General features: G+C 58.2%; 56 protein-coding genes and 2 pseudogenes (2 of these 58 cut by a window edge). 34 read left to right on the forward strand and 24 right to left on the reverse strand.

Annotated elements, in window-relative coordinates:
* Window positions 1-850, reverse strand: the 5' portion of a protein-coding gene (lgt, locus tag ACR0ES_RS07660) for a prolipoprotein diacylglyceryl transferase (protein ID WP_480870064.1). Its footprint begins 41 nt before the window's first position; the window shows 850 of its 891 coding nt (coding positions 1-850); the start codon lies at window positions 848-850; its stop codon lies off the left edge, out of view.
* A 97-nt stretch (window positions 851-947) separates the two neighbouring features.
* On the opposite strand from lgt, the gene ACR0ES_RS07665 reads away from it, so the two are divergent.
* The 5 genes from ACR0ES_RS07665 (at window position 948) to ACR0ES_RS07685 (ending at window position 4154) form a co-directional block, all read left to right on the forward strand.
* Entirely contained in the window at window positions 948-1196 is a 249-nt protein-coding gene (locus tag ACR0ES_RS07665; RefSeq protein ID WP_050604795.1) for an accessory factor UbiK family protein, read from the forward strand.
* A 321-nt stretch (window positions 1197-1517) separates the two neighbouring features.
* A complete protein-coding gene (locus tag ACR0ES_RS07670) occupies window positions 1518-2018 on the forward strand; it encodes a type III secretion system chaperone family protein (RefSeq protein WP_209598027.1) in 501 nt (166 codons plus the stop codon).
* A 39-nt stretch (window positions 2019-2057) separates the two neighbouring features.
* Window positions 2058-2873 (forward strand): pyrroline-5-carboxylate reductase, encoded by an 816-nt coding sequence (gene proC, locus ACR0ES_RS07675; RefSeq protein ID WP_480870066.1) that lies wholly within the window; start codon window positions 2058-2060, stop codon window positions 2871-2873.
* Window positions 2866-3204: a tRNA-binding protein gene (locus tag ACR0ES_RS07680; protein WP_209504763.1), complete on the forward strand. Its 339-nt coding sequence runs from the start codon at window positions 2866-2868 to the stop codon at window positions 3202-3204. The genes proC and ACR0ES_RS07680 overlap by 8 nt, the downstream gene beginning before the upstream one ends.
* Window positions 3204-4154 carry a 2-hydroxyacid dehydrogenase gene (locus ACR0ES_RS07685; RefSeq protein WP_480870068.1) on the forward strand — a complete coding sequence of 317 codons (951 nt, stop codon included), beginning with the start codon at window positions 3204-3206 and terminating at the stop codon, window positions 4152-4154. The genes ACR0ES_RS07680 and ACR0ES_RS07685 overlap by 1 nt, the downstream gene beginning before the upstream one ends.
* Here ACR0ES_RS07685 and ACR0ES_RS07690 read toward each other — a convergent pair.
* Entirely contained in the window at window positions 4151-4729 is a 579-nt protein-coding gene (locus tag ACR0ES_RS07690) for a thymidine kinase (protein WP_480475503.1), read from the reverse strand. The genes ACR0ES_RS07685 and ACR0ES_RS07690 overlap by 4 nt on opposite strands.
* Window positions 4730-5084: 355 nt before the next feature.
* Between ACR0ES_RS07690 and ACR0ES_RS07695 the strand changes: the two genes are divergently transcribed.
* On the forward strand, window positions 5085-5546 hold the full coding sequence (locus ACR0ES_RS07695; protein WP_480475505.1) for a hypothetical protein: 462 nt from the start codon (window positions 5085-5087) through the stop codon (window positions 5544-5546).
* Window positions 5547-5705: 159 nt separating this feature from the next.
* Window positions 5706-7508, forward strand: a complete 1803-nt coding sequence (locus ACR0ES_RS07700; protein WP_480870070.1) for a hypothetical protein — start codon at window positions 5706-5708, stop codon at window positions 7506-7508.
* A 26-nt stretch (window positions 7509-7534) separates the two neighbouring features.
* Here the strand turns inward: ACR0ES_RS07700 and ACR0ES_RS07705 are convergent, their stop codons facing one another.
* The gene (locus tag ACR0ES_RS07705) at window positions 7535-8659 is read right to left on the reverse strand and encodes a beta-ketoacyl-ACP synthase III (protein WP_209598022.1); all 1125 of its coding nucleotides are present in this window, start codon (window positions 8657-8659) and stop codon (window positions 7535-7537) included.
* Between the two features lie 159 nt (window positions 8660-8818).
* Between ACR0ES_RS07705 and ACR0ES_RS07710 the strand changes: the two genes are divergently transcribed.
* The 3 genes from ACR0ES_RS07710 to ACR0ES_RS07720 are packed head-to-tail and all read left to right on the forward strand — an operon-like array spanning window position 8819 to window position 13379.
* On the forward strand, window positions 8819-9286 hold the full coding sequence (locus ACR0ES_RS07710; RefSeq protein ID WP_480482228.1) for a MarR family winged helix-turn-helix transcriptional regulator: 468 nt from the start codon (window positions 8819-8821) through the stop codon (window positions 9284-9286).
* Window positions 9283-10320: an efflux RND transporter periplasmic adaptor subunit gene (locus ACR0ES_RS07715; protein WP_480870072.1), complete on the forward strand. Its 1038-nt coding sequence runs from the start codon at window positions 9283-9285 to the stop codon at window positions 10318-10320. Before ACR0ES_RS07710 ends, ACR0ES_RS07715 begins: the two co-directional genes overlap by 4 nt.
* A gap of 11 nt (window positions 10321-10331) precedes the next feature.
* The gene (locus ACR0ES_RS07720) at window positions 10332-13379 is read left to right on the forward strand and encodes an efflux RND transporter permease subunit (protein ID WP_480870074.1); all 3048 of its coding nucleotides are present in this window, start codon (window positions 10332-10334) and stop codon (window positions 13377-13379) included.
* A gap of 65 nt (window positions 13380-13444) precedes the next feature.
* Here the strand turns inward: ACR0ES_RS07720 and carB are convergent, their stop codons facing one another.
* The gene (carB, locus tag ACR0ES_RS07725; protein ID WP_480870076.1) at window positions 13445-16798 is read right to left on the reverse strand and encodes a carbamoyl-phosphate synthase large subunit; all 3354 of its coding nucleotides are present in this window, start codon (window positions 16796-16798) and stop codon (window positions 13445-13447) included.
* 178 nt (window positions 16799-16976) lie between these two features.
* Here carB and ACR0ES_RS07730 point away from each other — a divergent pair, with 178 nt between their 5' ends.
* From ACR0ES_RS07730 to aspS, 4 genes are all read left to right on the forward strand, one after another.
* Window positions 16977-18104, forward strand: a complete 1128-nt coding sequence (locus ACR0ES_RS07730; protein WP_480565363.1) for an aminodeoxychorismate synthase component I — start codon at window positions 16977-16979, stop codon at window positions 18102-18104.
* On the forward strand, window positions 18059-18706 hold the full coding sequence (locus ACR0ES_RS07735; RefSeq protein WP_480870077.1) for an aminotransferase class IV family protein: 648 nt from the start codon (window positions 18059-18061) through the stop codon (window positions 18704-18706). The genes ACR0ES_RS07730 and ACR0ES_RS07735 overlap by 46 nt, the downstream gene beginning before the upstream one ends.
* Window positions 18703-19374: a CPBP family intramembrane glutamic endopeptidase gene (locus ACR0ES_RS07740; protein ID WP_480539300.1), complete on the forward strand. Its 672-nt coding sequence runs from the start codon at window positions 18703-18705 to the stop codon at window positions 19372-19374. Before ACR0ES_RS07735 ends, ACR0ES_RS07740 begins: the two co-directional genes overlap by 4 nt.
* Before the next feature lie 79 nt (window positions 19375-19453).
* Window positions 19454-21229 carry an aspartate--tRNA ligase gene (gene aspS / locus ACR0ES_RS07745; protein ID WP_480773758.1) on the forward strand — a complete coding sequence of 592 codons (1776 nt, stop codon included), beginning with the start codon at window positions 19454-19456 and terminating at the stop codon, window positions 21227-21229.
* A 180-nt stretch (window positions 21230-21409) separates the two neighbouring features.
* Here aspS and ACR0ES_RS07750 read toward each other — a convergent pair whose 3' ends face one another.
* A complete protein-coding gene (locus tag ACR0ES_RS07750) occupies window positions 21410-22129 on the reverse strand; it encodes a response regulator (RefSeq protein ID WP_480505952.1) in 720 nt (239 codons plus the stop codon).
* A gap of 136 nt (window positions 22130-22265) precedes the next feature.
* On the opposite strand from ACR0ES_RS07750, the gene mce reads away from it, so the two are divergent.
* Both mce and ACR0ES_RS07760 read left to right on the forward strand, forming a co-directional pair.
* Window positions 22266-22670 (forward strand): methylmalonyl-CoA epimerase, encoded by a 405-nt coding sequence (gene mce / locus ACR0ES_RS07755; RefSeq protein ID WP_267364251.1) that lies wholly within the window; start codon window positions 22266-22268, stop codon window positions 22668-22670.
* A gap of 24 nt (window positions 22671-22694) precedes the next feature.
* Window positions 22695-22967, forward strand: a complete 273-nt coding sequence (locus ACR0ES_RS07760) for a DUF1467 family protein (RefSeq protein WP_267364249.1) — start codon at window positions 22695-22697, stop codon at window positions 22965-22967.
* Between the two features lie 6 nt (window positions 22968-22973).
* On the opposite strand, the gene ACR0ES_RS07765 is transcribed toward ACR0ES_RS07760, so the two are convergent.
* Together ACR0ES_RS07765 and ACR0ES_RS07770 are read right to left on the reverse strand one after the other, a co-directional pair.
* Window positions 22974-23672: an EI24 domain-containing protein gene (locus tag ACR0ES_RS07765; protein WP_480870078.1), complete on the reverse strand. Its 699-nt coding sequence runs from the start codon at window positions 23670-23672 to the stop codon at window positions 22974-22976.
* Window positions 23669-24247, reverse strand: a complete 579-nt coding sequence (locus tag ACR0ES_RS07770) for a nitroreductase family protein (RefSeq protein WP_480557776.1) — start codon at window positions 24245-24247, stop codon at window positions 23669-23671. The genes ACR0ES_RS07765 and ACR0ES_RS07770 overlap by 4 nt, the downstream gene beginning before the upstream one ends.
* A 134-nt stretch (window positions 24248-24381) precedes the next feature.
* On the opposite strand from ACR0ES_RS07770, the gene ACR0ES_RS07775 reads away from it, so the two are divergent.
* Window positions 24382-24657 (forward strand): DUF167 domain-containing protein, encoded by a 276-nt coding sequence (locus ACR0ES_RS07775; RefSeq protein ID WP_267364245.1) that lies wholly within the window; start codon window positions 24382-24384, stop codon window positions 24655-24657.
* Here the strand turns inward: ACR0ES_RS07775 and ACR0ES_RS07780 are convergent.
* Window positions 24654-24893, reverse strand: coding sequence for a hypothetical protein (locus ACR0ES_RS07780; protein ID WP_267364243.1), 240 nt, complete (start codon window positions 24891-24893; stop codon window positions 24654-24656). The two genes, ACR0ES_RS07775 and ACR0ES_RS07780, sit on opposite strands and share 4 nt — an antisense overlap.
* 121 nt (window positions 24894-25014) lie before the next feature.
* Here ACR0ES_RS07780 and ACR0ES_RS07785 point away from each other — a divergent pair, with 121 nt between their 5' ends.
* From ACR0ES_RS07785 to ACR0ES_RS07805, 5 genes are all read left to right on the forward strand, one after another.
* Window positions 25015-25722, forward strand: a complete 708-nt coding sequence (locus tag ACR0ES_RS07785) for a M48 family metallopeptidase (RefSeq protein WP_480773755.1) — start codon at window positions 25015-25017, stop codon at window positions 25720-25722.
* Window positions 25719-26087 carry a YigZ family protein gene (locus tag ACR0ES_RS07790; RefSeq protein ID WP_480487612.1) on the forward strand — a complete coding sequence of 123 codons (369 nt, stop codon included), beginning with the start codon at window positions 25719-25721 and terminating at the stop codon, window positions 26085-26087. Before ACR0ES_RS07785 ends, ACR0ES_RS07790 begins: the two co-directional genes overlap by 4 nt.
* A gap of 68 nt (window positions 26088-26155) precedes the next feature.
* Window positions 26156-26407, forward strand: a complete 252-nt coding sequence (locus ACR0ES_RS07795) for a DUF6455 family protein (protein WP_267366457.1) — start codon at window positions 26156-26158, stop codon at window positions 26405-26407.
* A gap of 14 nt (window positions 26408-26421) precedes the next feature.
* A complete protein-coding gene (locus ACR0ES_RS07800) occupies window positions 26422-26691 on the forward strand; it encodes a DUF6455 family protein (RefSeq protein WP_267366459.1) in 270 nt (89 codons plus the stop codon).
* Window positions 26691-26951: a DUF6455 family protein gene (locus ACR0ES_RS07805; RefSeq protein ID WP_480539282.1), complete on the forward strand. Its 261-nt coding sequence runs from the start codon at window positions 26691-26693 to the stop codon at window positions 26949-26951. Before ACR0ES_RS07800 ends, ACR0ES_RS07805 begins: the two co-directional genes overlap by 1 nt.
* Here ACR0ES_RS07805 and ACR0ES_RS07810 read toward each other — a convergent pair whose 3' ends face one another.
* Complete coding sequence (locus ACR0ES_RS07810; protein ID WP_480773753.1) at window positions 26952-27194, reverse strand: CDGSH iron-sulfur domain-containing protein; 243 nt, start codon at window positions 27192-27194, stop codon at window positions 26952-26954.
* Window positions 27195-27420: 226 nt separating this feature from the next.
* Between ACR0ES_RS07810 and ACR0ES_RS07815 the strand changes: the two genes are divergently transcribed.
* Complete coding sequence (locus ACR0ES_RS07815) at window positions 27421-27609, forward strand: hypothetical protein (protein WP_209504738.1); 189 nt, start codon at window positions 27421-27423, stop codon at window positions 27607-27609.
* Between the two features lie 137 nt (window positions 27610-27746).
* On the opposite strand, the gene rimO is transcribed toward ACR0ES_RS07815, so the two are convergent.
* A complete protein-coding gene (gene rimO, locus ACR0ES_RS07820; RefSeq protein WP_480505964.1) occupies window positions 27747-29135 on the reverse strand; it encodes a 30S ribosomal protein S12 methylthiotransferase RimO in 1389 nt (462 codons plus the stop codon).
* 95 nt (window positions 29136-29230) lie between these two features.
* On the opposite strand from rimO, the gene ACR0ES_RS07825 reads away from it, so the two are divergent.
* Window positions 29231-31186 carry an AsmA family protein gene (locus ACR0ES_RS07825; RefSeq protein ID WP_480773752.1) on the forward strand — a complete coding sequence of 652 codons (1956 nt, stop codon included), beginning with the start codon at window positions 29231-29233 and terminating at the stop codon, window positions 31184-31186.
* 47 nt (window positions 31187-31233) lie between these two features.
* Here the strand turns inward: ACR0ES_RS07825 and ACR0ES_RS07830 are convergent, their stop codons facing one another.
* From ACR0ES_RS07830 to ACR0ES_RS07845, 4 genes are read right to left on the reverse strand one after another with little or no spacing between them, the layout of a single operon-like run.
* On the reverse strand, window positions 31234-32730 hold the full coding sequence (locus ACR0ES_RS07830; protein WP_480773751.1) for a phosphomannomutase/phosphoglucomutase: 1497 nt from the start codon (window positions 32728-32730) through the stop codon (window positions 31234-31236).
* 15 nt (window positions 32731-32745) lie between these two features.
* On the reverse strand, window positions 32746-33579 hold the full coding sequence (gene kdsA, locus ACR0ES_RS07835) for a 3-deoxy-8-phosphooctulonate synthase (RefSeq protein ID WP_480487624.1): 834 nt from the start codon (window positions 33577-33579) through the stop codon (window positions 32746-32748).
* 5 nt (window positions 33580-33584) lie between these two features.
* A complete protein-coding gene (locus tag ACR0ES_RS07840) occupies window positions 33585-35168 on the reverse strand; it encodes a KpsE/RkpR family capsule polysaccharide export protein (RefSeq protein ID WP_480870080.1) in 1584 nt (527 codons plus the stop codon).
* Window positions 35146-35805 carry an ABC transporter ATP-binding protein gene (locus ACR0ES_RS07845; protein WP_209504732.1) on the reverse strand — a complete coding sequence of 220 codons (660 nt, stop codon included), beginning with the start codon at window positions 35803-35805 and terminating at the stop codon, window positions 35146-35148. The genes ACR0ES_RS07840 and ACR0ES_RS07845 overlap by 23 nt, the downstream gene beginning before the upstream one ends.
* 248 nt (window positions 35806-36053) lie before the next feature.
* Between ACR0ES_RS07845 and ACR0ES_RS07850 the strand changes: the two genes are divergently transcribed.
* Together ACR0ES_RS07850 and ACR0ES_RS07855 are read left to right on the forward strand one after the other, a co-directional pair.
* Entirely contained in the window at window positions 36054-36641 is a 588-nt protein-coding gene (locus tag ACR0ES_RS07850) for a uracil-DNA glycosylase family protein (RefSeq protein WP_480870082.1), read from the forward strand.
* Window positions 36634-37422 (forward strand): SseB family protein, encoded by a 789-nt coding sequence (locus ACR0ES_RS07855; protein WP_480870084.1) that lies wholly within the window; start codon window positions 36634-36636, stop codon window positions 37420-37422. Before ACR0ES_RS07850 ends, ACR0ES_RS07855 begins: the two co-directional genes overlap by 8 nt.
* Before the next feature lie 59 nt (window positions 37423-37481).
* On the opposite strand, the gene yghU is transcribed toward ACR0ES_RS07855, so the two are convergent.
* Window positions 37482-38360 carry a glutathione-dependent disulfide-bond oxidoreductase gene (gene yghU, locus ACR0ES_RS07860; protein WP_480482182.1) on the reverse strand — a complete coding sequence of 293 codons (879 nt, stop codon included), beginning with the start codon at window positions 38358-38360 and terminating at the stop codon, window positions 37482-37484.
* Window positions 38361-38608: 248 nt separating this feature from the next.
* Between yghU and ACR0ES_RS07865 the strand changes: the two genes are divergently transcribed.
* Window positions 38609-39127: a YHS domain-containing (seleno)protein gene (locus ACR0ES_RS07865; protein WP_480475567.1), complete on the forward strand. Its 519-nt coding sequence runs from the start codon at window positions 38609-38611 to the stop codon at window positions 39125-39127.
* 49 nt (window positions 39128-39176) lie between these two features.
* On the opposite strand, the gene ACR0ES_RS07870 is transcribed toward ACR0ES_RS07865, so the two are convergent.
* On the reverse strand, window positions 39177-39842 hold the full coding sequence (locus tag ACR0ES_RS07870; RefSeq protein ID WP_480870086.1) for a DnaJ domain-containing protein: 666 nt from the start codon (window positions 39840-39842) through the stop codon (window positions 39177-39179).
* 229 nt (window positions 39843-40071) lie between these two features.
* Window positions 40072-40938, reverse strand: coding sequence for a methylenetetrahydrofolate reductase [NAD(P)H] (metF, locus tag ACR0ES_RS07875; protein WP_480773748.1), 867 nt, complete (start codon window positions 40936-40938; stop codon window positions 40072-40074).
* 94 nt (window positions 40939-41032) lie between these two features.
* Between metF and ACR0ES_RS07880 the strand changes: the two genes are divergently transcribed.
* Together ACR0ES_RS07880 and ACR0ES_RS07885 are read left to right on the forward strand one after the other, a co-directional pair.
* Complete coding sequence (locus ACR0ES_RS07880; RefSeq protein ID WP_480482174.1) at window positions 41033-41938, forward strand: LysR family transcriptional regulator; 906 nt, start codon at window positions 41033-41035, stop codon at window positions 41936-41938.
* A 98-nt stretch (window positions 41939-42036) separates the two neighbouring features.
* Window positions 42037-42822 carry an inositol monophosphatase family protein gene (locus tag ACR0ES_RS07885; protein WP_480773747.1) on the forward strand — a complete coding sequence of 262 codons (786 nt, stop codon included), beginning with the start codon at window positions 42037-42039 and terminating at the stop codon, window positions 42820-42822.
* Between the two features lie 917 nt (window positions 42823-43739).
* On the opposite strand, the gene ACR0ES_RS07890 is transcribed toward ACR0ES_RS07885, so the two are convergent.
* The 5 genes from ACR0ES_RS07890 to ACR0ES_RS07910 form a co-directional block, all read right to left on the reverse strand.
* Window positions 43740-44996, reverse strand: coding sequence for an NAD(P)/FAD-dependent oxidoreductase (locus ACR0ES_RS07890; RefSeq protein ID WP_480773746.1), 1257 nt, complete (start codon window positions 44994-44996; stop codon window positions 43740-43742).
* A 33-nt stretch (window positions 44997-45029) separates the two neighbouring features.
* Window positions 45030-45392 carry a cupin domain-containing protein gene (locus ACR0ES_RS07895; RefSeq protein WP_480773745.1) on the reverse strand — a complete coding sequence of 121 codons (363 nt, stop codon included), beginning with the start codon at window positions 45390-45392 and terminating at the stop codon, window positions 45030-45032.
* A 54-nt stretch (window positions 45393-45446) separates the two neighbouring features.
* Complete coding sequence (locus ACR0ES_RS07900; protein WP_480557754.1) at window positions 45447-46184, reverse strand: amino acid ABC transporter ATP-binding protein; 738 nt, start codon at window positions 46182-46184, stop codon at window positions 45447-45449.
* Window positions 46181-46837 (reverse strand): amino acid ABC transporter permease, encoded by a 657-nt coding sequence (locus ACR0ES_RS07905; RefSeq protein WP_480870088.1) that lies wholly within the window; start codon window positions 46835-46837, stop codon window positions 46181-46183. The genes ACR0ES_RS07900 and ACR0ES_RS07905 overlap by 4 nt, the downstream gene beginning before the upstream one ends.
* 79 nt (window positions 46838-46916) lie before the next feature.
* Window positions 46917-47660, reverse strand: a complete 744-nt coding sequence (locus tag ACR0ES_RS07910; RefSeq protein ID WP_480773743.1) for an ABC transporter substrate-binding protein — start codon at window positions 47658-47660, stop codon at window positions 46917-46919.
* Between the two features lie 78 nt (window positions 47661-47738).
* Here ACR0ES_RS07910 and ACR0ES_RS07915 point away from each other — a divergent pair, with 78 nt between their 5' ends.
* Entirely contained in the window at window positions 47739-48515 is a 777-nt protein-coding gene (locus tag ACR0ES_RS07915; RefSeq protein WP_480870090.1) for a helix-turn-helix domain-containing protein, read from the forward strand.
* 412 nt (window positions 48516-48927) lie between these two features.
* Here ACR0ES_RS07915 and ACR0ES_RS07920 read toward each other — a convergent pair whose 3' ends face one another.
* The gene (locus ACR0ES_RS07920; protein WP_480870092.1) at window positions 48928-49671 is read right to left on the reverse strand and encodes a rhomboid family intramembrane serine protease; all 744 of its coding nucleotides are present in this window, start codon (window positions 49669-49671) and stop codon (window positions 48928-48930) included.
* Between the two features lie 42 nt (window positions 49672-49713).
* Entirely contained in the window at window positions 49714-53112 is a 3399-nt protein-coding gene (putA, locus tag ACR0ES_RS07925) for a bifunctional proline dehydrogenase/L-glutamate gamma-semialdehyde dehydrogenase PutA (RefSeq protein WP_480870093.1), read from the reverse strand.
* Between the two features lie 108 nt (window positions 53113-53220).
* Between putA and ACR0ES_RS07930 the strand changes: the two genes are divergently transcribed.
* The 4 genes and pseudogenes from ACR0ES_RS07930 to ACR0ES_RS07945 form a co-directional block, all read left to right on the forward strand.
* Entirely contained in the window at window positions 53221-53703 is a 483-nt protein-coding gene (locus tag ACR0ES_RS07930; RefSeq protein ID WP_480475581.1) for an Lrp/AsnC family transcriptional regulator, read from the forward strand.
* Between the two features lie 30 nt (window positions 53704-53733).
* On the forward strand, window positions 53734-54300 hold the full coding sequence (locus tag ACR0ES_RS07935) for a tetratricopeptide repeat protein (RefSeq protein ID WP_480773740.1): 567 nt from the start codon (window positions 53734-53736) through the stop codon (window positions 54298-54300).
* 119 nt (window positions 54301-54419) lie between these two features.
* Window positions 54420-54866 (forward strand): annotated as a pseudogene (locus ACR0ES_RS07940) (integrase core domain-containing protein); the annotation flags it as partial.
* Window positions 54867-54900: 34 nt separating this feature from the next.
* Window positions 54901-55047 (forward strand): annotated as a pseudogene (locus ACR0ES_RS07945) (D-lactate dehydrogenase) (its annotated part continues 42 nt past the right edge of the window); the annotation flags it as partial.

Here is a 55047-nt window from a genome sequence, read left to right on the forward strand (position 1 = left end):
CAAGCGCGATCATCGGCAGCGACAGGAACTGCCCCATGGTCAGCCCGTACCCGCCCACATGCCAGGCCAGCCCCAGCGGATTGCCGGGCGATACGAACTGCGCATCCGGCTGGCGAAAGAACTCGACGATAAAGCGCGACGCGCCGTAGCCCGCAAGGAACGTCCCCATGACTAGGCCCGGTGTGCGAAAACCGCCGCGCCGATAGACCAGCCACAGCAGTACCGCCCCCAGCAACACACCCTCCAGCGCGGCCTCATACAGCTGCGACGGGTGCCGGGCGCACATGCCTGCGACCACGCCGGGGCAATCCTGCGCAGCATATCCAGGAAAGATGACAGCCCAGGGCAGCTCGCTCGGGCGGCCCCACAGCTCGGCATTGACGAAATTGGCCAGCCGCCCCAGCAGCAATCCGGGCGGAACGGTGTAGGCGACCAGATCCCCCAGCGACAGGGCGGGGATACGGTGCCGTCGTGCAAACAGGTACGACGCAAGGATCACGCCCAGCAATCCGCCATGAAAGGCCATGCCGCCTTGCCAGACCTTCACGATCTCCAGCAGGTGCGACAGGTAATAAGCCGGTTGATAGAACAGCACAAAGCCCAGCCGCCCACCCAGAATGACACCCAGAATGATCCAGGTGACCAGATCCTCCAGCTGCTCGGGCTTCATCGGCGGGCCATCCGCAGGCCAGAGCGCTGGGCGGCGCAACGCCACAACAGCCAGCCGCCACGCGATCAGGATGCCCGCGATATAGGCCAGCGCATACCACCTTAACGCGAACTCCATCCCGAACAGCGGGATCGAGAACAGTTCGGGCGACAGATCGGGGAAATTCAGAACAGCCTGCATGTGCGTCTCATTGCCCGGGGTTTGCAGGTCAAGTCAACCTTGAGCCCGCGCCATTCTTTGCCCATATACAGGTAAACCGCGAGATCGGAGAACAGATATGCAGACCCGCAACAAAATCCTGGATGACGTGTCCCAACTGATGACCAACGCCATGGGCGTGGCACAGGGCGCGCGGGAAGAGGCTGAAAACGCGATGAAGTCGATGATCGACCGCTGGCTGGCCGACCGCGATTTCGTCACCCGCGAAGAATTTGACGCCGTGCGCGCCATGGCCCAGAAGGCACGCGAGGAAAATGCGGCACTCGAAGCCCGCATCGCCGCGCTCGAGGCGAAACTGGACAAATAACGCCCCGGCGCTCCCTGTTTCCACAATTTTCGGACAAAGCATAACGCCGCGCAATCCAGCCCGGATTGTGCGGTGCTGTGTATTCTGACGTGTCGCAGAATTTATTCAAGACAAAGCTGACTCTGGCGCCAATATTTTGATCGCCGTTGCCTTCTGTCCACAACTTATTGCTGTTATCCCCAATAATTAGGGTTGCCAGAACTTACGCCACATCGCACCATATTTAGTACAGGCCTATGGGGGAAGCCCGGTTTGTAGAGCAGGCAACTAGCGCTGGGGCGCTGCCAGCCCCGAAATGCTAGAGATTAGTGAGGTGGCATTATGGCCCTTTCCGAGCAGTATCTCGAAGAAGACATTCATCCGATCGACATTGTTGAGCATCTGGCCGAACATCACGACTGGGATTTTGATCGCATTGGGGACGATCAGATAGCCATGGCCGTTGAAGGGCAGTGGCGCACCTACTCGATCACGCTGGCCTGGTCCAACTATGACGAAACGCTGCGCATGGTGTGCAGCTTCGAAATGGAACCACCGGCCGAGCGTGAAATGCAGCTCTATGAGCTGCTCAACAAGATGAACGACCAGTGCTGGGCAGGCGCGTTTACCTATTGGGCAAACCAGAAGCTGATGGTCTATCGCTATGGTCTGGTCCTTGCAGGCGGGCAAACGGCCAGCGCTGACCAGATCGACACGATGATCAATGCCGCCGTCATGAGCGCCGAGCGGTACTACCCCGCGATCCAATTGGTGACCTGGGGCAACAGAGGGCCAGAAGAAGCCATGCAAGTGGCCATTGCAGAGGCCTACGGCCGCGCGTAAACCTTTGCCCCGAACCGATATGTAAAGCGGGAGGGGCAAATGGACATGACGCGCGTGGCCGAACAGGGGCTTGTGCTTCTGGGGTGCGGAAAGATGGGGTCCGCAATGCTGGCGGGATGGCTGGAACACGGCCTTCCGCCAGCTTCCGTTTGGGTCATCGATCCCTTTCCGTCAGATTGGCTGAAGGCGCGGGGCGTCAATATCAACGCACCGTTGCCCGAATCCCCCGCCGTGGTGCTGGTTGCGGTCAAACCGCAGATGATGGGCGAAGCCCTGCCTGCCATTCAGGCGCTGGGCGGCGGGTCCAGCCTGTTTATTTCGGTTGCGGCTGGCACCTCGATTGCCACCTTCGAATCCGTTCTGGGCCGTGACACCCCGATCATTCGCGCCATGCCCAACACGCCCGCCGCCATCCGTCAGGGCATCACGGCACTGATCGGCAACGCACACACCTCCGAGACCGACATGGAGCAGGCCGAAAACCTGCTGGCGGCAGTGGGCCAGACTGTTCGCCTTGAGGATGAGGCACAGATGGACGCCGTCACCGGGCTCAGCGGGTCCGGCCCGGCCTATGTGTTCCATCTGATCGAAACCCTGGCTGCTGCGGGCGCGGCGCATGGCCTGCCTGCCGAGCTTGCGATGAAACTGGCCAAGTCCACAGTGGCCGGTGCCGGGGCGCTGGCCATGGCGTCCGACGAAGACCCGGCGCAGCTGCGTATCAACGTGACCTCTCCGAACGGTACCACACAGGCCGCGCTTGAGGTGCTGATGCATCAGGAAACCGGCTTTCCCGACCTGCTGCACCGTGCCGTCAAGGCCGCAACCAACCGATCCAAGGAGCTCTCGCGTGAGTGAAATTTCGTTCGACGACTTTCTCAAGGTCGATATTCGCGTGGGCGAGGTGATCCGCGCCGAACCCTATCCCGAGGCCCGCAAACCCGCGATCAAGATGTGGATCGACTTTGGGGACGAGATTGGCGAGCGCAAGACCTCGGCCCAGATCACCGCGCATTACGATCCGGCCACTCTGGTCGGCAAACAGGTCATGGCTGTCGTCAACTTCCCTCCGCGCCAGATCGGCAAGTTCATGTCCGAGGTTCTGGTGCTGGGTCTGCCCGATGACAACGGCGAGATCGTTTTGATCGGCCCCGACGGCAAGGTACCAACCGGCGGGCGGATGCACTGATGAAACTGCTTATCACGCGTCCGATGACACCGGCAGTCGAATCGCGCGCCCGCGCCGATTTCGATGTAACCATCCGGGAAAACACCCTGCCCATGGCGCGGCAGGAGATGCTGGCCGCTCTGGCCGGATACGACGTTGTTGTGCCGACATTGGGCGATCAGTTCTCGGCTCGGATCTTTGCCGAGGTCGGTCAGCCGCGCTGCAAGCTGCTGGCCAATTTCGGTGTTGGCTTCAACCATATCGACGTGGATGCCGCACGCGCGGCCGGGATTGACGTAACCAACACGCCCGGCGCGGTCACCGATGCCACAGCCGATATCGCCATGACCCTGCTGCTGACCACAGCCCGGCGCGCCGGTGAGGGGGAGCGGCTGGTGCGGTCGGGGCAGTGGCAGGGCTGGCACCCGACGCAGATGCTGGGCTATCATGTGACCGGCAAGCGCGTGGGCATTGTCGGCATGGGCCGCATCGGACAGGCCATCGCGCGCCGCTGTCATTTCGGGTTTGCCATGCAGGTGGCCTATCAGTCCCGCAGCGCCAAGCAACTGGATTTCCCGGCGGAATTCACACCTGACCTTGAAACACTCGCCGCTTCGGTCGATTTCCTTGTGCTTGCGGTTCCCGGCGGTGCGGAAACCCGCCACCTGATCAATGCGCAGATTCTTGAGGCGATGAACCCCTCGGCTATTCTGGTCAACATCGCCCGTGGCGAGGTGGTGGACGAGGTCGCGCTGATCACGGCGCTGCAAACCGGTCAGATCGCGGGGGCGGGGCTTGACGTCTACGAATTCGAACCCAAAGTGCCGCAATCCCTGTGCGAAATGGAAAACGTCACCCTGCTGCCCCACTTGGGCACCGCCACCGAAGAGGTGCGCAGCAGCATGGGGCACATGGCGCTGGATAACGTGGCGGCCTTTGTCGCGGGCAGGGCGCTGCCCAACCTGGTCTAGTCGCCCACCGCCTCGCGCCAGTGTTTGCGGCAGAGCGAGACATAGGTCTCGTTCCCGCCGATCTGTACCTGCGCCCCTTCAGTGATGGCCTTGCCGGTCTCGTCGCGACGAATCACCATCGTGGCCTTGCGGCCGCATTCACAGATCGTGCGCACCTCGCGCATTTCGTCGGCAAGGGCCAGCAGGGCGGCAGAACCGGGGAACAGCTTGCCCTGAAAATCCACGCGCAGCCCATAGGCCAGCACCGGCACATCCAGATCGTCCACCGCACGGGCCAGTTGCCAGACCTGCGCCTCGGACAGGAACTGCGCCTCATCAATGAAAACGCAGGCCACGGAACCTTTGTCCAGCCGGGACCGGATCATGGCGAAGACATCATCTTCGGGTGTGAACGTGTCAGCCTGCTCCGATATGCCGATGCGCGATGCAATCCGCCCCGCACCCGCCCGCCCGTCAAGGGCGGCGGTCATCAGATAGGTCTGCATCCCGCGCTCGCGATAGTTGTGCGACGCCTGTAGCAACACGGTCGACTTGCCCGCGTTCATGGTGGAATAGTTGAAATACAGCTTTGCCATGGCGTGGGTCTAAAACGCCCGGCCAAAAGGAACAAGAGAGCAAAGGGATGTAAGAAGCGACGTCGCCATTGCGTGTGCAGAGGCCGAGCTGGGCTCGTAGGGGATGGAACCCCCGCGTCTGCAACAGCGACGCCGTCGGCCAACATGTGGCCAAAACAAAGCAAGGCCCAACAATACCGCCCCGCAATCACTCTTTACCGGCTTGAACTGCCGCCACTCACTCACAAAATCCCCCGCTTATCTGAGGGATAGTCAATGTATGACATTTCAATTATGACTCAGGTATGGGAAATTTCCCGACGCTTTCCCCGGTTTGGACACCGGGCGGGCGTTTGCAGGTAATAAAGGTAAATCAATGGCAGATATCGGGGCCTATCTGAAGAAACACACAGAAGCGCTGGTCAAAGATGTCGGAATAGAAGCTGCTTGTGAAATCACCGGAAAATCCAAGGCGACCCTGGGCCGGTATTATTCGGACAATGCCGAACACGCGGACAGGTTCATGCCCGTGGATGCGGTGGCTCGGCTTGAAAACGCAGCAACTTATCCGCATGTGACATCCGCGCTGGCGGATCTGAAAAACATCACCTTGTCCTACAGCGAACGCAACACCGAGGATCCTCGCACAGGCGGGGTGAATTCGGATGTCATCGCGCTCAGCCAGCGGTTTGCAATGTTGATGACTGAATATCAGTCCGCTATCGAAGATGGCATCATCACGGTGAACGAAGCCAAAAGGCTGCTGAAAGAAACCAGTTTGCTTCAGCAGGTCCTGATAGAAATGAAACTGCACCTGGAAGAAGAAAGCGTCAGCTAGGCTTGGTGGCGGCCAGCTATCGGCCAAAAACCGCCTGCCCGGATCGCCGCAGATGTCGTGCGCTTTGTGGCATGATCATCAACCGGACTCTGCGCCTCAATTCAGTCACGTCTTTCAGATAAGCTGTGGCGCAGGCAAGATCGTCAAGGGCAGTAAACCATGCAGAAAATGCAGGGAAATTACAGCATTCTCGCAGACCGTATGGTTTGGCGGTCGTTCCTGTTTGTCTATGCGCTCTTTCTGGCCACGGTGCTGTTTGGCGCTTATCAGGAAGGCCCTGATGACGCGATGCGCTGGGTCATGGTACAGGACCTGCTGGCGGGACAGGGCTGGTTTGACGCCTATCAGCATCGGCTGGGCCCCGGTGACGGCACGCTGATGCACTGGTCCCGGCTTGTCGATGCACCGATTGCCGGGATCTACGCGCTGTCCGCGATGGTCGTGCCGCCCGACACCGCCTTGCAAGTGACCGCGTTTGTGTGGCCGGTGCTTCTGGCGGGGCTGACCCTGTGGGCCTTTGCTGTCACCGGCGCAGCGTTGGGCGGGCGAAATGGCGCGATTTCGGCACTGGTGGTCGGTGCGCTGACGCTCGAACATTATCGGAAGTTCGACTATTTCTCGTTTGACCACCACAATGTTCAGATTCTGCTGTTTGCAGCGGCCCTCATGTTCTTTGTCCTGCGCAAGGCCAAACCCTCTGCTGCGGGATGGCTGGGTGTCTGTCTGGCCCTTTCGGTGTCAATCGGAACCGAATCGATCGTGCAGGTCGCGATTATCGCGGTGTTCTTCACGATTGACTGGATCGTGACCGGCACAGCCGCCCGCCGCCGCACCATGGTGTTTGGAACCGGGCTGGCGCTGACCCTGTTGTTGGCCAGCGTTGCAACAACGGGGCGTCAGGGCTTTCTGTTCCCAAGCTGCGATGCCCTGACGATCAGTGTGGCCCTGCCGGCCGGGATCGCGGCCCTGTGCCTGTGTGCAGCAGCCTGGGTCGGGTCGGGCTGGTCCTATTGGGGGCGCATCGGCGCGTGTCTTGCGACAGGCGCTGTAACACTCGGCTGCGCTTACGCATTTGCGCCCTACTGCCTTGAAAACCCGATTGCGGACCTGCCTCAGGACATGCGCGACTTCTGGCTCAGCCAGGTTGCCGAAGCACAGAATATCACCGTCGTGCTGGAACGACACCTGGGCGAGGCTGCGGCCCTGATCGCCATGTCCGTCATCACGGCGGTGGCAGCCTTGTTCTTTGCCCGCCAGTCGCAAGACAAAATGGATTACTTCCTGTTTCTGGCGCTGATTGTGACCGGGTTTTCCATGTTTCTGTACCAGTCCCGGATGATGACGTTTCTGGGCGTGTCCCTTGTGGCTGTTCAGGCTCAGATGCTGCGGGCCCTTTACGTCAGTTACAGAACCCATGGCCGCACGCTCTCCGGCTTGGCTATGATAGGCTTTATCGTCTGCGTCTCGCCAAAGATTGGTAGCAGCGTGGAAAAACAGTTGGAACGGTTTGCGCGCCCCTCCCTTGCGGCACCCGTCGCCGAGGTTGTGCAGGATTCGCAAAACATCGGCGCCCCCTGCAAAGCGCCCGAGGCCTACGCGGCCCTGAAAAACCTGCCAGCCGGAATGGTTCTGGTCGATTTCGATTATGCGGCAGAGGTGCTGCGCTATACCGATCATTCGGTTCTGGCGGGGAATTATCACCGCAACCGGGCCGGAATTCAGGCGCAGATCGCGGTTTTGCGTATGGACGCGCCTCAGGCCGGTCCGCGTCTTGCTGCGCTGGGTGTAAGCTATGTGCTGCTCTGCACCGCTGCGCCCCGTGCCGAATTCTGGGATTGGGCATCTCAGGGGCGCGGGCTGCAATCCCAGTTGGCAAAGGGTGAAACCCCCGCCTATCTCAGCCGGATTGATGGTGGGGAAGGGGCCGCGTTTCAGGTTTTTCAGTTGGCGGCCGATCTCTAGGCCGTAAGCGCTTTGCGGAATGTCGATCAGGCGTGACGCTTCACGATCACCGATCCAACCGAATACCCGGCCCCAAAAGAACAGATCAGGCCCAGATCGCCCTCTTGCAGATCGTCAGAGTATTTCGAAAACGCAATGATCGACCCTGCGGATGAGGTGTTCGCATAATCCTGAAGGATATTGGGTTGCTCGCCCGCCTCGGGTTCGCGGCCCAGAACCTTCTTGCCGATGAAGTCGTTCATCGTCTTGTTGGCCTGATGCAGCCACAGGCGTTTGAGGTCGGTATTGCTGACCCCTTCGGCCTCCATATGGTCGCTGATATGCTTGCTGACCATCGGCAACACTTCCTTGAACACCTTCCGGCCATTCTGCATGAACTGCATGTCGCGGCGGTCAATCACGCCATCGGGGCGCGACCGGCGCAGGAACCCGTTATTGTTGCGGATATTGTTTGAAAAGGCGGTGGCACAGCGGGTCGACAGGATTTCGAAATGCGGGCCTTTGGCGTCTTCGATCCGCTCGATCAACGTTGCCGTCGCCACATCGCCAAAGATAAAGTGACAATCCCGGTCGCGCCATTCCAGATGGCCCGAGCAGATTTCAGGGTTCACCACCAACGCCGCGCGCACCGACCCGGACCGCACCATATCCGCCGCCGCCTGAATGCCGAACGTGGCCGAAGAACAGGCGACATTCATGTCAAAGCCAAACCCGTCGATGCCCAGTTCCTGCTGAATCTCGATTGCAATCGCCGGATAGGCGCGCTCGTGGTTCGAGGCCGCACAGATCACCAGATCGACATCCGCCGCCGTGCGCCCCGCCTGCGCCAGCGCCTTCCTGCAGGCATCCACTGCCATCTCGGTCATGATCCCGGGCTCGTCATCGCTGCGTTGGCGCAGCGTCGGGTGCATCACGTCCGGGTTCAGTACCCCGGCCTTGTCCATCACGTACCGGTTATGAATGCCCGACGCCTTGACGATGAACTCTTCCGAGGAATGCTGCATCGCCTCCATCTGCCCGGCTGCGATGGCCTCGGCATTCTTCGCGTTCTGCTTGTCGGCATAAGCGTTGAACGCTTCGACAAGCTCGGCGTTGGTGATGACGTTCTCCGGCGTGAAGACACCGGTACCGGTGATGGCGGGGGTATACATGGCGGGTCCTGAATGTTTCGGATTCGCCCAAAATGCAGTCATGGCGTGATTTGATCAAGATATGTTGACCCAAGGGAATTCGTTCCGGGGTGCAGTTTCATATCTTGAATAGTTCATAAATTGAAGTATATCGCCCCGTAACCCGCGCGGAGACCCCCAATGCCAGACGATATCAGTGCCAGACTGGGCCGCCTCAGCCCCGAGATTCAGGCGATCATGGGCGTCTATGCCCTGTACTGGAAACTGGAAGAGACCTTCGACTGTATCGAAACAGACCTGAGCCACCCGGAATGCCACATGCTGATCAAGCTGGATCAGCCCAAGCGCATGGGCGTTCTGGCCGCCGATATGTTAAGCGTACCATCAACGATCACCGCCACAGCTGATGCCCTTGAAAAAGCGGGCTATCTGACGCGTCGGCGTGACCCCGAAGACCGCCGCGCCTGGTTGCTGGTGCTGACAAAGCAGGGCGAAGAGGCCCGCAACATGCTGGTCGCCGCCGCCGGAGACCTGTTTCACCGGGCCTCGGGCCTCAACGAACAAGAAACTGCCGAATTCGCGCGACTGGCGCGCAAAATCCGCGACAACGTATTGAAAACGGGAATTCCCGAGGGATTGAAGAAATGAAACTCCTGACCTCTCTGGGCCTTGTACTGGCCATTCTGGCAACCCCGATTGCCGCTCAAGAGACCCCGAAACCGGTGAAACTCATGCAGGTGCGCGAAACCGCGCCCGGTTTCACGCGGCAGTTCTTTGGCCGCGTCGCCGCGCGCCAGACCGTTGATCTTGCCTTTCAGGTTGCGGGCCAGATTGTCGAGATGCCCATCAACGAAGGCTTCGTGATTCCCAAGGATGGCCTGATTGCCCGTCTGGATCAGGAACCGTTCGAGCTGCGCCTTGATCGGGCGCGGCTGCAAAAGGAACAGGCCGACCGCACTGTCGCACGCCTGTCGCGCCTGCGCGGTACAACCGCCAGCCAGGTGGCCGTAGACGATGCCGAGACCGAGGCGCAGCTGGCCGCAATCGCCCTGCGCGACGCGGAATATGAACTGGAACACGCCACGCTGACCGCGCCCTTTGACGCGCTGGTCTCCAGCCGCTCGGTCGAGGCGTTTACGACCGTCTCGGCGGGCACGCCCATCGTTCGCATCCACGACATGTCCGAATTGCGCATCGTGGTCGACGTGCCCGAGATCCTGTTTCAACGCTCTGGCCAGACTGATCAAAGAACGATCACCGCCAAATTCCCTGCCAGTGACGAAGTCTTCCCGCTGGAAATCCGAGAATTCGACGCGGAAACCTCCAGCGTCGGTCAAACCTTCCGCATCCAGTTCGGCCTGACCCCGCCCGAGGGGTTGCTGATCCTTCCCGGCTCGTCCGTTACCGTCAATGTTCAGGTGCAGGACAACCGCATTGGCATCATCGTGCCAGCAACCGCTGTGATCGCCGACGCAAACGGCGCGCTGAACGTCATGGTGTTTTCCCCGGTCGGGGCGGATGAGGGCACCGTGCGCCGCGTCCCGGTGACCATCGAGCCCACGCAAACCGGCGATGTCCGGGTGCTGACGGGCCTGTCTGACGGGGATGAGGTCGTTGTGGCCGGGGGCGCTGTGCTGACGGATGGTCAGACGGTGCGTCGGTTCGCCGGTTTCGCGAATTGAGGGGCTGACAGATGAACATCGCCCGCGCCTCAATCGATCGGCCGCTTTACACATGGCTGGTCATCCTCATTGCCCTTGTTGGGGGCATCTGGGGGTTCACATCGCTTGGCCGTCTGGAAGACCCGGCCTTTACAATCAAAAACGCGGTCATCGCCACGCAATACCCCGGTGCCACTGCCGAACAGGTGGCGCTGGAAGTATCGGAACCGCTGGAATCCGCTATACAGCAGATGGGCGAGGTGGATGTCATCACCTCGGTCAATCAACCCGGACGGTCCCTGATCGAGGTCGAGATCAAGTCGACATATGACGGCACCGAACTGCCTGCCATCTGGACCCGGCTCAGGGCCAAGGTGCGCGACGCCGCGCGCGGCCTGCCATCGGGCGTCGGCCAACCGTTTGTGAATGACGGGTTCGGCGACGTGTTCGGCCTGTTCTATGCGGTGACCGCCCAAGGGTTCTCGGACGCCGAAAAGCACGAACTGGCAACCTTCCTGCGGCGGGAACTGCTGACCGTGGACGGGGTTGCGGATGTCGAGGTTCAGGGCCTGCCGGACGAGGCGATCTTTGTCGAACCCGATCTGGCGATTTCCGTGAACCAGAATGTCCCGCTGCAAGCGATCAACCAGGCCATCGCCAATGCGGATTCGGTCAATTCCTCAGGGTCCTTGCGCTCTGATAACGACCGCACCACCATTCTGACGGCCGAAGGGTCGGACAGCGTGTCGGCCATTGCGGGCCTGTCTGTCGGTTCGCAAGGGCAGGTGATCAACCTCTTTGACATGTCCGATGTCTATCGCGCCCGTCAGAACGACCCCGACATCATTATCCGCTACAACGGGACCGAGGCCTTCACCTTGGGCATCGCGGGTCTGGCCACGGAAAACATTGTCGAGGTCGGCAAACGTGCTGATGCAAAGTTTGCGGAGCTGAACACAAGCATTCCCTTCGGTGTCGAAATCCTGCCGATCTATCAGCAACATGTGGTGGTCGAACAGGCCTCGAACGACTTTCTCGTGAACCTTGCCATGTCGGTGGCCATCGTGGTCGCCGTGCTGGGCATCTTCATGGGCTGGCGCGCGGCCATTGTCGTCGGCTCGACCCTGCTGCTGACCGTGGTCGGCACGCTTCTGTTCATGTCGCTCTTCTCAATCGAGATGGAACGAATCTCATTGGGTGCCCTGATCATCGCCATGGGGATGCTGGTGGACAACGCCATCGTCGTGGCCGAAGGGATGCAGATATCCATGCTGCGCGGCCAGTCCTCGCGCGATGCGGCCGAGGATGTGGCGTCAAAAACCCAGATCCCGCTGCTGGGTGCGACCGTGATTGGCATCATGGCCTTTGCGGGCATTGGCCTCAGCCCTGACGCAACCGGAGAATTCCTGTTCTCTCTGTTCGCCGTGATCGGCATTTCACTGTTGCTCAGCTGGGTTTTGGCGATCACCGTCACGCCGCTATTGGGGCATTACTTCTTCAAACAGGGCAAAGCAGGCGAGATCGACGCATACGGCGGCCTCCTGTTCCGCATCTATGGTGCGATTCTGCGCTTTGCGCTGCGCTTCCGCTGGCTGGTTGTTGCTGGTCTCGTCGGCGTAACCGTGGTGTGTTATGCCGGGTTTGGGCTGATGAAACAGCAGTTCTTCCCCAACTCCAACACGCCTTTGTTCTTTGTGCACTACAAACTGCCGCAGGGCACACCGATTGCACGAACCGCCGAAGACATGGCGGTGTTCGAAGAGTGGTTGGCAGCCCGCGACGACGTCGTCTCGGTCACGACCTTTGTCGGCCAGGGGGCTACTCGTTTCATGCTGACGTATTCAGCCGAAAAGCCGAACCCCAGCTATGGGCATATGGTCATCCGCACAGCAAGCCTGGACGACATCCCGGCGCTGCAAGCGGACCTTGAGGCGTTTGGGTCCGTCCAATTCCCCGAAGGTGAGTTCGGCACTAAGCGCCTGGTCTTTGGCCCCGGTGGCGGCGATCCGATTCAGGCCCGGTTCTCGGGCAGCGATCCGGTCGTGCTGCGCCAGCTTGCTGATGAGGCAGTGCAGCGCATGGCAGCCGCATCCCCGAACGCGCTGTTGGTTCATCACGATTGGCGCGAACAGGAACTGGCGCTGCAACCGATCTATGCCACCGAACGGGCGCAGACAGCCGGTGTCACACGCGAAGACATCGCCGCCACCCTGCAATTCTCGACCGACGGCATTACGGGTGGTGTGTTCCGCGAGCGCGACCGCCTGATCCCGATCATCCTGCGCCGACCCGCGGACGGAGATTACTCGATCGTCGATCAGGTCGTGTACTCGGACCAGTCGGAAAAGTTTGTACCAATTGAACAAATGGTGGATGGATTCGAGTACAAAACGCTCAATACGCTGGTTCACCGTCGTGATCGGGTTCTGACCATCACCGTCGGCGCCGACATCCCGCCCGACCTGACAGCGGCACAGGTCCACGCCGAAGTGCGCGACGCCATCGAGGCCATCGACCTGCCACCCGGCTACAAGATGGAATGGGGTGGAGAGTTCGAAAACTCGCGCAAAGCGCAGGCAAGCCTGGGCAGACAATTGCCGCTGAGCCTGCTGATCATGGTGTTGATCTCGGTCCTATTGTTCAACGCGATCCGCCAGCCGATCATCATCTGGCTGCTGGTGCCGATGTCCGTGAACGGCGTGGTGATCGGCCTGTTGGGAACAGGGTTGCCCTTCACCTTTACGGCACTTCTGGGCCTGCTCAGCCTGTCGGGTATGCTGATCAAGAACGGCATTGTTCTGGTTGAGGAAATCGATCTGGTCCGCGCCACAGGAAAGCCCCTGCGCGAGTCAATCATCGAAGCATCCGTGTCGCGTTTGCGGCCCGTCATGCTGGCGGCTGTCACGACCATTCTGGGCATGGCGCCGCTGCTGACGGATGCGTTCTTCGTCTCGATGGCAGTGACGATCATGGGCGGTCTGGCATTTGCCACCGTGCTGACAATGGTCGCGGCACCGGTGTTTTACCTGCTGTTCTTCGCCCGTGACGAACGAAAGAAAACGATGGAAACGCCTGCGTAAGGCATTGGAAATAAAGAAAAGCCCCAGAGTTTCCTCTGGGGCTTTTCCGTTTGGTTCAGGGGTCTTTACCCCTGTAGCGATTTCACCTCGACGTCGCCCTCAGCTTGTGCCTTGATCGCCAGTGCTGCGGCATTGGCCCCTGCAGCGGTGGTGAAATACGGGATCTTGTCATACAGCGCGATCGAGCGGATGGCCTTGCTGTCCTCAACCGCCTGCGCACCTTCGGTGGTGTTCATCACCAGCTGCACCTGACCGTCTTTCAGCATGTCCACAACATCCGGGCGGCCTTCGTACACCTTGTTCACCACGTCACAGGCAACACCCTGTTCGTCCAGCCAGCTTTGGGTGCCGCGCGTGGCCACAAGCGTGAAGCCCTGATCAACCAGAACCTGCGCCGCTTCCAGCATGGCTTTGCCCTTGTCGGCATCCTTGATCGAAATGAACGCACGGCCTGAAGACGGCAGCACCATGCCCGCGCCCATCTGCGCCTTGAGGAACGCGCGTGGGAAGTCACGGTCCCAGCCCATCACCTCGCCTGTCGAGCGCATTTCCGGGCCAAGGATGGTGTCGACGCCGGGGAAACGGGCGAAGGGCATGACGGCCTCTTTCACCGAGAACCACGGCATATCCGGATCGGCCAGCGTCATCTGGTCCGCGATCTTGGTGTCCTTGCCTTCCTGATAGGGCGGGCGCATCGGGAAATCGGCCAACTTCTCGCCCGCCATGATACGCGCCGCAATCGACGCAATCGCACTGTCGGTGGCCTTGGCAACAAACGGCACGGTGCGCGAGGCGCGCGGGTTCACTTCGATCAGATAGATCTCATCATCCTTGATCGCGAATTGCACATTCATCAGGCCAACGACATTCAGCGCCTTGGCCAGTTTGAATGCCTGTTCCTTGATCTGCCCGATGATCTCTTTCGACAGCGAATAGGGCGGCAGCGAACAGGCGGAATCGCCCGAGTGAACGCCCGCTTCTTCGATGTGCTGCATGATGCCCGCCACGTGAACGTCGGTGCCGTCACACAGCGCATCTACGTCCAGCTCGACCGCGCCCGCCAGATAGCTGTCCAGCAGTACGGGGCTGTCGCCCGAGACCACAACGGCCTCGTTGATATAGCGTCGCAGCTGATCCATATCGCGCACGATTTCCATCGCACGACCGCCCAGAACGTAAGAGGGGCGAATGACCAGCGGGAAACCGATCTCTTCGGCAATCTCCAGCGCCTTTTCATCGGTCGAGGCAATACCGTTTCTGGGCTGTTTCAGGCCCAGTTCATTGACCAGCGCCTGGAACCGTTCACGGTCTTCGGCCAGGTCAATTGCGTCCGGTGTGGTACCCAGAATCGGAATACCCTCGGCCTCAAGCGCGTTGGCCAGCTTCAACGGTGTTTGACCACCGAACTGAACGATCACGCCGTGCAGCGTGCCGTTTTCCTGTTCCTTCGTCAGGATTTCCATGACGTGTTCAAAGGTCAGCGGTTCAAAATACAAACGGTCCGAGGTGTCGTAGTCGGTCGAAACCGTCTCGGGATTGCAATTGACCATGATGGTCTCGTACCCGGCCTCGGTCAGCGCATAACAGGCGTGGCAGCAGCAATAATCGAACTCGATCCCCTGACCGATCCGGTTCGGGCCACCACCAAGAATAACGACCTTCTTGCGGTCGCTTGGGCGTGCCTCGCATTCGACATCTCCCATCATCGGGGCTTCGTAAGTCGAGTACATATAGGGTGTCTGCGCTTCGAACTCGGCGGCGCAGGTATCGATGCGTTTGAAGACCGCGGTGACGCCCAGATTGTGGCGGGCGCGGCGCACGTTATCTTCGCTGCGGCCTGACAGGTTGCCCAGACGCGCATCGGTAAAGCCCAGCATCTTGAGCTTGCGGATGCCTTCTTCGGTCACTGGCAGACCGTCCTTGCGCACGATGCGTTCGGCTTCGATGATCTCGCGAATGCGGGCCAGGAACCAGGGGTCAAACTTGGTGACGCCAAAGATTTCGTCGTCGCTCAGGCCATGACGCATGGCTTGGGCGATGGTGCGCAGGCGGTCGGGGGTCTGCTTGCTGATCGCCTTGATGACATGCGCCTTGTCATCGCTGCTTTCGACCTCATCCCACAGGCCGATGCTCAACCCCGGAACTTCGATCTCATCAAACCCGGTCAAGCCGGATTCCATCGATGCCAGCGCCTTCTGCATGGATTCGTGGATGGTGCGCCCGATGGACATCGCCTCACCCACCGACTTCATTGCAGTGGTCAGGTAGGGTTCAGAGCCGGGGAATTTTTCAAACGCGAATTTCGGGATCTTGGTGACGACATAGTCGATGGTAGGTTCGAACGACGCAGGCGTGACCTTGGTGATGTCATTGTCCAGCTCGTCCAGCGTGTAGCCCACGGCCAGTTTCGCGGCGATCTTGGCAATCGGGAAACCCGTCGCCTTGGAGGCCAGCGCCGATGAACGCGACACGCGCGGGTTCATTTCGATCACAACCATTCGGCCATCATCGGGGTTGATCGCCCATTGCACGTTCGAGCCGCCGGTTTCCACCCCGATCTCGCGCAGCACGGCAATCGAGCCGTTGCGCATGATCTGGTATTCCTTGTCGGTCAGCGTCAGGGCAGGGGCCACCGTGATCGAGTCACCCGTGTGCACGCCCATTGGATCGACGTTTTCGATGGAACAGACGATGATGGCGTTGTCGGCAGTGTCGCGCACCACTTCCATCTCGTATTCTTTCCAGCCCAGCAGGCTTTCATCGACAAGGATCTGGTTGACAGGCGAGGCATCCATGCCCGAGCGGCAGAAATGGATATAATCCTCGCGGTTATAGGCCACGCCGCCGCCTGTGCCGCCCAAGGTAAAGGCCGGGCGGATGATGGCGGGCAGGCCGATTTCCTCCAACTCATCCAGAGCGATCTGCACACCTGCTTCCAGATCGGCAGAGCCGTCGGCCTTCTTGGGGGCGGTCACGATGGTGGCTTTGGGGTTTTCCAACCCCAGCCGATCCATCGCCTCGCGGAACAATTTGCGATCCTCGGCCATCTCGATGGCGTCGCGTTTGGCACCGATCATCTCGACACCGAACTTGTCCAACACCCCCATCTCTTCCAGCGCGAGCGAGGTGTTCAGACCGGTTTGCCCGCCCATTGTGGGCAGCAGGGCGTCAGGGCGTTCCTTTTCGATGATCTTGGCGACGACCTCGGGCGTGATCGGCTCGATATAGGTGGCATCGGCAAGTCCGGGGTCAGTCATGATTGTCGCCGGGTTCGAGTTGACCAGAATAACCCGGTAACCTTCTTCGCGCAGGGCCTTGCAGGCTTGAGCGCCGGAATAGTCGAACTCGCAGGCCTGACCGATAACAATGGGACCCGCCCCGATGATCATGATCGACTTGATGTCGGTTCTCTTCGGCATGGTCTGGCCCCTTCGATTTTGCACGAGTCGCGGGCGCCGCCCAAGCGCCCAAATTGTCGTGCGTTATAGGGACCACGCAGAAAGGTTCAAGGGGTATCGGAAACAGAAGCGAAATTGCCGCTTTCCCCCCTTTCCCCTGCCAGAGTATTCTCTATATCGCCCTTCACGGCAAAAGAGGATGCAGTTGCGTATTCGTTTTGATCAGGGACCAGCCGGTCGCGGAACCCGGTTTCAGCGCCCGTCTCGGATTATCCGCGCGGATACGGCGGAGGACGTGCCCCAGGCTCTGGCGGCGCTGGATGAGGCGCGCGCGCGCGGCGCCTGGCTGGCTGGCTATGCCAGTTATGAACTGGGATATGTGCTTGAACCCCGGCTGATCAAACTTTTGCCGGAATCGCGTCGGCTGCCCTTGCTGTGCTTTGGAGTTTACGGCGCGCCGGATCGGGTTTCTTTACCGACGCCCGCAGGCGAGGTGCGCGCGTTTCAGCCGCGCTGGGACGAGGCGCGCTATGGCGAAGCCTTTCAAGTGGTGCATGATGCCATCGGTGCCGGTGACATCTATCAGGCGAACCTGACCTTTCCGATTGACCTGACCGTCTCGGGCAGCAGTGAAACCCTTTATGCGGCACTGGCAGCGGGGCAGCCCGTTGGGCATGGCGCGCTGGTGCAGCAGGTCGGGTTACCGGATTTGCTCAGCCGCTCGCCAGAGTTGTTCTTCCGCACAGACGCGGATGGAAAGATCGAGACACGACCGATGAAGGGTACCCAGCCGCGCAGCGAAGACCCGGACGAGGATATGCGGCGCCGGGCGTTTCTGACCACGGACGAAAAGAACCGGGCGGAAAACCTGATGATCGTCGATCTTCTGCGCAACGATATCAGCCGTGTCGCATTGCCCGGTTCCGTTCATGTCCCTGAACTGTTCAAGGTGGAAACCTATGCGACAGTGCATCAGATGGTTTCACTTGTCCGTGCCCAGTTGCTCAAATGCGCAGGGCTCAGCGATATACTGACGGCGTTGTTTCCCTGCGGCTCGATCACGGGCGCCCCCAAAATTCGCGCCATGGAAATTCTGGCCGGGCTGGAACCCTGGCCGCGCGACATCTATTGTGGCACCATCGGCTGGGCCGCGCCTGATGGGCGGTCCGAGTTCAACGTGGCCATCCGTACGCTGATGCTGGAAGACGATCAGGCCACCCTGAACGTGGGCGGGGGCCTTGTCTGGGACAGCACCGCCCCGGCAGAATATGAGGAGGCGCTATGGAAAGCCCGCTTCGCCCGCCAGCTGAGCCTGATTTCCGCCTGATCGAAACGCTGGCGTTTCGGCCAGGTCAGGGCTTTCTCCGAAAAGACCGTCACCTTGCGCGCATGGCCCGAACCGCTGCGGCCTTTGGCCTTCCCTTCAACCCGGATTCAGCGACCGCCGCGCTGGATGGCGCGTTGGGCGACACCCCCTTGCGGTGCCGCCTTACACTGGACGCATCGGGTGCATTCGAATTGACCATCGGGGTTCTGGCCAGCAACCCTCCGGTCTGGCGCATCGCCCTGTCTGATCAGCGACTGGCTTCCAATGATCTTTGGCTGCGTCACAAGACAAGCCGCCGCGCCCTTTATGACAATACTCGCGCCGCGCTGACGGATGGCATAGACGAGGTGTTATTCCTGAATGAGCTTGATGAGCTGTGTGAGGGCACCATCAGCAACCTTTTCGTCGAAAAACAGGACGGTCGTATTCTGACACCTGCGCTGTCCAGCGGTCTGTTGCCTGGCATATTGCGCGAAGAATTACTGGATAAAGGAACGGTGTCTGAGGCCGTGCTGACCTTGAGCGACCTGAAAAATGCACAAACTGCCTACATGGGCAATTCATTGCGCGGGCTGATCCGGGTGGAGCTGATAGACACGTGACCAAAGACAGCGCGATGGTCGGACCGCCGGTTGCATTGCCGCGGTTAAGGGTCGAGTTCGGCCTGTTCTATGTTGTCCTGCCGCTGATCATCGCGGTTTTGTTTCCACCGAACTGGATGTTTCCGGCTCTGTTTGCCCTGACCGGGCTGGGGATCATGCTGCTGCATTGGACACCGGGCTTTCAATGGGCCGAGTTGCGCTATGATTGGGCCAACTGGTCGCTTCGCGAAGTTGTGCTGTTTACCGCTTTCATGTCCGTGTTTTGCGTCGGGCTGATTCAGGTGACACGCCCCGACGCCGCATTTCTTCTGCTGATACACCGCCCTGAGATGCTGGCGCTTATCTGGATCGGTTATCCTGTTTTGTCTGCACTGCCTCAGGAACTGTTGTTCCGCCCACTGTTCTTCCGGCGTTATCACGCGATCCTGCCAGAGGGGCGTGCGGCTTATGTGCTGAATGCTGCCATCTTCTCGTTCGCGCATCTGATGTATTGGAGCTGGACTGTCGCCCTCATGACATTTGCGGGCGGGCTGCTGTTTACATGGGCCTACAGGCAGCGCGGTTCGTTCTTCTACGCGGTGCTGCTGCACGCGATTGCGGGCAATATCATCTTTGCGGTCGGGCTGGGTGTCTATTTCTACTCAGGCAACGTGCAAAGGCCGTTTTGACAGGGCGACCCGCCTTGACTTTCCGGGCCTGACAGGGTGTATCGGCGCGACGAATTCTGCGCCCGAAGGGATATGATCCATGCACGCCTATCGCAGCCACACCTGCGCCGCACTGACCGCCGCTAATGTCGGTGAAACCGTTCGCCTGTCCGGTTGGGTGCATCGGGTCCGAGATCATGGGGGCGTCCTGTTCATCGACCTGCGCGACCATTTCGGCGTAACCCAGATCCTGTGTGACGGCGACAGCGCCGCTTTTGCTGCGCTTGAAAAGGTGCGTTCCGAATGGTGCATCCGCATCGACGGAACCGTCAAGGCGCGTGCCGCCGAACTGGTGAACCCGAAACTGCCCACCGGTGAGATCGAGGTTTACGTGCGCGAACTGGAAGTTCTGGGGGCCGCCGAGGAATTGCCGCTAATGGTGTTCGGCGATCAGGAATACCCCGAGGAAACCCGCCTGCGCTATCGTTACCTCGACCTGCGACGCGAGGCGATGCAGCGCAACATGACCTTGCGCTCGGACGTGGTGGCCTCCATGCGCAAGCGTATGTGGGATCAGGGGTTCCGCGAGTACCAGACGCCGATCATCACCGCGTCCTCACCCGAAGGCGCGCGTGACTTCCTTGTGCCGTCGCGCCTGCATCCGGGTAAGTTCTACGCGTTGCCGCAAGCCCCGCAGCAGTTCAAGCAGCTGATTATGGTGTCGGGTTTCGACAAGTATTTCCAGATTGCGCCCTGCTTCCGCGACGAAGACCCGCGCGCCGACCGCTCACCCACCGATTTCTACCAGCTTGACCTCGAGATGTCCTTTGTCGAGCAGCAGGACGTGTTCGACACGATCCAGCCCGTTCTGACCGGTGTGTTCGAAGAGTTCGGTGGCGGTCGCAAGGTCGATCAGGACTGGCCGCAGATTTCCTACAAGGATTCGGCTCTGTGGTACGGCACGGACAAGCCCGACCTGCGGAACCCAATTAAGATGCAGGTGGTTTCCGACCACTTCCGCGGGTCTGGTTTTGCGATTTTTGCAAAGCTGCTCGAACAGGAAGGCACCGAAATTCGCGCTATCCCCGCGCCAACCGGTGGCAGCCGCAAGTTCTGTGACCGCATGAACGCCTTTGCCCAGAAAGAGGGTCTGCCCGGTATGGGCTACATCTTCTGGCGCGATCAGGGCGAAGGGATGGAAGCCGCAGGCCCGCTGGCCAAGAACATCGGCCCCGAGCGGACCGAGGCTATCCGTCAGCAATTGGGTCTGGGTGTCGGCGATGCGGCGTTTTTCCTGGGCGGCAAGCCGAAAGCCTTTGAAAAGGTTGCAGGCAAGGCGCGCGACGTGATCGGGGAAGAGCTTGGTCTGACCGAGAAAGACCGCTTTGCCTTTGCCTGGATCGTTGATTTCCCGATCTATGAGCAAGACGAAGAAACCGGCGCGATCGACTTTGAGCACAACCCGTTTTCGATGCCGCAAGGCGGCATGGAAGCGCTGCAGGGCAATCCGCTGGACGTACGTGGATACCAGTATGATCTGGCGTGCAATGGATATGAGCTGGTCTCGGGCGCGATCCGGAACCACAAGCCGGAGATCATGTTGAAAGCCTTTGAACTGGCGGGCTATGGCGAGGACGAAGTGAAATCCCGCTTTGGGGCCCTGTTCAATGCCTTCCACTACGGTGCGCCGCCACACGGTGGATGCGCTGCTGGGATCGACCGGATCGTGATGTTGCTGGCGGATGAGGCCAATATCCGCGAGGTCATGATGTTCCCGATGAACCAGCGGGCCGAAGACCTGATGATGCATGCGCCGTCGGACCCGACATCAGATCAGCTGATGGAACTGGGCTTGCGCCTCATCCCGCAGGACTAAACACCAGCCGCCCGCATCAAGCGGGCGGGTTCATTTTGGTGCCGGTGCGTATTCGCGGGTCAGTCCAGCGGGTTGTTCAGATCGCCCCGGTTGACACGAATAGAGCGCGCAGTCTGCCGTGTTTGGCGATAGGCCCAGATGCACAGAAGCGTCGCGGTGATGAAGTAGGCTGCAATCACGTCAAATCGCCTTTCTTTGTTCCAGGCGGTTCTGCACCATGCCGGCGACCTGCGCTGCCTGCGCGGTGATCGGTGCTCCGTTCGCCCGTGACAGCGCCAGCTTTCGGGCGGCTTCTGCCAAGGGCCTGTCATCGGCTTCCCGTGCGACCCCTTGCAGGAACTGGGCGGCGTAATCCCATGTGCGATGATCGTTGGGCCCGGTAAGGACATCGGCGATATGCGCCATGTCGTCCTGATAAGCCATCGGGTCGGGTCGGATGACTTCATCTCGAACCGAGTGGAGCCCGCTTGGGCGTCGATCTTCGGGTAGGCGCTCCAGAATGGACTTCTGAAAATAAGACAATGATTTTATCGGCTTGGACAGGAAACCATCCGCCCCGGCTGCGTGGGCCAGACCTTCGGTGGCGTCATCGCCCGACAGGCCCATGATTACGCTGATCCGTGGTGAAGCGTCGGCCAGTTCGGCGATCAGGTCAGCTCCGGATCCGTCAGGCAGGCCCATATCGACCAGAATGACCGACGGGCGATAGATCTGCAGGTGTCGCCGTGCCGATTTCAGGCAGTCAGCGCGTCGGATACGTGCACCGCTATGCAGGCACATCAGGCGGATCGCATCGCAGGCATATCGGCTGTCTTCAACAACCAGAATTGTCTGTCCCAGCAAGGGCCGCGTTGCGGTGGGCGTGGCGGCGGTGGTGGCAATGAGGCCCGAATCGTCCATGGCAGCTCTCCTATCCAGCAGATGCTTCACGCTAGGAACTTCTGGCTAACACGACGTTAACGCGCGATTTGGCGCACTTGTTCTTTCGCAGAGCAGCCCCCATAACCCACGCAACGCAGGACATCAGGAGTGAGACATGATTGGACGTCTGAACCACGTTGCCATCGCCGTACCCGACCTTGAGACGGCATCCGAACAGTACCGCAATGCGCTGGGCGCTAAGGTTGGCGCGCCGCAGGACGAACCGGATCATGGCGTCACGGTTGTGTTCATCGAACTGCCCAACACCAAGATCGAACTTTTGTACCCGCTGGGCGACGACAGCCCTATCAACGGGTTTCTGGAAAAGAACCCGGCAGGCGGTATTCATCACGTATGCTATGAGGTCGAAGACATCATCGCCGCCCGTGATCATTTGAAAGCGACCGGTGCCCGTGTTCTGGGGTCGGGGGAGCCCAAGATCGGCGCGCATGGCAAGCCGGTGCTGTTCCTGCATCCCAAGGACTTCAACGGCTGCCTTGTCGAGCTGGAACAGGTATGATCCGCAAAATCCGGAGGGGCTGAAGTGACCATTACTGCTGCATTGGTGCTGTTTGCCGTCATCTGGTTCATGACGTTGCTAGTGGTTTTGCCCATTCGCATCAAAACTCAGGGTGACCTGAACGATATCGTTCCGGGCACCCATGCGGGTGCGCCGGAAGTCCATCATCTGAAGGCAAAGATGTGGATCACCACCGCCATTGCTGTGGTTTTGTGGGCTATCATTGCCGGCATCATCATTTCCGGTGTGATTTCAGTGCGGGACTTCGACTGGCTGAACCAACTGGAGCCGCGCTAATCTGTGTCAGACCTTTTGGCCTGACACAGCATGAAAAATATGGGTGAATGTCGCCGCGCCAAGGATCGGGATCACCAGATTCAACAGCGGTATCGACAGCGGAATGGCCATCAGGGTTCCAGCGACCCAGATCGTGGTCGAATGCCTGGCTCGCAATTGGCGTGCGCCATCCCGTCCGATCCGGCGCATTGCAGCCAGCGTGAAGTATTCCCGCCCCAACAGGAACCCGTTCATGGCCCAGAAGATGAAGGGCGCAAACGGGGTGAAGATCGCATAGAGGATCAGCGCCAGCAGGTTTGCGACAATCAGCACGCCAAGAAAGCTGAGGCCGTCCAACAGGGCTTCTGACACCGGGATGCGTCGTGCAGGTGGTAAGGCTGGAAAGTGCTTGTCCTCGACGGCCTGTGCCACTTCGTCCAGAAAGATCGATGTGATGGCTGACGCCACCGGCACCATCAGGAAAACAGGCAGGATCAGGACGAGAACGATACCTGAATAGTTCAGAACGTCGTTCAGCCACGGGACAGCTCCGACAAATGGCAGCGAGATTTCACTGCCTGACAACAAGTTGATCAACCTGATCGCACCCGCACAGGCGAGACCCAGCAACAGGATGGTCAAACCTACACCGCGCAGCAGAACGGCGCGGAATTTGGGGTCTCCGATCTGGCCGAGCGCGCTGAAAAAGGCGTTCAGGATGATCATTCTGTGATCCATTCCGTCAAGGCTGCCACATCGGGCCGCGGGCGTTCGGGTGGCGCTGTTCCCTCGGTGGCGATATGTATCAGCCCGGCGACACGTTCGTTGTCGGCAAGCCCAAAGGCGTCGACGCAGAAGTCGTGGTCATGGGTTTGCCAACCCGATAGCCAGTTTGCGCCCCAGCCTGCGGCCAGCGCGACATTCAGCAGGGCCAGACAGACCGCGCCCGCAGAATAGGTTTGTTCGATCGCGGGTATTTTCTCGGACGGTTTTTGTACTTCGATCACGGCTACGGCCAGATGCCCCATGTCGAACTGGCTGCGCGCTTTTGAAATATCTTCCGGACTTTTGTTCAGCCGTTGCCCGCAGGCCTCGGTCAAGGTTGCCAACCGTGCCATGGCCCCCTGTTCCAGAACGATAAATCGCCAGGGTTCCAGTTTTCCGTGATCGGGGCTGCGTGCGGCTGCGGTCAGCAGGGGGCGCAATTCGTCCCGTGTCGGAGCCGGGGCAACCAGTGTCTTGGCGGGTCGGGACCGGCGCGACTGCAAAAACTCCAGAGCAGCGGGGTTTTTCATGGACATATGTTAACTTCCTTTACATCACGTCTCTGTATCTTGGTCGGCATGCCGAGGGTTTCAAGGGCGCGGCGACGGATCGCGTGGATCAATTTCATTCCACCGCCCATCATGCAAGACTATTGAGGGAAGGGGCGACAATGGCGAAATCCAAACTACGAGATCTGCCGGATCTCAGCGCGCAGGCGCACGCCGGGGCAACGTTTCATCTGAAAGTTACACCCAAGGCCGCGCGCGACCGGGTGGTCGTGAAAGACGGGCAGATCAGGGTATTTGTCACGGCACCGCCTGACAGCGGCAAAGCCAACCATGCGGTTCAGGTGATCCTTGCGAAATGTCTTGGCGTTGCCCCTTCGACACTGACACTCAAGCAGGGGCAAACCGCGCGCAACAAGGTGTTTGTCTATGTGCCCTAAGGCCCCGTTTCACGGATCTGGTAAACACCCTCGGGCAGGTCCAGCGCTGCGGCCAGATCGCGGACCTGTTCGGGCGACAAGGTGATCTTTTGCACTTGGTCGGTTCGCGGATCAAACTGTTCCAGCGTGACGCATTCGGCGAAATTGTTGATCACAACATCCTCTTGCAAAGGTTTTTCACCTTCGTCCACAAGCGTTATGACCGTCGAGTCGAATTCATGCTCAATCGAAAACATAAGGACAGAGTGCAAGCCGTCGACGCGCAATGCAAGACGTTCGTTTCAAAGCATTGTGTGGTTACTCTGAACAGCACGTACTATGTTGAAATCACGGTCAGACCGAGCCGAAGGATGTAACATGCGCAGACGCTTTGTTTTGGTGCTTCCCCTGCTGCTTGCGGCCTGTGCGGAAGGTGCATTGCGCGTGCAACCCGCCGCGGATTGGCTGGGTGAAGGGCCGGAGTCCGAAACCATGGCCCAGACCTTTCGCGAAGTCAGCCAGAACATTGGGGCCGAGGCTCGCAGCCAGTGTTTGAAACAATCAAGGCCTCAGAAATGCGATTTCCGGGTTCTCGTTGATCTGAACCCACGTGCGCCGGCCAATGCGTTTCAGACATTGGACGACCAGAAGCAACCCACCATAATCTTTACACTTGCGATGATCCGTTCCACACAAAATGCAGATGAACTGGCTTTTGTCATGGGGCACGAGGCGGCCCATCACGTGCTGGGCCACATCGCACGGCAAAGCGAAAATGCCAGCGCAAGCGCAACTGAGTTCGGAAAGGCGGAAAAGCTGCGCGGGGGCGACGCCGCCGACATAGAAGAGGCCCAGAAAGTTGGGGCGCAGGTTGGTGTTCAGGCTTATGTGAAGGATTTTGAGCTTGAGGCTGACCAGATGGGCACGATCATTACACATAATGCGGGCTACAACCCGCTGATCGGGGCAAAGTTCTTTGATCGCATTCCGGATCCCGGTGACAGGTTTCTGGGCACCCACCCGCCAAACGCGCAGCGCGTTCACATCGTGCTTGAAACCGCGACACAACTGGGACTGACGCAATGACCGATCTTGTGCGCCTTGGCGTGATTTTGACGGATCGCGGGTCGAAATATGCGGTATCTGGCGCGCCTGTGGCGTCACGCGCGGACGTCGACGCGGTTTTGGACCAACTGAAGTCCGATAAATCCTATGCCAAGGCCACACATAACACCTGGGCCGCCTCTTTGCCGACCGGCGCGCTGAAGGCTGATGACGGGGAGAGCGGCGCCGGTATGGTAATCCTGCGGATGATCGAGCGTGCAGGGCTGGACAATCACGTGATCATCGTCACCCGCTGGTACGGAGGCAAAAAGCTGGGTGGGGACCGTTTTCGCCGCGTTCAGGATGCAACCCGGGCCTATCTGGACCACATCGGCGCCCAATCTTGACCTGTATCAAAGTCTGACCTTCCGGATGCGCTAGGATTTCGTAAAGCGCGAAAGGGAAAGGATACAGCATGCCCACCCGAGAGTCCTTGCGGCTTCATGCCGGATTGGTGGACGATATGGCCAGAATGCTGGACATCGATCTTGAGGAAGCAGCCATTGGCGGCAAGCTATCTGTCGACCAGATTTCTGACGCAGTTCTGCGATGTACCGATTGTCCGAACCCGGATCATTGTCAGGATCTGCTTAAGAAAATGGCGACCGCTGGGCGGACACCTGAATATTGCCGTAACCAGGAGTTACTGCACAAATTGATGCCTTAACTGTCAGGTTCGCCATGCCACGTCTCGGTGAAATCATGGCCCACCTGCGCTTGGTACTGCGGATGGGCGAGGTCACAGGAACCGACCTGGCCGCAGCCTATCGGGACGGTCACCTGAAACATGAGGATTGGGCCGAGATCGTGCAGCAATGCCGAGGCTGTGCCTGGGCCAGAACCTGCCCAGAGTGGCTGGAACGGCGCGAACAGATTGATCATGCCCCATGCACATGCCCGAACCGTGAGCGTTTCAAGGCCATCAAAGCTTTGCAAGCGGAGGACGCGTGATGCCTCGGGATATTCTGGGTGAGGTCGAAAAGCACTTTTGGTTGACGCGCTCTGTCTCGCGAAGCATGGGAATTTCACTGAGCGAAGCCATGGCCGAAGGGCGGCTGTCGCCCGAAGAATACGCCGAACTGGTCACGCGCTGTCGCGCATCGGGTTGTGATGCGCAATGCACCAGCTGGCTGGCTCAGCGGCAGCATCCAGCGGATACGGCCCCGGATTTCTGTGCAAATTCAGAGACACTGAACCGATTAAAAGGTTGATCAAAGGTCTTTGTGCGTTCCATCGCATAGCGGCGCGTTTGCACTGTGTTTGCACCCGCAAAAGAAGACCTTTTTGCTGGTCTCGGCCGTGTATTTCACCGGTTCGAACCCACTGCCTTTATGTGAGCCATCGCAAAAGGGTTGGCGGTTCGATTTTCCACACGCGCACCAGAAATAGGTTTTCCCTTCGACAACCTCGACTGAAAAAGGGGTTTTCTGGGCAATAACGGGTGTGTCTGACATGTGGCTTCTCCGTCTTTGGCTGAAACGTCGCACAGTTTAGGACGATGCAGACAAAAAGGTAGCTGTAATGCCGCAAGGATCATCATTTGGGCTTCGAACTGGCATGGAATCGCTCTTCCTCACGAGGAAGTGACCGTTTCAGTTGCCAGATTGCCGTTCAGCCCGTACTCTGGAAACGGCCCGAAAAGCTGGGCAATATCAGAAAAGTAATAGAGGATTGACGGACATGAAACTGAAACTTGCAGCCGTTGGCGCATTTGCTCTGGTCCTGACCGCTTGTGCGCAGCAGGAAGAACCGACCCCTGTTTACGTACAACCCGACTACGACAAGTATGGCTCGGCCAGCTGCTCGGCAGGCTATGAACTGGCAACAACCGAAGCAGGTCAGACTGTCTGCAACCCGGTTTCTCAGTAAGCTTATCGCAGGCGGTCTGATTGCGGACCGCCTGCACCATTTTCAGGATTTATCGCCGCCATTCATGGCGGTTTATTTCTACCTGCGCTGTAAGGGGTAACTATTCACCCGAGGGCATTATGGGCAGGTTACTGGCGTCAAACGGGTTTCCCCCACAGATCGTATTCCCCCGCCTCGTCCACTTCGACCGTGACGATATCGCCGGGTTTGAGGCTTTCGAAGCCCTCGTCAATGAACAGGTTGCCGTCGATCTCGGGCGCGTCCGATTTGGTGCGGCAGGTGGCGGCTTCGTCATCCACTTCATCGACGATTACTTGAAGCGTTTGTCCGACTTTAGCTTGCAACTTGGCTTCTGAAATGGCCTGAGCCTTTTCCATGAAGCGATCCCACCGCTCTTGTTTGATTTCGGCCGGGACATGATCAGGCAGGTCGTTTGAGCGCGCACCATCCACGTTTTCGTATTGAAAACAGCCGACACGATCCAGTTGCGCCTCGTCCATCCAGTCCAGCAGGGTTTGGAATTCGGCCTCGGTCTCACCCGGGTAACCGACGATAAAGGTCGAACGCAGGGTGATATCGGGACAGATTGCGCGCCAGGCCTGAATTTCGTCCAGAGTTTTGGCCGCTGCGGCGGGGCGGGCCATCCGTTTCAGAACATCCGGGTGGGCGTGCTGGAACGGGATATCCAGATAGGGCAGTATGTTGGACCCGGCGTCCGCCATCAGCGGGATCAACTCGCGCACATGTGGATAGGGATAGACATAGTGCAGCCGTACCCAGGCATCCAACTGACCCAGTTCTCGGGCCAGATCGGTGATGTGGCTGCGCGCCTCGCGGTCTTTCCACGGGTTCACATCGTATTTCCGGTCCAGCCCATAGGCCGAAGTATCCTGCGAAATCACCAACAGTTCACGCACGCCATTTTCGACCAGCTTTTCCGCCTCACGCAGAACCGCATGGGCCGGACGGCTGGCCAGTTTTCCCCGCATATCGGGGATGATGCAGAACTTGCATTTGTGGTTACAGCCCTCGGAGATTTTCAGATAACTGTAGTGGCGGGGGGTCAGTCGAACACTGCTGGCGGGCAGCAGATCGACGAACGGGTCAGGGTCAGGGGGAACGGCGGCGTGAACCGCATCCAGTACCTGTTCGTACTGATGCGGACCGGTGACCGCCATGATGCGGGGGTGGTGTTCGCGGATGTAATCCGGTTCGGCCCCCAAACAGCCGGTGACGATGACCTTGCCGTTTTCAACCAGTGCCTCTCCGATTGCGTCCAGCGATTCCGCCTTGGCGCTGTCGAGGAACCCGCAGGTGTTCACAATGACGGCATCGGCCCCGGCATAATCGGGCGAAATGCCGTATCCTTCAGCACGAAGCCGGGTCAGAATGCGTTCGCTGTCGACCAAAGCTTTTGGACAGCCCAGCGACACCATACCGATCGTCGGCTGGTTTGAACGGGGTGTCTCGGTGATCCGGGCGGCCGGAGCCAGGTCAGGGCGGAGGTTTGGCGGGTTCGTCGTCATGGCGCGGCATATAGTGGGGAAAGCTTCCCCTTGCAAATGTGACGTGCGATTTGAATGATCGCGGCAAAGACAAGCCAAAAGGCGGAGAGCAGATCATGAAATGGCTGATACGCATCCTGTTTATTGTTGTGGCGGTGGTTGGGCTGGTCATTGGCGCGCTATTGCTGATGCCCGGCGACAAGCTTGGCGCGATTCTGGCTGAGCAGGTCAAAGCCCAGACAGGGCGCGAACTGACATTGAGCGGCGATGTGCGCCTGTCGTTCTGGCCGGTACTTGGGATGGAAACCGGGCCTGTGCGTTTTGGGAACGCCAGCTGGGCCGGGCCAGAGCCGATGTTGAGCGCTGATAGCCTTGCCGTGGGCGTGGATGCTGCTGCGCTTTTGAATGGGGATCTGCGGATCAAACGCGTTTTCGCGGAAAACCCGGTGCTGCGGCTGGAACGTTCGCAAGGGCGCGGAAACTGGGAGCTGAGCGCGCCTGTGACCACCGCGACTGCCACACCGTCTGCGGGGACGGTTCCGGCAGGCGCATCGTCGACCGTAACTTTGGAAGAGTTGCAGCTAAATAATGCGCGACTTATCTATGTGGAAGACGGTGCCACGCAGATGGATTTTCCTGATGTCACCTTGTCGGCCAGTTGGCCTCAGGTCACTGCGCCGATGGTAATGGAAGCATCAATGCCTGTACCCGGAGGTGCTGTTCAGGTTGATTTGAAGATCCCGGACTTGCCAGCTTTTGCCGCAGGGTCCGTAACCGCGCTTGAACTGGCCCTGACTGCACCGGGTGGTGAGATAGGCTTTGACGGCCACGTCAATCTGGCCGGAGAGATGGACGGGACCACAAAGATCACCACCCGAGATACGGAAAAGATGCTGGCGGCCTTCGGTCAGGCGGGTGTGGCTGTGCCGTGGGGATTGGGTAACGTTGCCGATATCTCTGCGCAAATGACCTATACGCGGGACGGTCGGATTTCCCTGCGGAACATGACAGCGCAGTTGGATGGCAACCGGTTCGTCGGAGAGGCGGATATCACCATTTCCGATCCCCCTCAGATCGTCGCACGGTTGGATGCGGGCGATCTTGACCTGTCAAAGATATCCGAAACCGGCGCCGGGTCGGGTGGCGCGTCTCAACCTGCGTCACCAGTTCAGGAAGGCTGGTCAAAAGACCCAATCGACGCATCCGCATTGGCTTTGGCGAATGGCAATATTCGCCTGACGGCCAACTCAATCGCGGTTCCCGGCATGACCTTTGGGAAAAGTGACCTGACGCTGACACTGGACCGCGCGCGGGCGGTTCTTGCCATGCATCCGGCGACGTTGTTTTCGGGTCAGTTGAATGGGCACGTGGTTGCCAACAATCGCAATGGCCTGTCCGTGGGTGGCAAGGTGACGGCAAGTGAGATTGATCTGAAACAGGCGTTGTCGACACTGGCCGGTGTCGAACGCCTGTCGGGAACCGCGGCAGGAACCGTTGAGTTTCTGGGTGTCGGTCGGTCTGAGGATCAGATCATGCGGTCTCTCAGCGGTAAGGGAAATCTGGATGTCGGGACGGGGGTAATATCCGGTTTCGATCTGGATCGACTTATGGGGCAGGGGACCGGATCGGGCGGAACAACGGTGTTCAACAGCCTGTCGGCCAACTTCACCATCGATCAGGGTGTAATGACGAATAACGATCTGCTTATGTCGCTTAAGAATTTCCGCGCCGATGGTCAGGGGGTCGTGGGTCTGGGTGCGCGCAATATCGATTATCTGTTCACGCCCGTAGCTTTGCGGGCCAATTCGGGGCAGGGCATATCGGTGCCTGTGCGTATCGTTGGCCCGTGGAGCAACCCGTCAATCAAGCCGGATCTGACCAAGGTCATCGAAGCGGCGGCAGATGTGAAGGTCAAAGAGCTGGAAAACGACGCGAAACAGAAAGTTTTCGAGAAGGTTGGAAACGAGCTGGATACCACCATCACGGACAGCGATCAGATCGAAGATGCGCTTAAGAACAAGCTTGAAGAAGAGGCGAAGAAAGGGCTGCTCAAACTGTTTGGCGGAAACTGAGCAAGTGTTGCGCTTGGGGCGATCAGATATGCCCCAAGCAGTTTTCCTCAGATGGTCTGGTCGTAATCGCCAACACCGGGTTCGGTTCGGATCACCGCATCGATATCGGCAAAGATCGCCCGCATCTCAGCCTCGCTTTCGCTGCTTTCACAGACGACCACCAGATTGGGTGTGTTGGATGAAGCCCGCACCAGCCCCCAGCTGCCATTGTCCAGAATGACACGTGCGCCGTTCACCGTAACGACCTCTTTGATCGCACGGCCTGCGAGTGTTTCGCCCGCATCTCCCTTGGCAACCAGCTTGTCGACCAGTCGCTGCAGGATATCGTATTTTTCGGTATCTGCTGCATAGGGTGACATGGTGGGCGTCGACCAGGTCTTGGGCAGAGCTTTGCGCAGGTCGGACATGCTTTGATCCGGGTTGCGGTCCATCAGTTTACAGATCTCGACCGCGACGCGCATTCCGCAGTCATAACCGCGCCCGACCGGCTCGGCCAGAAAGTAATGGCCCGACTTTTCAAACCCAGCCAGCGCACCGATTTCTTTGACGCGCCGTTTCATGTGGCTGTGGCCGGTTTTCCAGTAATCTGCCTTGACGCCAAGGGCCTGCAACTCGGGATCGCTGGCAAACAGGCCGGTGGATTTCACATCAGCGACAAAGGTCGATCCGGGGTGCAGCTTGGCCAGATCGCGGGCCATGATCACACCCACCTTGTCGGCAAAGATCTCTTCGCCTTCATCATCGACGACGCCGCAGCGATCACCGTCACCATCAAACCCAAGTGCCAGATCGGCACCGCTGGATTTTACCGTTGCCGCCATGTCATGCAGCATTTCCATCGCTTCGGGGTTCGGGTTGTAGTTTGGGAAGGTGTAATCCAACCGGTTATGGCTGGGGACGACCTCAACCCCCATCCGTTCGAAGATTTCGGGCGCAAAGGCCGAAGCGGTGCCGTTTCCGGTTGCGCAGACAACCTTTAGCGGGCGGGACACTTTGAAATCACCGACGAGGTCGTCGATATACGCTTCCTTCACGCCCTCGACGAATTCCCAAGATCCACCCTCATGCGCCTGACCTTCGCCGTTCAGAACGATGTCGCGCAATTCAGACATCTCGTCGGGGCCGTGTGTCAAAGGGCGGTCAAAGCCCATTTTGACCCCAGTCCAGCCGTTTGGATTGTGGCTGGCCGTAACCATCGCCACGGCCGGTACATCCAGATGAAACTGCGCGAAATAGGCCATTGGGCTAAGCGCAGGGCCAATGTCTTTCACGCGGATACCGGCCTGCATCAATCCCAGGATCAGGGCGTTTTTGATCGCCAGTGAATAGTCACGATAATCGTTTCCTACGGCGATCACGGGTTCGATCCCGCGCCTGCGCATTTGGGTACCCAGCCCAAGGCCCAGCGCCGTCATGCCCGGCAGGTTGATCTCTTCCGGATATTTCCAGCGGGCGTCATATTCGCGAAACCCGGTGGGTTTGATCATCGCGTCACGCAGAAAGCTCCAGGTATTTGGTGTTACCTCGGGAATTGGTTTGGTCATAACAAGTCTCAGTCGTTAAATCTGAATAGGATCAGCTTTGGCCAGCGCATCAAAGCGCATCAAAGTGTCAATGAGTTGGGGCATCTGATCCAACGGAATCATGTTGGGCCCGTCCGAAGGAGCATTGTCCGGATCCTGGTGTGTTTCAATGAACACCGCGCCAATACCCAGCGACACGGCGGCGCGCGCCATGACCGGAGCAAATTCGCGTTGCCCACCCGAGGAGCCACCTTTTCCGCCCGGTTGCTGCACGGAATGGGTCGCATCCATCACTACTGGATACCCGGTCTGGGCCATTTGCGGCAGGGACCGCATATCAGCCACCAGTGTGTTATAGCCGAACGAAGTGCCACGTTCGGTCAGCAGGATATTATGATTCCCCGTGCTTTCGATCTTGGACACGATATTGGGCATCTCCCACGGCGCGAGAAACTGACCCTTTTTCACATTGACCACAGCGCCCGTATTGCCCGCAGCCAGCAGCATATCCGTCTGGCGGCACAAAAACGCCGGGATTTGCAGGACGTCTACCGCCTCGGCGGCGATGGCGCACTGCGCTTCGGTATGAACATCGGTCAGGACCGGAATGCCCATTGTCTTGCGGATGCTATCCAGAACCTGCAACCCGGCATCAATGCCCATGCCGCGCTTGCCGGACAGTGAGGTCCGGTTCGCCTTGTCATAAGATGCCTTGAAGACATATTGCGCACCGGCTGCATCGCAGGCCTCTTTCATCTTGCCAGCAATCATCTGTGCGTGGTCTGCCGTTTCAAGCTGGCAGGGGCCCGCAATGATAGTCAGCGGAAGGTCGTTGCCGACTGTCAGGTCGGAGATTTTTACATGTTTCATGAGTCTTATGAGGATACCTGTTCACGAAGGACCGACGCGGTAAGCGAGATCATGAGGTAGATACCAGCAAACAACAGGAATGCCAAAATCGTATTTTCGAACTTGCGCGGATAGCTGGGTTCCTGACTTGGGATCGGGTTCACCGAGACGGTCAGGTAACGCACCTGCCGGTTAGCTTCGGATCGGGTCGATTCCATTTGCTGCATTGCCGTTTGCAGCATCATGTCCCGTGCCGCCAGATCCGCCTGAGCGATCTGGATGCGCACGCTCAACCGCGCCAGCGAATTTTCGCCATCGGAAGCATCCTGCATCTCGGCATTCAGTTGTTCCAGCACCTTTTCAAGCCGGGCAATGTCAGCCTTGACGCCGTCGACCTTGGCTTTGTTCGGGCGCAGGTTGTCTTGCAGGGCGGCAAGTTCAAGCTCTTTGTCCTGCACCAATATCTCGATCTCGTTGATGCGGGCGCGCAGGCTGGCAATGACATTCTCGGGGTCCAGCACCGCCCCTTGAAGCTGAAGCTCGATCAATTCCTCCTGCGCCTGCCGCCGCGCCTCCTGCGCCGCTTCAAAGCTTTCCAATGCGTCGCGCATCTGGTCTTCGCGCTTCTTGCCGGACAGGGCATTCACCCGATCTTCGGCGTAAGAGATCAAACGCTCCGAGAACTCGGTCGAGGTCTGTGCGTCTGGTGCAACAACCTCCATCCGGATGACCCCTTCGGTTGGATCATACCCGATTGTGATCATGCGTTTGAACAGCTTGTATGCGTCTTCCAGCGTGGCGTCGGGTGATAGCCTTTGAATCGGATCAATCACTTCCTGCTTGAAGACATCAGAAAAACCGGCGTCCCGATCCAGCAGTAACAAAGCCTCTTTCGATTCCAGGAAAGATTGAACCGAGATTGAATCTTGCGTGGTGGCGAATTGCGTTCCAGCGAGCAGCCCGCCGATGGAACCCGGCCCGCCATCGGCTTGCAGGATCAGAAACTCGGAATCGCTGGCATACATCGGGGTGGCGATGCGATAGAAATAAAACCCCACAACAAAGGTCGGAAGGAACACAAAGGCGGCCAGACGCGCGAACAGGCCAAACAGTTTACGCCTGCGTCGGCGCGCGATGTCCTTCTGAATCTGACCGATTTCAAGGTTGCGCCGCTCAGCCGGGCTGAGCTCGGGTCCCGGAAGGTTTGGCGTGCTTGCGCCTATGGATTGCGGCAACTGAATGCTGATCTTGTCTTTGACCTTCGAGCTGTCGACCTGTGCAGAGGGCTTTGCCGCGGCAAGATCAAGAAGGTTCGTGCGCTGAAACGGATCAATGCCTTTCTTGCGCAGCAAGCGCACCGCATCATAGTCCGATGTTGCTGCCAGTCCGTGTTTCTGCGCCAGTTTTCGCGCAATGCGCAACTGGCGACCTGTCAGACCTTCGCGCTTGATGTCGTCAATTTGCGTGCCTGGCTGGGCCTCGGCCGCCGGTGCCTGGCCTTGCGTCGCGCCTCGTATGCGCGAGATTGCATCCGCACGCGCCTCGGCCGAATCGTCCACCGGGCGATTGCTGCGCCAGTTGTACTTTCTAACCTTGGGTTTCGTAGTCATATAGCTGCTTTGCCTCTTCCAAGGAGTCAAACATGTACAATTGCCCGTCCAGCAGAACGGCGGCCTGCTGCGCGAATTTTTCCAATACAGTCGGGCTGTGCGACACGATCACCAATGTCGTAGTGCGCAACCTTTCCTTCAGGATCGCCCCTGCCTTTTCGTTGAATTCAACATCTGTAGATGCTGGCATCCCTTCATCGACAAGATACATGTCGAAATCCAGCGCAAGCATCAAAGAAAACGTGAATCGCGACCGCATCCCCGACGAATAGGTGGACAGCGGCTGTTCGAAATATTCACCCAAACCGCAGAGCCATTTGCAATACGCCTCAACATAGTCCGGGTCCATGCCGTAAATCTTGGCGATGTATCGCGCGTTCTCAAGCGCTGACAACTTGCCGGTCACACCCCCAGTGAATCCCATTGGAAACGAGACCCGGCATTCGCGGCGGATTACACCCTCGTCGGGCTTTTCCAGCCCGGCCATCATGTTGATCAGTGTGGTTTTGCCAGTACCATTCGGGGCCAGAACGCCCAGCGACGTGCCCAGTTCGACACGGAATGAGACCCTGTCCAGGATCACCTTACGGCGCGTCCCGGTCCAGAAGGACTTGCTGACATTGTCGAATTCCAGCATTCGCAGCCTGCTGCTCGTTTCCGTTGTGTTGCCGCGTTTTTGGCGGTTAGAAAGGATGGTTTTTACCGATCCATGTTGGCTACATTATGTCGAATTATGAAACAAATGTTCAATGCGTTGCTGCCGAACCCGCAAACAACTGATCGGTTGTCGGCAATTCCGCTGCACTTCTGGTAATCTGCCGCACCTATATTATGTGGTTTCAGGCCTGATCTTTGCAAAACAGCTTTGGGAGGTTTCGCAACCAGATGAAAGATTTAGATGGCGAAATCTGCGCGTGTCGCCTGTGCGCCGCGTCTTTCGCGCAAACCAGAACTGCTCATGAACCCCGCCCGGTGGTCTGGTTTCGGCGCGGAACACCCATCCTGATCGCAGGGCAAGCACCGGGTGCGCGCGTGCACGAGTCGGGGCAGCCCTTTACTGACCCGTCAGGCGACAGGCTGCGCCACTGGCTTGGGGTCGATGAACCTGTTTTTTATGATCGTGACCTTGTGTCGATTGTACCCATGGCATTCTGTTTCCCCGGCTATGATGCCCGCGGCGCGGACCTTCCTCCGCCCGCGATATGCGGCAAAACCTGGCATGACAGGGTGATGCAGGAACTGGGGCAGGTGCCGTTGACGGTGTTGGTCGGTGGTCATGCGCATAAATACCATCTGGGAGTGCGCGGGTCGGTGACAGATACCGTTCGGAACTGGCAGGACCATGCGCCGCGGGTCTTTGTCTTGCCTCACCCGTCCTGGCGGAATACGGCATGGGTAAAGAAAAACCCGTGGTTCGAGGCAGAACTGCTGCCGGTTCTGCGCGCGCGGGTCCAAGAGGTGCTGAATGATTGAAACCACAGCGTTGGACACGGCGCATGCCGCGATGCTGGCAGATCCGCAGAACGATGCTGCCCGTCTACGGTTTTTTGAGCGGCTTGCAGATAGTGAGCTGTTTTTGATGTTGACCGAGGAAGCGGTGGGCGAAAACATCTCGCCCGAGGTGTTCGATGTGGCCGACGGGCGCTTTGTGTTGGCGTTCGACCGCGAGGAACGATTGGCGCGGTTTGCCGGGAGGCCTGTGCCTTATGTTGCGCTGTCGGGGCGTGTGTTGTCGGGGATGCTGGCAGGGCAGGGTATCGGGCTGGGCCTGAACCTGGAAACTGCGCCATCATCCATGCTGGTGCCTGCCGAGGCCCTGGGCTGGCTGGCCGAAACGTTGCAGCATGGCCCGGAAGAGGTCGAGGAAAAGCTTGCCGAGTTCATGCGGCCCTCCGGTCTGCCGGACAGCCTGTTGACCGCCCTCGATGCAAAGCTGGCAACTGCTGGCGGGCTTGCCAGTGCGGCCTATCTGGTCGCCACGAAATCCGAGGGGGGCGCTCAGGGTCATTTGCTGGGGTTTGTCGGTGCGGTCGAGGGGGCCGAGCCAGCGCTGGCCAAGGCTGCTTCTGAGGCGTTGACGTTTTCGGGGATCGAAGCGGGGGCGATGGATGTCGGGTTCTTTGCCACAGATGACGCCGCTGCCGCGCTGCTGGCGAAGACGGGGCTTCGCTTTGACCTGCCCGAACCGCAGGTTGCAGATCTGGTGCGCGAGGTTCCGGGCAGCAATCCCGCGAAACCGCCAATTCTGAAGTAACGGCCAAAACGCAAACACGCGGCGCACAATGCACCGCGTGTCACTAGGATGGGACTCTGCTATTCCGCAGCAGCTTCCAGTTTGTCCTGCGTACGTGTTTCGAAATCACTGGCGTCGTGACGCTCGTGAAGCTGCGTGTGCGGCTCGCCAAAGGCGCGGTTGACCATACGGCCACGCTGAACCGCAGGCCGTGCGTCAATCGCCTTGGCCCAGCGCACCACGTTCTTGTAGGATTCCGCGTCAAGGAACTCTGCCGCGCTATACAGACGGCCCAGAACCAGTTGACCGTACCACGGCCAGATCGCCATGTCGGCAATCGTATATTCCTCGCCCGCGATATAGGTCTTGTTCGCCAGTTCCCTGTCCAGAACGTCCAGCTGGCGTTTTGCCTCCATCGCAAAGCGGTTGATCGGGTATTCCCACTTTTCGGGCGCGTAGGCGTAGAAATGGCCAAACCCGCCGCCCAGATAAGGGGCGCTGCCCATTTGCCAGAATAGCCAGTTCATGACTTCAGTCCGTTCCGGCCCGGACGCGGGCAGAAACTCTCCAAACTTCTCAGCCAGATGAAACAGGATCGAGGCACTTTCAAACACCCGAACCGGCTTGTCGCCAGAGCGATCCCAAAGGGCCGGAATTTTCGAGTTTGGGTTGGCCTCGACAAACCCTGAACCGAACTGGTCGCCATCGCCGATGTTGATCAGCCAGGCGTTGTATTCAGCACCTTCGTGACCCAATGCCAGCAACTCTTCCAGCATTACCGTGACTTTGACACCGTTGGGCGTGGCAAGGGAATACAACTGCAAAGGGTGACGTCCAACCGGCAAGTCCTTGTCATGGGTTGCTCCGGCAATAGGTCGGTTAATGTTGGCGAACTGTCCGCCACTTTCACTGTCCCATGTCCAGACTGCTGGTGGGGTATACGAAGATTGGTCGCTCATTTCTTGCCTTTCATGCCTTTGTCCGGGCCGCGTTCGATGCAGTCTTACAGGTAGTGTTGCAATCCGCCGAGTCCAACCCAGCTTTTCCGGCATAATTTGTAATAATCCGCGACCAAACTCTCACGTTTGCTCGAGAGGGGTCACAGCGGCGCGAGGAGGGCTACGAACAGAATGGGAATCGCATATTGTTTTGCCAGACCTGCCATCACGGCGTCACCGATACCGCTGGAACGAAAAGGATAAACTACATGAAACGCTTTGCTTTGACCTTTGCTGCGGCCATGGCCCTGGCCGTTCCGGCATTTGCCGGGCCGCAATATATTGACGGCACAGGGTTTGCCGTCTCGGGGTATGATGTTGTCGCCTATCGCAACCTGGATCAGGTACCGGTAGGTCAGCCACAGCACGAAGGCGTGCGTGGCAATGCCAGCATTACTGCCGAATACAATGGTGCAACCTGGGCATTCTCGTCCGAGGAAAACCGCGACAAATTTCTGGAAAACCCGGCCTATTATGCGCCGCAATATGATGGGCACTGCGCCTATGGCGTGTCGCGCGGTGGCAAGGTTCCGGCAAACCCGAACTTGTGGCGGATCGTTGACGACAAGCTGTATCTCAACATCACGGATGTGGTCGTCGGGTTCTTCGAAGAAGACATTCCGGGCAACATCAACCTTGCTGAAGGCAACTGGCCGGGTATCGAGCCGTCTGACGCCTCGACCAGCGTGATCCCGAAATTTACCTCGGAAGGTCCGGTGAAAAACTGACCTGGCCGCAAATGCACAAAGCCCGGCTTAACCAGCCGGGCTTTTTCGTTCAGCCTGCAAGCCAGAATTGATCCCGTATCGCCTGATCCGCGTCAAACCGGATCCTGACGCTCTTGGCACCCGGAAATTTGCGTTCTCGGATCGTATCGGGAATGACGACTTCCCCAGCGCCCGTGTCGCTGGATTGAAAGCTCAGGATTTCCGCTGTGGTGTGCCGCGCACTGGTCAGAACGGTCGTTGGCAAAGCCACACGATTTGCGCCCTGATTAACCGGTGTCGTGACGAAGTAGGTCAGGTGTCGCCCAAAGCATCCGACCGCGTCGGGGACATGGTCAGCAACACCGCTGCCACATTTGGGTTGAATACCAGGCTGACTGTTCATATGCGACAGCACTTGCCCCGGATTCAGCATTGCCTCACAGGCGGCAATATCCTCTTGCGGAAGCTCGATGATACGTTTTTTCAACCGTGCCCGACGTGGTTGCGGCGGGCCAGCAGCGGCACCGCCCTTTGTCGCCAGCCCTTCTTTGCGCAGAAAATCATAGGCTGCCTTGGCGCGCGAAAACCCGGAACTGTCGCCTTCCTTGTGATCAGGATGCGTGTGAAAGGCGATGTGACGCCAGGCCTCTCGTATTTCACTGGAATTGGCAGACGGGTTTAGGCCCAGATCTGCCAGGGCATCCGTGCGTGCCCTAACCTTATCGACAGGTTCCATACTCAAAACACTCATTAAAAACTACACAGCCCTAGTGTTGCCGAGGGCATGGTTTTGTCAAATTTCATGGTTGATTGAGAGGGAAGCTGACAACAATCGCGATGCGAAGATTCTATTGTTCCGCAAAGGTGTGAATTCGCGGATACGACTGTGAAACAGGTCACGCATAAGAAAAGGAAAACGCCCGGGAAAATTCGTAACCCGGGCGAATCATTGGATTTTTCAGTTGTCAGGCGACGTTTTGAAGATCGACTTGTGGCGTAATTCCAAGGGCAAAGCACACATCGCGCGTCAATTCCGGGCGGTTGAGGGTATAGAAATGCAGCTTGTCCACACCACCTTCGATCAGGTCCGAGCACAACTCGGTGCAGATCGCAGTTGCCAGCAGATCCTCTCGCCCGTCGCGCACGGCCTTTTCAAAGGCTTGTTCGACCCAATCGGGAATATGTGTGCCACAGCTTTTGGCGAACTTGCGCGCACCTGCCCAGTTTTCTATCGGCAGAATGCCCGGAACGATCGGTTTGTCGATACCCGCCTTTGCGCAGGCATCACGGAAACGGAAGAAGGTTTCGGCCTCGAAAAAGAATTGCGTCAGCGCTTCGTCAGCGCCCGCGTCAAGTTTGGCCTTCAGCCAGTCCACGTCTGCTGACATGTCGGCGGCTTCAGGGTGCTTGTCAGGATAAGCCCCGACACGGATGCTGAACATTTCGGTTTCAGCCAGCGCCTCAATCAACTCAATCGAACTGTTAAAGCCTTCGGGGTGCGGTACGAACCGATCATGCCCTTTTGGCGGGTCGCCCCGCAGGGCCACGATGTCCTGCACGCCCGCACGTGCGAATGTGTCGGCGATTTCCAGCGTTTCCTGCCGCGAAGCGTCAACACAGGTCAGGTGTGCAGCGACCTTCAAACCAGAGGATTTATGCAGGGTTGCGACCGCGTCGCGCGTCAGTTCCCGGGTCGTACCGCCTGCACCGTAGGTGACGGATACAAAACGGGGCTCCAGCGGTGCCAATGTCTGGACCGTATCCCAAAGGCGGAAAGAAGCCTCCAGAGTTTTGGGCGGAAAGAACTCGAATGAAATTTCGGGTTTGGACATGGCTGCCTCACTGGATCAACTGACTATCTTGTGCCATGACGGGCATTGTGAGACAAACTCATATTATTCAACAACAACATGAACGATACTTGAGATGCATATTGAATTCCGGCACCTGCGTACCATAAAGGCGATCCATGAATGCGGTGGGTTGGCGCGCGCTGCCGACCAGTTGAACATCACTCAATCCGCATTGAGTCATCAGATCAAAGGGTTGGAGGATCAGGCCGGGGTCGAGCTGTTTCTGCGACGTTCAAAGCCGATGAAGCTGTCAGCCGCCGGTTTGCGTCTGCTGCGGTTGGCCGAGCAGATCCTGCCGCAGGTCGAGGCGGCACAGAATGAGTTTTCATCGCTGCGGGACGGGCGTACCGGGCGGATGCATATCGCCATCGAATGCCACGCGTGTTTCGAATGGCTGTTTCCGGTTCTTGAATCTTTCAGGAAATCCTGGGGCGACGTGGATGTCGATATCCGACCCGGTCTGGCCTTCGACGCCCTGCCAGCCTTGCAGAAGGAAGAGGTTGATCTGGTGGTCTCATCCGATCCCGAAGACCTGCCGGGTGTCGAGTTTGTGGAGCTGTTTGACTACAACCCCGTCTTTGTCGCTGCATCAGCCCATCCACTGGCGGAAAAAGCCTATGTCGAGGCTGAGGATTTCCGAGGCCAGACCCTGATCACCTACCCGGTGGAACGCACACGTCTGGATGTGTTCAGCCAATTGTTGATCCCTGCACGGGTCGAACCCGCCTCGATCAGGCAGGTGGAACTGACAGCTGTCATCCTGCTTCTGGTGGCCTCAAACCGAGGCATCTCGGTTCTGCCGGATTGGGTCGTGCGCGAGGTCAAATACAACTCGGACTATGTGACCCGCCCCCTGACCAAAGAGGGGATCACGCGTCGCCTTTATGCAGCGGTCCGTTCAGAAGATCTGGACAAGCCCTATGTGCAGGAACTGGTGAAACTGGCCCGCGAAGAGGCGCGCAAGCTGCAATCCCGGTAGAGGCGTTTTCTGCGGGTCTGTTATGCACATCATTCCTCTTGGCAAGGAAGCCTTGCGGCAGTATACGCGCGGTTTGACCGGACAGGAGCCTTTTTACAATGGTTGGCAGTGCAAATCTCAACATCATGATCAAGGCCGCGCGCAAGGCGGGGCGTTCTTTGGTCAAGGACTTTCGTGAAGTCGAGAATCTGCAGGTGTCGATGAAAGGCGCTGGTGACTTTGTGTCTAAGGCCGATATCGCGGCCGAAGCCATCCTGAAGGACGAGTTGCTGGGCGCACGCCCGACCTATGGCTGGCTGGCTGAAGAGGGTGGCTCCATCGACGGAGAAGACCCGACCCGCCGCTGGATCGTTGACCCGTTGGACGGCACCACCAATTTTCTGCATGGCCTGCCGCACTGGGCGATTTCCATCGCGCTGGAGCACAAAGGCAAGATCGTAGCCGGCGTGATCTATGACGCCGCCAAGGATGAGATGTTCTTTGCCGAAAAAGGCGAGGGCGCGTGGATGAACGACACCCGAATTCGAGTGTCGGGGCGTCACCGCATGATAGAATCGATCTTTGCAACCGGCCTGCCCTTTGGGGGTCGTTCTGACCTGCCTGCAACCCTGCAGGATCTGGCGCGTCTGATGCCCGCTTGCGCCGGTGTGCGCCGTTGGGGTGCTGCGGCGCTTGACATGGCATATGTGGCTGCGGGCCGGTACGAAGGCTTCTGGGAACGCCGCCTGAACGCGTGGGATGTCGCCGCCGGTATCATCATCGTGAAAGAGGCGGGCGGCTTTGTGCAGGCCCTGAACCCCGAGGGTAACGCGCTGGAAGATGGTGAAGTGATCTGTTCGAATGAACCAATCTTTGATCAATTCGCCAAAGTGATCCGGGGCTGATCGCCCACAGGCGCTAACTTAAGCGATCCATAAATCAGTCTTGCTCTGTTTTGGAAGGCGTAGGACTGGTTTCATTCCCGAGTTAAAGGGCCGGAGCGGGCTTGTTTCCGTTCATGGTGATGTAGTTGACATTTGGGTGGCCGCACGGGAAGCCGGTGCCTGCCGACGCAGCCGGAAGGTCGCGGTCTCCCAGTCACTTTTGCGGCTTGCCAGCATCATAGGCCCTATGGCCATTCACTATCGTCCGCTTCGGCCTGCGCAGCGTCTGCCGAGATCACGGTTTGTATGACGTTGGTGTATTGAAGCGGCCCCGCGGGAGTGCAAGCTGGCTGGAAACAACATGCCAGATGCTTTTGGCGGATAAGATCAAGATCTGGTCACATGACCGTTCGGTTGCCTCATTGGTTGACGGAATAACGGTCATGGGACCCAGAAAGAATGGTCAGGCGTGGCGATTACATATCGTTGCGGGGCGACGGACATATTCCGGGCCATTGAGGTTACCGACGGGCATAGTGGTGAATGCCACAAGCACTTTCCGGTTCATACCGGGGATATTGCCGATGGTGCCCGCGCCAATGAGAGGCCGTCGCGGCTGGAGTATATTCTGGAGAGCGGTGCCGATTTCATTGTCCGTTCGGGATGGCCCGCGTATCAACAATCGTCACCAAATAGCGATGTGTTCAGCATGACGTGTACAAGTTCGGCTAAAACTGGCTTTGCCGCGAAAGCCAGAGACCGGCGAAGCGCGAGTGGAAGGCCACGCGAAAGGAGAACCTGCTTCCCATAGAGTACTTCCACACTTTGTCGTCACGCTGCCAGCCGATCCCGAGCACCACGTCCGGACATGACAGCCGTGCTATGGGGCCGCTGCTATCCTTCCAGGTGCTTGCTGATGCGGCAGGTCGATTCTCAGATCACCTCTCCAGTAAGTCCCGCAGACGAAAGTACCAGATCGCGGCAGTGCCGTAATATGGGTGCAAGCGATGAAAGGGGAGCTGCTTCATCCGGTCCGCCGGCAACGGCAGAGGGATGGAAGAGTTCGCCAGATGGGCACCAATTGCCGCCCCCAATGCACTGCCAAGCGCCAGACCTCTGCCATTATACCCCAGTGCGGCCGTGACTCCGGCAGCCGGTTGATAGATATGAGGCAGGTGGTCCAAATTCATTGCAGCGCGTCCAGACCACATAAATTCCAACTCTTGATTTTCCAGAGAAGGGAAAAGCGCCTTCAAGTCAGCATGGATACGTTTGAAAGAGTTCGGCCCGCGTGGTTCTGCAAAATGTCCTCGCCCCCCCACCATGAGACGGTTCCCCGGGCCAATCCGAAAATAATTAGCGATACGCCGAGTGTCCGATACAACGCAGCCTTCGGGCAAGATTGATTGGCTAATGCTTTCGGGCAGAGGCTTTGTGGCCACCTGAGAACTGTTGGCGGGCACCATTGTCTGGCGCAATCCGGGCCACAGGTGGCTTGTATAGCCGTTGGTCGCCAGCACCACCTGATCTGCTTTGATCTGCCCTTGTTCGCCTACCGACAGTTTCCATCCCGCGCCATCTGATTGTATCCGGGAAACAGGGGTCTTGCCGTAAATCTTACACCCGGCATCCGCAGCCGCTTGTGCAAGCCCGGTGGCATAATTCAGCGGGTGCACACAGCCAGCCCTCCGGTCTTTCCAACCTGCAACAAACCTTCTTGAACCCGTCTGACGAGCGACCTGCGCAGCATCCAGCCATTCGACGGAGGCCCCCCGCTTTTCCCATTGCTGCATCCGGCTTTGCAAAGTGGGGATATGCGAGGTTTTTACAGTTGTCTGAATCCAGCCGTCCTGGCGGTGGTCACATTGGATGTTATGTCTATCGATAATATCAAACACATGTTGCGCAGCACCGCCGACAAATTCGGTGGTTACCTCGCCATACATGCGGTCCAGCTTGTCAGGATCGTACTTGAGGCCGGGAATGACCTGACCACCATTTCTCCCACTGGCACCAAATCCAGGTTGCTCAGCTTCAACGACGATGACGTTTGCACCCGCTTCAGCAAGAGAAAGAGCACAGGAGAGGCCAGTGTAACCTGCGCCTACGATCGCGACATCAGCCTTGCAGTTGTCGGCCAAAGCGGGGAATTTTGGGGTGCTATTTGCCGTGGCGGACCAGATAGAGTCTAGCATTGCGGTCAAACTCCGAAACTCAAAATACGGTCGTCAATTTGTATTCTCTACCAGGAAATAGAGCTTGCGGACGTGGGAGTGGATTGCCCAGGTGCCTTTCCAACCTTTGGGCAGGGCAAGAAAATCATTCGCGCCAAGGGTTACGGAATGGCCACCATCGGCATCAGTGATCGTCGCCGAACCGGACAGAATGTGACAGTATTCTGCCATGCCACTACGGTCTGCGGTGAACTCGCCCGGAGTGCATTCCCAGATACCGATCTTGGTATCGCCTGTTGGCGATGTGTAAACGGGTGCAGTAGCTTCCTGTTGCCCCGGCGTCAGGGTTGTCGGTTTGGGTCTGTAGTCGCCAACTTGGATCGCATCGAGATCTTTCAGGCCAACAAGATTGAACATTGTTGTTCTCCGTAAATGTCATTGGGGCAGAGGCTGGATTTAACCAGCATCATTTCACCCTTGTTCAGGGTGTGTGACCCGCCTAAGGAATTCCTGGGTGCGCGGATGTGTTGGATTTCGCAAAACTTCCTGCGCCTTACCCTGCTCAGCGATTTGACCCTTATCCAGGAACAGCACGCGGTCAGCGACTTCCCGGGCAAATTGAATCTCATGGGTCACCACAAACATGGTCATGTGCTCCTCAGCGAGGGCGCGCATAACCTGTAACACCTCGCCGACCATTTCCGGATCAAGTGCCGATGTCGGTTCATCGAGCAAAATGGCTCTGGGTTGCATAGCCAAGGCCCGGGCAATAGCGACCCTTTGCTGTTGCCCGCCGGACAGCGAGGCAGGGTAGGCGTTGATTTTTTCGGCTAACCCGACCCGCTCCAGATATCCGATTGCGCGATCCCGCACCTCGGACTTGTCCTGTTTCAGAACATAAAGCGGCCCCTCCATGACATTCTCCAAAGCCGTTCGGTGGGGGAAAAGGTTGAAACGTTGGAACACCATAGCCACTTGCGCTCTAAGTTGGTGAATTGTCGGTGATGCGACATCGACACGCTTCCCATCGATCAGAATGTCACCTGCCTGGTAAGATTCCAGACCGTTTACGCACCGGAGCATCGTTGACTTACCAGAGCCCGAAGGCCCGATAAGGCAAACAACTTCGCCCACTTCGACATTGGCGTTGATACCTTGCAACACGTTCAGTGAGCCGAAGGATTTATGAACCTCCTTGAATTCGATCATTTTGCGTCGCCCATTTTGTTTTCCATTCGCCGGATCGCGATGTTCAGGGGGATGGTCAAGCTCAGGTAAAGCAGCGCAACCAAAGTAAAAATTGTCATGTTGTCGAAGGTTGAAGAAGCCAGTGTTTTTCCCCGCATGGTCAACTCGGCAACTGAAATAACAGAGACCTGTGAACTGTCTTTGAGTAGCATGATCGTATTGTTGCCATAGGGTGGCAGGACAATTCTAAACGCCTGCGGCAGTACCACTCGACGCATCATCATACCGTGCTTCATTCCGATGGCTTTTGCCGCCTCTACCTGGCCGCGGTCTACCGCCTCTATCCCCGCACGAAAGGTTTCGCCGATATAGTAGGAATAGGTCAGCGCCAACCCGATGATGCCAGCCTGAAACGCGGTAAGGTCGATGCCGATTTCGGGCATCACAAAATAGATATAGAACAAAACCACGAGGATCGGGATGCCGCGTATGAATTCTGTCAGATACCGAATACCTTGAGCAAGGACTGGGATTCCTGAAGTTCTGAGCAGAGCCCACAATAATCCCAACAAGGTTGATAAAAGCAGTGCAAGCACTGTGACGGCAATTGTAAGCTTCAATCCACTCCAAAGCAGAGGTAGATACTCGATCGAGCGTTCAAGAAAGGTTGACATTGGCGCTGTTCCTACGGTCGTAGCGCTGGCACATCACTTGGTGAGCTGCCAGCGCCCTCTTGCTGGATAGGGAAGTTTCTCAAAGGCCGTATTTGTTGAAGATGGCCTTCAGCTCACCCGAATTCTGCAACTTTGCTAACGCCTCGTTCACCTGTTTCAGCAGCTCGGCATTTCCTTTGTCTACAGCCAACCCGACTCTGCCCGGTTTCATTGGTTCATAGCCTTCAACCAGACGAACACCCAGATTGGGATTTTGTGAAATCTGGTATCCGACAATGGGGCCGTCGCCGAAACCCGCTTTGATCCGACCAAGTTGAACGTCGCGCATGATATCTACGATCGAGTCATACAACTTGATCTCGCCGAATCCCCCAATCTCCGCCAGGGAATCCGCGTACACAGTTCCAACCTGCGCTCCAATCACCTCGCCCGCTAGATCGTCTCGCGTATAGTTTTCAGGGTTGTCCGCAGCGACGAACATGGCGTCCCCATAGCTGTAGGGGCTGTCTGAGAAGTCAACGACCTCTGCGCGTTTGTCGGTGATCAGCATGCCCGCAGAGATAAGATCAATCTTTCCTGTGGTCAGCGCGGGAATGAGTGCCGAAAACGCAGTAACTTCAAATTGCATCTCCATTCCGATTTCCGCACCAATCGCATTTGCAATGTCAACCATGGCTCCTGTCGGTTGTCCGGTTTGGATATCAACAAACGTAAACGGCACACCCGTGGTCGTTACCCCGGCATTAAGAGTTTCCGCGAAAGTGCCGTTCGCAACAGACAGCCAGGTCGCTGCAGCGAGTGTGGTAAGTATTTTCATGTTCATGAAACTTCTCCTTGTTGGTTCTTCACTGTTCTGAGGTCCTGCGGACCCGCCTGACAGGTCAACATTCCTCGAGTGTAGATGAGATTGAAAAATTTTCGACATTCTTTCATTAAAATGAAATATTATGCTTATGCGGGCTTCTTCCACGGTCAATGTGAAAAGCTGGGTGTATTTCATGGACATGAAGAGTGGTGGAAGGTATTCTTCGTATTCAAGCAACGAAGAGAGCGTGTCTTTATCATTATGCCAAACAACTCAAATCACTCAGCAGCGGCTGCAACGGATGGAGTAAGCGAAGACGTGCGACTTGGTCGCGCGATACGCGATCGGCGTAAAGAACTGGGACTTACACTGACTTATATCTCTGACGAGGCAGGGATATCGGTGGGCCTTCTCAGCCAAATCGAAAGGGGGTTATCGTCGCCGTCGGTTCGGGTCTTGCGCTCGATCAGTGGCGCGTTGCGGTTGTCGGTACTACAGCTGTTCAGTGTAGATGAAAACGAGGCGGCAGATGATGAGAGCTATATCGTTCGGGCCAATCACCGCAGGTCAATTGATCTCAGCAGTAAAGGGGTGTTCAAGTCCTTTTTGACAGCGCACGACGAAGGTGAATTACAGGTCATGGATCTAGATCTTGAGCCGGGTGGCGGATCAGGTGATGAACCGTATTCTCATGCCGGTGAGGAATGCGGGGTCGTGATTGAAGGATGTCTGGAAATATCGATTGATGGCAGGCCGCATATCCTGAACCAAGGGGATTCATTTCATTTTGAAAGTAGCCTCCCTCATCGGTATCGAAACCTTGGCGAGGGAAAATGCAGGGTTATCTGGGCAACGACTCCTCCAATCTGGTAGTGTTGAGGCAGGGTGTTCAGCAATGAACCGCTCAACGTCAAACTTTTTTCGGAGCTTGGGCAACGCACCTGGCTGCTCGGAGCGAAATCTGACACCTCAGGTGCGAACAATTACCGTGCCGGTGAACGGCGAGCGTGCCTTGCAACCCTGATTTTGGAATCTAATCTCGCAGGGCCAAGCTTGAATGGCTGGTTTTAACCCGCGCGGCGGCGTTGAGAATGAAGCAGCCGCGGCGGTTCCCATGCCGCGAACACGCGCACCAAATCTGGCATGCTGACCCCGAGTTCTCTTGGCACCTTCGCCGCGTTCTGCACGAACGGCAACAACCGCTCACAGGATGCGTGGGCTACCCAATTTTGGTATTCGATTTGGTAAGATAGCGCCCATGGGCTGATCGCCCCTCAGTTCAGCTTTATCGACGCGGAACGCGCGGTATACGTGACTGCGACAGCTTGTACTTTGCCTCAGGGTGGGGCGGGTGCCCGTGCGTGCGGTTCCAGAATTGCACGCCACCGCGTCGCAGCCATAGCGGCACGCATAGGATCAGCCCTACTGCAAATCCGCCGGTATGGGCCCAGTAGGCGATACCGCCTTCGTCCGGGTTGCTGGTGACGCTGCCAAAGAACTGTATCGCTAACCATACGCCCAGCATGATGAAAGCGGGGATGGTAAAGACCCTGAAATAGACAACCAGGATCAGCAGAATATCCACACGCGCTTTGGGAAACAGCAGCAGGTATCCCCCCATGACACCCGCAATCGCGCCCGAGGCGCCGACGGTAGGCACCTGAGAGTCCGGCCCTGTAACCACATGGATCAGACCTGCGCCGATACCTGCGACCAGGTAGAACAGCAAAAAGGGCAGATGGCCCATTTCGTCTTCCAGATTGTCGCCGAATATCCACAAGAACAGCATGTTCCCGGCCAGATGCATCCATCCCCCATGCAGGAACATGGATGTCACAAGGGTTTCCAGACCAACCCCGTCACTGACCCGCGCCGGGATGATGGCATAATCGAAGAACAGCCGGTTAATAAGTGGCGCATCATTCATGATCCCCACATAGCTGAGGAAGATCAGGATGTTGGCCGCCAATAAGGCGTAGACAACATAAGGCGTGCGCCCCGAGGGGTTATGGTCGCGGATCGGAAACATGAGGTGACGCTGGGCTTTTGCGCGCCCAGCGTCAAGGCAAGCTTACGCCGCACCTCCCAACAACGCAGCGTTTCCGCCAGCTGCGGTCGTATCGACACACACATGGCGCTCACCCAACACACGCGCGCGGTCGGGTCTGCCGGGAATCAGGGGCAAAATGGGGCCGTCTCTGCGGGCCAGGTGCTGTTCGATCTGCTGCGCGGTTTCAGCATCCCCCCACCAAAGGACACCAGAGATACCGGTCAGGTTCTCTAACCGGTGAAGGTCAAGCATTCCGGTTGCCTGAATGGCGGTTCCACCCAGCGCCTGTACAGCTTCAGCCTGCGCGCGCGCCGCCGTTTCCCCCGGCCCCATGCACAGAAGAGGCGGGCGGGGATATTCGCTCAGCCGGTTCGATTCTCCGGTCGGACCGGGCAGAGAACGGGTTTGGATTGGGGCAGGCTGGCCTTGAGGGGCAGGTAGGTCTGCCAAATGCTCCCAGGATTCTGTCGTGATTTGCCGATCCGGTGCACAAAACCGGGCCATGTAATTCGGGCCGCCCGCCTTCGGGCCGGTGCCTGACAGCCCTTCACCGCCAAAAGGTTGGGAGCCAACGATGGCACCGATCTGATTGCGGTTTACATAGATGTTTCCGGCATGGATTGCTTCGGTCACATGCTGCACCCGGTCGTCGATCCGGGTTTGCAGGCCAAAGGTCAGCCCGTATCCGGTGGCGTTGATATCCGCGATGACCTTGTCGATCTCCTGCGCTTTGAACCTTGCCACGTGCAATACGGGGCCAAATATTTCGCGCTCCAGCGCGGCAATGCCCGAGATTTCGATCAGCGTGGGGGCAACAAAGATACCTTCGGGTGGTAGCGGCAGCTCTTTCAGAACGCGCCCTTCGGCCCGTGCAATAGCGACGTGATCGGCGATGACCTGCCGGGCCTGCGCGTCAATCACCGGGCCGCAATCGGTAGAGATCAGCCAGGGGTCCCCGATGCGCAGGGCGTCCATTGCCCCTTTGAGCATGGTCAGCACGTCATCTGCGATATCCTGTTGCAGGTACAGGCATCGCAGTGCGGAACACCGCTGACCCGCGGACTGAAAAGCGCTTTCAATGATCGATTGCACGGCCTGTTCGGGAAGTGCGGTGCTGTCGACGATCATGGCGTTCAGGCCGCCAGTTTCTGCGATCAACGGCGTGCCGGGGCGCATGGCCCCAGCCATTGCCGACCGGATTCTGAGAGCGGTCGTTGTCGAGCCGGTGAAGGCCACGCCCGAGACGCGCGCATCCGATGTCAGCGCCGCGCCCACGGCCGGACCACCCGGCAGCAATTGCAGCGCGTCGCGCGGCACACCAGCCTCATGCAGCAATTGAATGGCGCGGTGCGCGATCAGGGGTGTCTGCGGCGCAGGCTTGGCCAAAACGGCGTTCCCGGTCGCCAAAGCAGCCGAAATCTGCCCGGAAAAAATCGCCAGCGGGAAGTTCCACGGGCTGATGCAGGTAAATATGCCAGCGGGCTCGGCATCAGGAATGTTGGCGGCGTAGTAACGTAGGAAATCCACCGCCTCACGCAGTTCCGCCACCGCGTCGGGCAGCGACTTGCCAGCCTCACGCGCCAGCAGGGCGAACAACTCGCCGTAATGTGTTTCATAAAGATCGGCGGCAGAGTTCAGGATACGGGCACGTTCGACTGCCGGGGCCTGCCATGGCTTTGCCGAAGCCAACGCCAGTTCCACATCTGCTTCACTCGCCGGAGCCACCGCGCCGGGCTTGTCGGCAGGATTCGCCGGGTTGATTACCTGCTCATCCGCTTGGGGTTTGGCAGCGTCAGCCAGCAAGGGTTGTGCATACCAGTGATACGCGCGGAACTGGTCCCGCGCTGCGTCAACCTTGTCCAGCGTCGGGGTGTGGTGCAGATCGAAGCCCTTGGAATTGGGGCGATCCGGCTGGAACAGTTCGGGGCCGGTGGGCAGCGGGGGCGGAGGCGTTTGAACAGTAACAAACGGATCTGCGGCAACCACTTCCGGCGGGACGTTATCGTCGACAATCTGGTTGACGAAGGATGAGTTCGCTCCGTTTTCCAGCAGACGCCGCACAAGGTAGGCCAGCAGGTCACGATGCGCGCCAACCGGTGCATAAATGCGGCAGCGGGTCTTCTGCCTGTTCATCACAAGCTGATGCAATGTCTCGCCCATGCCGTGCAGGCGCTGGAACTCAAAAGGCTGACCTTCGGCCATGTGCAGGATGGCGCTGACTGTATGGGCGTTGTGGGTGGCGAATTGCGGATAGATCCGGTCTGTCATGCCCAGCAATTTGCGCGCATTGGCGATATAGGACACATCGGTGACCGCCTTGTGGGTGAAGACGGGAAAGCCGTCCACACCTTCGACCTGCGCGCGTTTGATCTCGGTATCCCAATAGGCGCCTTTGACCAGACGGACCATCAGCTTGCGATCGTGGCGTTCCGCCATGTCATAGAGCGTGTCCAGAACCAGCGACGCGCGTGGCCCATAAGCCTGAACTACGATGCCGAACCCATCCCAGCCGGCCAGAGCCGGATCGGACATCACCGCTTCAATCACCTGCAATGACAAAGACAGGCGATCCGCCTCTTCCGCGTCGACGTTTAGCCCCATACCAGCGGCCTTGGCCAAAAGGGCCAGCGCCCGCAGTCGGGGAACCAGTTCATCCATCACGCGCTTTTCCTGCGCCAGTTCATAACGGGGATGCAGGGCTGACAACTTGACTGAAATTCCCGGGTTGGCGCGGATATCCTCATGGGTGCAGGCTTCGGCGATGACCGAGATGGCGCGTGAATACGACAGGTGATATCGTGCGGCGTCCGCCTCGGTTCGCGCGGCCTCTCCCAGCATGTCGTAGGAGTAGGTATATCCCTTGTTTTCCATCCCGCGCGCACGCTCCATCGCGGCGTTGATGGACTCACCTAACACGAATTGCCGCCCCATTTCCTTCATCGCACGCGACACGGCGGTACGGATCACGGGTTCACCCAATCGCTTGATGGCCCCGCGCAGGGCGCCAACAGGCGAGGCCTTGCCTTCGTCCAGAACCTTGCCCGTCAGCATCAGGGCCCAGGTTGAGGCGTTAACCAAGGATGAAGACGAGTGCCCAAGATGCTTGCCCCAGTCCGAAGGGGCAATTTTGTCTTCAATCAACGCGTCAATCGTGTCGGCATCCGGCACGCGCAACAGCGCTTCGGCCAGGCACATCAGGGCGACGCCTTCGTCGGTGGACAGGCCGTATTCGGCAAGAAACACCTCCATCAACCCCGGAGACGTGCTGGAGCGGATGTCGCGCACAAGCTGCGCGGCGGCGGCGCTGATGGCGCCGCGGTCCGTGGCGCTCAGGCTGGCCTGAGAGATCAGGGTTTCAAGGATCGCCGACTGGTCAGCATAGGTTGAGGTGTCGATTAATGTACGCAGGGTATGAGACATGAGTCCTCCGGTCTTTGTGCCAATATACCTGCGAAAACTCAGGACAATCGCCTGAGTTTACGATAATTGAAGGCGGAACACCTGAAATTTCGCCAGAGAGCAGCGCAAATGAACTTTCCTGACCTGGACCGGTTTGACCGGTCGATTCTGAGAATTCTGGCCGAGGATGGGCGCATTTCGGTCGCCGATCTTGCGCGCGAAATTGGTCTGTCGAAATCACCGACACAGGCGCGCCTGAAACGGCTTGAAGCAAGCGGGGTGATCAAAGGATACCGGGCGATGCTGGATCCGATCAGACTGGGGCTGGACCACGTTGCCTTTGTCGAAGTGCGCCTGACCGATACCCGCGAAAAGGCACTGGCCGAGTTCAATGCGGCTGTCCGAAAAACTGCCGAGGTCGAGCAAGCCCATATGATTGCTTCGAATTTCGACTATTTGTTGAAGGTCCGCACAGCCACGATGTCAGAGTATCGTCGTGTTCTGGCCGAAAAGATTTCATCCATGCCGCATGTCGCCAGCACCTCGACCTTTGTGGCGATGGAGGCGGTTAAGGAAGCCGGCAGTTTGGGTGGGTTCGAGCATCAGGCTTGACGGATCAGGATTACGAGCCATCCTTGGTACATGACACACGCTTTCCTCTTTGCTCTTTCTGTTGTTGCCTTGTCTTGTGCGGCGCACGCCCAGTCCTGCCCTGATGCTCCGGATCATTCAGAAGGTGTGGATGCGCTAATCAATCAGGTTCGGAAGGCAGAATCGCAAAGTGATGCGCGCGCCATTTCCAACCAGATGTGGGAGCTTTGGACGGACGCGCCGGATGCGCGTGCGCAAGGCTTGCTGGACCGGGGAATGGCACGGCGGGAGGCTTGGGATTTACTGGGCGCGTTGGAAGAGCTTGACCAGCTTGTCGATTACTGCCCGAACTACGCCGAAGGCTACAATCAGCGTGCGTTTGTGAACTATCTCAGACAAGACTTCGCTGCTGCCTTGCAGGATCTGAATGTCACGATCGAGTTGTCGCCGAACCATATAGGTGCGCTGAGCGGTCGCGCCTTGTCATTGTTGGGTCTGAAGCGCCTTGACGACGCGCGCGCTGCCCTTGCCGCGGCGCTAGAACTTAACCCATGGCTGTCAGAGCGGGCATTGTTAGAACCCGGCGGTCTTTTGGAACCGCCCGGTCAAGATATTTGACGCCGGGTTTTCGAAAGAACCGAAAGGGAAACCTAACCTTTTTGCGGGCAAACTGGTTGTGTTGGACCCCTTCGGAGTTGTTCACTGGCTATCCAGTGGTATGGGTTCTGACTGGCGTGGGCGTGTATCGGACGCTGAACATCATTGACGAATACACCAGCGAGGTGCTGATGATCCGCGTCGATCGTAAGCTCAACTCAACAGATGTGCTGAATGCATTGACTGACCTGTTCATCCTCCGCGGCCCGCCGGCATTCATAAGATCCGACAATGGGCCGGAATTTATCGCCCAGAAGGTGCGGGAGTGGATTGCAGCTGTCGGGGCGAAGACGGCTTACATCGAACCGGGATCACCCTAGGAGAACAGTCATTGCGAAAGCTTCAACGCCCGGTTCCGGGATGAGCTGCTCAACGGCGAAATCTTCTAAAGCCTAAAGGAGGCGCAAACTCTGATCGAGCAATCTCGTATCCACTACAACACCGTCAGGCCGCACAGTGCGTTGGGCTCCTGCCCGCCTGCGCCCGAAAGCATCGTCCCGATAGACCAGAGGCCCACGATGCACTAACAAACAAACCGGACTACCCGATAGGGGCACGCGACCGAGCGCGCTGAAGGCGGCAATGCTGGCCCTGTTTGACGAGTGCGGTGCGGAATATCCTGCCGAACACTATGTGGGGCACATGTACAAAGCCAAACCCGATTTGGCGGCGCATTACAAATGCTGCGTTCCGACCAACTCTTTCAAT

Source organism: Ruegeria sp. N7 (assembly GCF_056531345.1).

Excerpts from the sequence above, each read along its gene's own strand:
- ACR0ES_RS07665 (WP_050604795.1), top strand. The coding sequence starts at position 948 with ATGCAGACCCGCAACAAAATCCTGGATGACGTGTCCCAACTGATGACC.
- ACR0ES_RS07670 (WP_209598027.1), top strand. The coding sequence starts at position 1,518 with ATGGCCCTTTCCGAGCAGTATCTCGAAGAAGACATTCATCCGATCGAC.
- proC (WP_480870066.1), top strand. The coding sequence starts at position 2,058 with ATGGACATGACGCGCGTGGCCGAACAGGGGCTTGTGCTTCTGGGGTGC.
- ACR0ES_RS07685 (WP_480870068.1), top strand. The coding sequence starts at position 3,204 with ATGAAACTGCTTATCACGCGTCCGATGACACCGGCAGTCGAATCGCGC.
- ACR0ES_RS07690 (WP_480475503.1), bottom strand. The coding sequence starts at position 4,729 with ATGGCAAAGCTGTATTTCAACTATTCCACCATGAACGCGGGCAAGTCG.
- ACR0ES_RS07695 (WP_480475505.1), top strand. The coding sequence starts at position 5,085 with ATGGCAGATATCGGGGCCTATCTGAAGAAACACACAGAAGCGCTGGTC.
- ACR0ES_RS07700 (WP_480870070.1), top strand. The coding sequence starts at position 5,706 with ATGCAGAAAATGCAGGGAAATTACAGCATTCTCGCAGACCGTATGGTT.
- ACR0ES_RS07705 (WP_209598022.1), bottom strand. The coding sequence starts at position 8,659 with ATGTATACCCCCGCCATCACCGGTACCGGTGTCTTCACGCCGGAGAAC.
- ACR0ES_RS07710 (WP_480482228.1), top strand. The coding sequence starts at position 8,819 with ATGCCAGACGATATCAGTGCCAGACTGGGCCGCCTCAGCCCCGAGATT.
- ACR0ES_RS07715 (WP_480870072.1), top strand. The coding sequence starts at position 9,283 with ATGAAACTCCTGACCTCTCTGGGCCTTGTACTGGCCATTCTGGCAACC.
- ACR0ES_RS07720 (WP_480870074.1), top strand. The coding sequence starts at position 10,332 with ATGAACATCGCCCGCGCCTCAATCGATCGGCCGCTTTACACATGGCTG.
- carB (WP_480870076.1), bottom strand. The coding sequence starts at position 16,798 with ATGCCGAAGAGAACCGACATCAAGTCGATCATGATCATCGGGGCGGGT.
- ACR0ES_RS07730 (WP_480565363.1), top strand. The coding sequence starts at position 16,977 with ATGCAGTTGCGTATTCGTTTTGATCAGGGACCAGCCGGTCGCGGAACC.
- ACR0ES_RS07735 (WP_480870077.1), top strand. The coding sequence starts at position 18,059 with ATGGAAAGCCCGCTTCGCCCGCCAGCTGAGCCTGATTTCCGCCTGATC.
- aspS (WP_480773758.1), top strand. The coding sequence starts at position 19,454 with ATGCACGCCTATCGCAGCCACACCTGCGCCGCACTGACCGCCGCTAAT.
- ACR0ES_RS07750 (WP_480505952.1), bottom strand. The coding sequence starts at position 22,129 with ATGGACGATTCGGGCCTCATTGCCACCACCGCCGCCACGCCCACCGCA.
- mce (WP_267364251.1), top strand. The coding sequence starts at position 22,266 with ATGATTGGACGTCTGAACCACGTTGCCATCGCCGTACCCGACCTTGAG.
- ACR0ES_RS07765 (WP_480870078.1), bottom strand. The coding sequence starts at position 23,672 with ATGATCATCCTGAACGCCTTTTTCAGCGCGCTCGGCCAGATCGGAGAC.
- ACR0ES_RS07770 (WP_480557776.1), bottom strand. The coding sequence starts at position 24,247 with ATGTCCATGAAAAACCCCGCTGCTCTGGAGTTTTTGCAGTCGCGCCGG.
- ACR0ES_RS07775 (WP_267364245.1), top strand. The coding sequence starts at position 24,382 with ATGGCGAAATCCAAACTACGAGATCTGCCGGATCTCAGCGCGCAGGCG.
- ACR0ES_RS07780 (WP_267364243.1), bottom strand. The coding sequence starts at position 24,893 with ATGTTTTCGATTGAGCATGAATTCGACTCGACGGTCATAACGCTTGTG.
- ACR0ES_RS07785 (WP_480773755.1), top strand. The coding sequence starts at position 25,015 with ATGCGCAGACGCTTTGTTTTGGTGCTTCCCCTGCTGCTTGCGGCCTGT.
- ACR0ES_RS07790 (WP_480487612.1), top strand. The coding sequence starts at position 25,719 with ATGACCGATCTTGTGCGCCTTGGCGTGATTTTGACGGATCGCGGGTCG.
- ACR0ES_RS07795 (WP_267366457.1), top strand. The coding sequence starts at position 26,156 with ATGCCCACCCGAGAGTCCTTGCGGCTTCATGCCGGATTGGTGGACGAT.
- ACR0ES_RS07800 (WP_267366459.1), top strand. The coding sequence starts at position 26,422 with ATGCCACGTCTCGGTGAAATCATGGCCCACCTGCGCTTGGTACTGCGG.
- ACR0ES_RS07805 (WP_480539282.1), top strand. The coding sequence starts at position 26,691 with ATGCCTCGGGATATTCTGGGTGAGGTCGAAAAGCACTTTTGGTTGACG.
- ACR0ES_RS07810 (WP_480773753.1), bottom strand. The coding sequence starts at position 27,194 with ATGTCAGACACACCCGTTATTGCCCAGAAAACCCCTTTTTCAGTCGAG.
- ACR0ES_RS07815 (WP_209504738.1), top strand. The coding sequence starts at position 27,421 with ATGAAACTGAAACTTGCAGCCGTTGGCGCATTTGCTCTGGTCCTGACC.
- rimO (WP_480505964.1), bottom strand. The coding sequence starts at position 29,135 with ATGACGACGAACCCGCCAAACCTCCGCCCTGACCTGGCTCCGGCCGCC.
- ACR0ES_RS07825 (WP_480773752.1), top strand. The coding sequence starts at position 29,231 with ATGAAATGGCTGATACGCATCCTGTTTATTGTTGTGGCGGTGGTTGGG.
- ACR0ES_RS07830 (WP_480773751.1), bottom strand. The coding sequence starts at position 32,730 with ATGACCAAACCAATTCCCGAGGTAACACCAAATACCTGGAGCTTTCTG.
- kdsA (WP_480487624.1), bottom strand. The coding sequence starts at position 33,579 with ATGAAACATGTAAAAATCTCCGACCTGACAGTCGGCAACGACCTTCCG.
- ACR0ES_RS07840 (WP_480870080.1), bottom strand. The coding sequence starts at position 35,168 with ATGACTACGAAACCCAAGGTTAGAAAGTACAACTGGCGCAGCAATCGC.
- ACR0ES_RS07845 (WP_209504732.1), bottom strand. The coding sequence starts at position 35,805 with ATGCTGGAATTCGACAATGTCAGCAAGTCCTTCTGGACCGGGACGCGC.
- ACR0ES_RS07850 (WP_480870082.1), top strand. The coding sequence starts at position 36,054 with ATGAAAGATTTAGATGGCGAAATCTGCGCGTGTCGCCTGTGCGCCGCG.
- ACR0ES_RS07855 (WP_480870084.1), top strand. The coding sequence starts at position 36,634 with ATGATTGAAACCACAGCGTTGGACACGGCGCATGCCGCGATGCTGGCA.
- yghU (WP_480482182.1), bottom strand. The coding sequence starts at position 38,360 with ATGAGCGACCAATCTTCGTATACCCCACCAGCAGTCTGGACATGGGAC.
- ACR0ES_RS07865 (WP_480475567.1), top strand. The coding sequence starts at position 38,609 with ATGAAACGCTTTGCTTTGACCTTTGCTGCGGCCATGGCCCTGGCCGTT.
- ACR0ES_RS07870 (WP_480870086.1), bottom strand. The coding sequence starts at position 39,842 with ATGGAACCTGTCGATAAGGTTAGGGCACGCACGGATGCCCTGGCAGAT.
- metF (WP_480773748.1), bottom strand. The coding sequence starts at position 40,938 with ATGTCCAAACCCGAAATTTCATTCGAGTTCTTTCCGCCCAAAACTCTG.
- ACR0ES_RS07880 (WP_480482174.1), top strand. The coding sequence starts at position 41,033 with ATGCATATTGAATTCCGGCACCTGCGTACCATAAAGGCGATCCATGAA.
- ACR0ES_RS07885 (WP_480773747.1), top strand. The coding sequence starts at position 42,037 with ATGGTTGGCAGTGCAAATCTCAACATCATGATCAAGGCCGCGCGCAAG.
- ACR0ES_RS07890 (WP_480773746.1), bottom strand. The coding sequence starts at position 44,996 with ATGCTAGACTCTATCTGGTCCGCCACGGCAAATAGCACCCCAAAATTC.
- ACR0ES_RS07895 (WP_480773745.1), bottom strand. The coding sequence starts at position 45,392 with ATGTTCAATCTTGTTGGCCTGAAAGATCTCGATGCGATCCAAGTTGGC.
- ACR0ES_RS07900 (WP_480557754.1), bottom strand. The coding sequence starts at position 46,184 with ATGATCGAATTCAAGGAGGTTCATAAATCCTTCGGCTCACTGAACGTG.
- ACR0ES_RS07905 (WP_480870088.1), bottom strand. The coding sequence starts at position 46,837 with ATGTCAACCTTTCTTGAACGCTCGATCGAGTATCTACCTCTGCTTTGG.
- ACR0ES_RS07910 (WP_480773743.1), bottom strand. The coding sequence starts at position 47,660 with ATGAACATGAAAATACTTACCACACTCGCTGCAGCGACCTGGCTGTCT.
- ACR0ES_RS07915 (WP_480870090.1), top strand. The coding sequence starts at position 47,739 with ATGAGATTGAAAAATTTTCGACATTCTTTCATTAAAATGAAATATTAT.
- ACR0ES_RS07920 (WP_480870092.1), bottom strand. The coding sequence starts at position 49,671 with ATGTTTCCGATCCGCGACCATAACCCCTCGGGGCGCACGCCTTATGTT.
- putA (WP_480870093.1), bottom strand. The coding sequence starts at position 53,112 with ATGTCTCATACCCTGCGTACATTAATCGACACCTCAACCTATGCTGAC.
- ACR0ES_RS07930 (WP_480475581.1), top strand. The coding sequence starts at position 53,221 with ATGAACTTTCCTGACCTGGACCGGTTTGACCGGTCGATTCTGAGAATT.
- ACR0ES_RS07935 (WP_480773740.1), top strand. The coding sequence starts at position 53,734 with ATGACACACGCTTTCCTCTTTGCTCTTTCTGTTGTTGCCTTGTCTTGT.